Genomic DNA, 57,671 nt, shown 5'->3' with positions numbered 1-57,671 from the left:
GGCGAGACGTGGATCGCTGCCGGCACCTTGCCCGATGCGCCCGACATGCGGCCATCGGTGACCATCGCCACGCGGTAGCCGGCGTCCTGCAGGTTCGACAGCGAGGGCGTCAGCGCGTGCAGTTCCGGCATGCCGTTCGCGCGCGGGCCCTGGAAGCGGATCACGGCGACGAAATCGCGGTTCAGGTGGCCGGCTTTATAGGCGTGCATGAAGTCTTCCTGCGAGTTGAACGTCAACGCCGGCGCCTCGACGGTCTGGTGTTCGATCTTGACGGCCGAGACCTTCATCACCGCGCGGCCGAGGTTACCCTTGACCAGCACCATGCCGCCGTTGGCGTTGAACGGATTCGAGGCCGGGCGCAGCACCGACTCGTCGCCGGACTGCTGCGGCACGTCCCTGAACACGGCGCGGCCGGTCTCGTCCAGGAAGGGCTCCTTGCAATGCTTGCGCAGGCCGTGGCCGAGGATGGTGTTGACGTCTTCGTGCGCGAGACCGGCATCGAGCAGTTCGCGGATGACGAAACCCGGGCCGCCGGCGGCCTGGAAGTGGTTCACGTCGGCCTCGCCGTTCGGGTAGATGCGGGTCAGCAGCGGCACGACTTTCGACAGCTCGTCGAAGTCGTTCCAGTCGATGACGATACCGGCCGCGCGCGCAATGGCGACCAGGTGCAGCGTGTGGTTGGTCGAGCCGCCGGTCGCGTGCAGCGCGGCGATGGCGTTGACGATGCTTTTCTCGTCGACGACGTGCCCGACCGGCATGTAGTGGCCGCCCTGCTGGGAGATCGCGACCGCCTGGTGCGAGGACTCGCGCGTCAGCGCATCGCGCAGCGGGGTGCCCGGGGTGATGAACGCGGCGCCCGGCAGGTGCAGGCCCATCATCTCCATCAGCATCTGGTTGCTGTTGGCGGTGCCGTAGAAGGTGCAGGTGCCGGCGCTGTGGTAGGACTGCGATTCGCATTCGAGCAGTTCCTCGCGGGTCGCCTTGCCCTGCGCGTAGAGCTGGCGCACGCGCGCCTTTTCCTTGTTCGACAGGCCGGTGGTCATCGGGCCGCCCGGCACGAACACGGCCGGGATGTGGCCGAAGTGCAGCGCGCCGATCAGCAGGCCCGGCACGATCTTGTCGCAGATGCCCAGGTACAGCGCGGCGTCGAACATGTTGTGCGAGAGCGCCACGGCAGTGGACATGGCGATGGTGTCGCGCGAGAACAGCGACAGTTCCATGCCCGGCTGGCCCTGGGTGACGCCGTCGCACATGGCCGGCACGCCGCCCGCGAACTGGGCCACGGCGCCGATCTCGCGCACCGCGTCCTTGATCACTTTCGGGAAGTATTCGAAGGGGTGGTGGGCCGACAGCATGTCGTTGTAGGACGAGACGATCGCCACGGATGGCTTCTTCTGCTCGCGCAGCCTGAGTTTGTCGTTCTCGGGGAAGGCGGCGAAACCGTGGGCCAGGTTGGTGCAGGCCAGCGCGCCGCGTTGTACGCCCTGGATGCGCGCCGCCTCGAGGTGCGCGAGATAGGCCGCGCGCGAGACGCGGCTGCGCTCGATGATCCGGTTCGTTACCTGTTCAACTACGGGGTGCAGCGCCATAATCGTTCCTTCGAAATTGGGTTCTGAAATTTTACTACAAAACGGGAATGGGGTTTGGCGCGTGCTCGCTTTTCGATGTGCGGCGGTGCGTCACGCGTGGGCATGCCCACCCTACGTGGCACGACCTGCCGGGAAGCACATTATTTTCGTGGACCGCTGCGCACCGCAGGGTGGGCATGCCACGCGTTTCAGCGGTCGATCATCGTCGACGTAACGCGACGATCCGCGGCGCACGCCTCAACCTGTAGTGAATTTACTTCCCATTCCTGTATCATTCGATAATCTGTTTAAAACAACATCGCCCGCTCACATGACCGCCATTCCACTGACCAGCACGACCAGCTTCCAGGCCCTCGCAACCCACGCCGCACTGGCGGAAGACTGGGAGATGCGGCACCTGTTCGCAGCCGACCCGCAGCGTTTCGAGCGCATGTCGATCGAGGCCGCCGGCCTGTTTCTAGACTATTCAAAAAACCGCCTTGACGGGCGCACGCTTGAACTGCTGGCGGCCCTTGCCCGCGAGCGCGGCGTGGAAGCCCGGCGCGACGCCATGTTCGCCGGCGAAAAGATCAACAACACGGAGAATCGCGCCGTCCTGCACACCGCCCTGCGCGCCCCGCGCGATGCGGCGCTCACGGTCGACGGCCAGGACGTCCCGGCCGACGTCCATGCCGTGCTGGCGCGCGTAAAAACCTTCACCGAAGCCGTGCGCAGCGGCGACTGGCTCGGCCATACCGGCAAACCGATCACCGACATCGTCAACATCGGCATCGGCGGCTCCGACCTCGGCCCGAAAATGGTGTGCCTGGCGCTGCGCCAGTACAGCCATCCGAGCCTCACCCTGCACTTCGTCTCCAACGTCGACGGCCACGACATGGACGCCGCGCTGGAAAAGGTGAACCCCGAAACCACGCTGTTCATCGTCGCGTCCAAAACCTTCACCACGGCCGAGACCATGATGAACGCGCAGACCGCGCGCCTGTGGTTCCTGGCGCATGCACCCGAGAACGCGCTGGCCAAACACTTTGTGGCGGTGTCGACCAACGTCGAGGCCATCAAAACCTTCGGCATCGACCCCGCCAACATGTTCCCGTTCTGGGACTGGGTCGGCGGGCGTTATTCGGTGTGGTCGGCGATCGGCCTGCCGGTGGCCCTGGCCGTCGGCTTCGGCTATTTCTCGGACTTCCTGGCCGGTGCCCACGCGATGGACCAGCACTTCCGCAGCGCGCCCGTCGAAGAAAACATGCCGATGCTGCTGGCCCTGGTCGGCTTCTGGAACCGCCAGTTCCTCGGCTGCACCTCGGTGTCGATCGCACCCTACCACCAGGACCTGAACCGCTTCCCGGCCTACCTGCAGCAGCTCGACATGGAGAGCAACGGCAAGCGCGTCACGCGTGACGGGCTACCCGTCGACACGCCAACCTGCCCTGCGATCTGGGGCGAGCCGGGCACCAACGGCCAGCACGCCTATTTCCAGCTGCTGCACCAGGGCACGGACGTGACGCCGATCGATTTCATCGCCGCGCTGCGTCCGGCGCACGAGCTGCAGAACCACCACACGGCCCTGCTGGCGAACTGTTTCGCGCAATCGGAAGCCTTCATGAAGGGCAAGACGATCGACGAAGTACGCACCGATTTGCAGGGGCAAGGCCTGTCGCCGAGCGAGATCGAACGCCTGGCGCCCCATAAAACCTTCCCCGGCAACCGGCCGAGCAACACGATCCTGATGGAATACCTGACGCCCGCCACGCTGGGCGCCCTGATCGCGCTGTACGAACACAAGACCTTCGTGCAGGGCGTGCTGTGGGACCTGAACAGTTTCGACCAGTGGGGCGTCGAGCTGGGCAAGGTACTGGCCAGGCAGGTCGAGGCGGAACTCAAGGGCGAGCCGCGGCCTGATGCGCACGACAGTTCGACCAATGGCCTGATCGCCAGAGCGAAGGCCGCCGTCTAATGAACAACAGCGGCGACACCATGAAAACCTTCAAGATCGACGTCGTCCACAACGACGCAATGCAAGTCGGCGAATGCCCGCTGTGGCATGACGTGGAATCGGCCCTGTACTGGGTCGACATCAACGGCTTGACCGTGAACCGCGTGCACCCGGCCAGCGGCAAATTCTCGTCCTGGAAGATGGCCTCGGAGCCCTCGGCGATTGCGGCCGACGGCGACAACAACCTGGTGGTCGCCACCCGTCTCGGCTTCGTACGCCTGAACACGACGACCGGCGAGATCGCCGACATCTGCCCTGCGCCCTACGACACGGCGATTACCCGCTTCAACGATGGCCGCGTCGACCCGGCCGGGCGCTTCTGGGTCGGCACCATGTACGAGCCGCGCGACAAGCCGGCCGCCGAAATGTACGTACTCGAGCGCGACACATTGCGCCTTGCGTGGTCGGGCAACATGACCAACTCGAATGGGCTCGCCTGGACGCCGGACGGGCGCACCATGTTCCACGCCGATACCACCAGCCACCGGATCGATTGCTACGATTTCGATCCCGCGACCGGCACCCATGCGAACGGGCGCACCTTGTACACCTTCTCGCTCGACAAGAGCGCGGCGGATTATGGCGGGCGTCCGGACGGCGCGGCGGTCGATGCCGAGGGCAATTACTGGGTCGCGATGTTCGAGGGCGGGCGCCTGTTGAAACTGTCGCCGACGGGCGAACTGCTGCGCGAGATCGCGCTGCCGGTGCGCTGCCCGACGGCGGTGGCCTTTGGCGGGTCCGACCTGCATACCTTGTACATCACCAGCGCCAGCCATGGACGCTCGGCTGCGGAGATCGAGCAGTATCCGCTGACGGGCAAGGTGCTGTGCATGCGCGTTGACGTGGCCGGGCAGGTGCAGCCGGAATATCGGCGCTGATGCAGGGTGGGCGCCCCGTGCCCACCGGAACGTCGCACGGTGTTAACCTTGTTTGAATGTTGCGGTCCGCTTTGACGCGACCTGTCTCGATGCATGCTCTTTGGCCCGAACGGAGTGAACGTGGCGCACGCTTCCCGGTGGGCACGGGGCGCCCACCCTACGTCCCGTCGGCAAGCATAAGGGGAACGCCCCGTCCGTGCCGCTTATGGCACCATCAATCCCGCCCTGATTCACAAACGTAGTAGAGTTTCTTGCCAAGCGCATATTCATGTAGTAAATTTACATGATCAGCTTTCCCCACCCTTTGCGACCGAATACCACTATGGCTCTTTCCGATTTCGACCTCGTTCTCTTTGGCGGCAGCGGCGACCTTGCGATGCGCAAGCTCCTGCCTGCGATGTATGCGCGCGACGTCTGCAGCGACCTGCCGGCCAGCGCCCGCATCATTTGCGTCGGCCGCGACCAGAGCACGCAGGACGAATTCCTGCGCTTCGTCGACACCCATTCGAAGCAGCACATCAAGGACCAGGACAGCGTCGACGAAGGCAAGTGGCGCAATTTCCTCGGGCGCATCACCTACATTGCGCTGGACGCGACCGATGTCGACACCTACGGCCCGCTGGTCGAGGTGCTGCGCAAGGACGATGCGATCACCCGCGTCTACTACCTCGCCACCCCGCCTCAGATCTTCGCGCAGATCTGCGACAACCTGGCTGCGACCGGCCTGGCGACCCCAAGTTCGCGCGTGGTGCTGGAAAAACCGCTCGGGCGCGACCTGGCCTCGGCCAAGCAGATCAACCTCGATGTCGGCAAGGTCTTCGCCGAATCGCAGATCTACCGGATCGACCACTACCTCGGCAAGGAAACCGTGCAGAACCTGCTGGCGCTGCGCTTCGGGAACGTGCTGTTCGAGCCGCTCTGGCGCCGCGAGTGGATTTCGGACGTGCAGATCACGATCGCCGAGAAGATCGGCGTCGGCAACCGCCTCGGCTACTACGACAACTCGGGCGCGCTGCGCGACATGCTGCAGAACCACCTGCTGCAGCTGCTGTGCATCGTGGCGATGGAGCCGCCGACCTCGATCGCGCCCGACGCCGTGCGCGACGCCAAGCTGCAGGTGCTGCGCTCTCTGAAGCGGTTTACGCCGACCACGCTGTCGCAAAACATCGTGCGCGGCCAGTACCGCGGCGGTTTCGTCGACGGCCAGGCCGTGCCGAGCTACCGCGACGAGCCGGAAGCACCAAAACAATCGAAGACCGAAACCTTCGTCGCCATGAAGGCCGAGATCGACACCTGGCGCTGGGCCGGCGTACCCTTCTACCTGCGTACCGGCAAACGCATGGCGGATCGTTTGGCCGAGATCGTGGTGCGCTTCAAGCAGATCCCGCATTCGATCTTCAACCAGCCGACGTCGAGCTTCCAGCCGAACAGCCTGGTGATCCGCCTGCAGCCGGACGAAGGGCTATCCCTGAACCTGATGGCGAAAACGCCAGGCGATTCCATGCGCCTGAAGCAGGCCGAACTCGAACTCGATTTCCGCGAGCAGTTCAAGGCGCCGCGCATGGAAGCCTACGAGCGCCTGCTGCTCGACGTGCTGCGCGGCCAGCTGACCCTGTTCATGCGCGGCGACGAGCTGGAAGCGGCCTGGGAATGGGTCGAGCCGATCCTCGACCATTGGGAGCAGGACGACACGGCGCCGGTGCCTTACGCATCCGGCACCTGGGGTCCCGCCTCGTCGTCCGCCCTGATCGGCCGCGACGGCCTGCAGTGGCGCGAAGAAGCATTACCGGAAGATTAAGCCCATGTTGCTCGACTCGATCCGCACCCAGCTCGATTCGCTCTCGAAGTCCGAGCGCAAGGTCGCGCTGGCCGTGCTGGAAGCGCCCGCCGCCACGGTCAGCCAGAACATCACGGCCCTGGCGAAAAACGCGCAGGTGTCCGAGCCGACCGTCGTGCGCTTTTGCCGCACGCTCGGCTACGACGGCTGGCATGAGTTCAAGCTGAAACTCGCGCAAGGCCTGGCACTGGCGCTGCCCAGCACGAACGAGCAGCCGGCCCAGGACGACCTCGCGGCGGACCTGGTGAATAAAATTTGCAGCCGCTCGATCAACACCCTGCTCGACCTGCGCAACAATTTGAATGCCGAGTCGGTGCAGAAGGCGCTCGACATCCTGTCGCGCGCGAACAAGATCGAGTTTTATGGCCAGGGCACGTCCGGCATCGTGGCCGCCGACGCCCAGCACAAATTCTTCCGCTCGGGCGTGCCGACGGTCGCCTACGCCGACCCGGCGATCCACTCGATCGCGGCCGCCCTGCTGCGCGAAGGCGATGCGGTGGTGGCGATCTCGCAGCGCGGGAACAATCCGCAGCTGGTGCGCTCCGCGAAACTGGCGCGCCGCGGCGGCGCCGACGTGATCGTGCTGGCGCCCTCGGGCACGCCGCTGGCCGACATGGCGAGCGTGCTCATTCCCATCGACCTGGTGTTCAACATCGACCCCTACACGCCGATCTCGGCGCGCCTGGCCTATCTCGTCGTGATCGACGTGCTGGCCGTCGGCCTGGCGCTGCAGCGCGGGCCGGAGTTCCGCAAGAAGATGCAGAACGCGCAGAAGGCGCTCGAGGAATTCGATATGCAGTTCGATTCGTTTATCGGCTGACGAGGGCGGGTTCCGTAGGGTGGGCCGGGCCGCGATCGGACCCTGTGCCCACGCGGAACGCGACCGTCATGTTGGCCGCATGAGAACGTTGTGATCCCTCCGATGACACCGTATCTGCATGAATAGATCGCTGCAAAAACGCAGCAAACATGACACGACAGTCCGCGTGGGCACGGGGCGCCCACCCTACGCTTGCATAGTCGAAATTACGTCCCCGTTTAACCGTATAATGCCTTTTTACCAAAAAGCCATGCCATGCGGTCGCCTCCAGGTTTCACCCTCTCCTTGCGTCGGCTGCTCATCCTGCTCAGCGGGATCGGCCTGCTGCCGCTGGCCTTATTGGGCCTGTGGTCGCTGCACACGGCCAGCCAGTACCAGCAACGCGACCAGCAGCGTGCCATGCTCGACCAGGCGCGCGCCCTGTCGAGCGCGGTCGATGCGGAACTCGACGGTTCGATCGCCACGCTGGCCAGCCTGGCCCGCGCCCCGGCGATGGGTGCCGGCAATCTGCACGCCTTTTACGACATCGCACGCAGCGAGGTGGCGTCCCAGCCGGAATGGCTGGCGATCATCCTCACCGATGCCAAGGGCAACGTCCTGTTTCGCACCAACGATGCCTTCGGCACGCCAGCTGGACCCATCAACGATCCGGACAGCCTGCAGCAGTTGCTGGCCGTGCAAAGGCCGCTGGTCGGGCGTGTCACGCGCGGGCCGCGCGGGCATGCGGCCTTCCCGGTGCGGGTGGCGATCCGCGACGAAGCGGGCCGCCTGTATGCGCTGACCGCCGTCATCAAGCCCGACCGCATCCTGCGCGTGCTCAAACGCCAGCGCGTGCCGGCCGACTCGGTCATCTCCATCATCGACGCCTTCGGGTCGATCGTGGCCCGTTCGCGCGACCAGGAACAGTCCGTCGCCAGGTCGCCCACGCCTTCGGCCTTGCGGCTGATGCAGGGCACGCCGCCCGAAGGTGTGGGCGCAACGACCACGCTGGAAGGCGACAAGGTCGCCACGGCGTTCACCCGCGTGTCGCGCTACGGCTGGACCGTCGCCGTCGGCGTGCCGCAGCCGCCCATCGGCGCGGCTTCCCTGAAAGGCATCGCCTTGTATGCCTGGGGCCTGGCCGCTTCGCTGCTGGCCTGCATTGGCCTGGCCTCGCTGCTGTCAAACCGGATCGCGCGCAGCTTCACCAGTTTGCAGCGCGGCGCCGCGGCCCTCGGCGCCGGCCAGGAAGTCGCCATTCCGCCGTCGCGCATCCGCGAACTGGCGCTGATGGGTCAAGGGCTGGAAATGGCGGCGCGCCAGCACGCGGCCCATGAGCAGGAACGTTCGCGCCTGCTCGCCTCGCTCGAGGAAGCGCTGGCCGCGAGCCGCGACGCCAGCCGCGTGAAGGACGAGTTCCTCGCCGTGCTCGGCCACGAGCTGCGCAATCCGTTGAGTCCGATCGTCGCTTCGCTCGACCTGATGGACCTGCGCGCCGACGGCGCCAGCCTGCGCGAACGCACCATCATGCGGCGCCAGGTGAACCACCTCAAGCGCCTGGTGGACGATTTGCTCGACGTGTCACGGATCACCTCGGGCAAGATGCAGCTCGAGCTGCGCACCCTGAACCTGGCCGAGCTGGTACGCCATGCGGTCACCAGCCGTCCCGGCGCGCCGGTCGCGGTGGCGGCGCCCGATGCGGTCTGGGTCGTGGGCGACGAGAGCCGGTTGGTGCAGGTGCTGAGCAACCTGCTGTCGAACGCCGAGCGTTTCGGCGATGGCAATACCAGCGTCGCGCTCACGGCCGACGCCCACCACGCCCGGCTGGAGGTGAGCGACAAGGGCATCGGCATGGATCCGGAACTGCTGGCGCGCGTGTTCGAGCCGTTTTACCAGGCGCCGCAGCAGGTCGCGCGCATCACCGGCGGCCTGGGACTGGGCCTGGCGATCGTGCGCAAGATCGTCGAACTACACGGCGGGCGGGTGTACGCCCACAGCGACGGGCCGGGCACCGGCAGCCGCTTCATCGTCGAGCTGCCGCTGGCCGCCGCACAGGCACCGGCGCCCGAGGCGCAACCGGACCTGCGGGCTGTTGCCAGGCAGGTGCTGGTGGTGGACGACAACGTCGACGCGGCCGCGACGACGGCACTGGTGCTGCAGCAGTTCGGCCACGCCGTGCACGTCGCCCACAGCGCCGCCGCCGCGCTCGACGCCGTCGCGCGCTACCGGCCGGCGGTGGCGATCCTCGACATCGGCTTGCCCGACATGGACGGCTATGCGCTGGCGGCGGCGATCCGGCGCACGGGCGCGGCGCCGCGGCTGGTGGCGCTCACCGGTTACGGCCAGAAGGCCGATGTCGAGCGCGCCGCCCTCGCCGGCTTCGACCTGCATCTCACCAAGCCGGCCTCGCTCGACGACCTGGCGCACGCCGTCTCCAGCAGCGCGCAGGTGACGGCATGACGCAGCGAAAAAAACTCACCTTCTGGGGTGCGGACGAGAACGACGACAGTCTCGTGCGCGACGTGATCGCGGGCCGCAAGACGGTCACTGCCGACACGGTCGAGGACTATCACAAGGGTTACGGCGAACTGGGAGACGGCGGCTATGTCGCGGGCGATCTCATCGACGTGTTCGACCTGAAGGGACGGCTGCGCTGCACGATTCGGGCGGCGAAGGTCGAGGTGATCCGCTTCGGCGAGATTCCGGAAGCCGTGTGGCGCGGCGAGACGTTTGCGAGCGCGGAGGAATTCCGTGAAGTGCACGTGCGCTGCCTGCCGCATCTCGACCTGCACGATGGGTTCGAATTCGTGGCGCTGCATTTTGAGCTGCTCTGCGTGGCAACCAGACTTGCCGAAAACAGCCAATGATGCGCGCCCTCTTCCTGTGTACCCACAACCGCCTGCGCAGCCCGACGGCGGAGCACGTCTTTTCGACCTGGCCCGGCGTCGAGACCGATTCCGCGGGCCTGGGCGCCGACGCCGACATCCCGGTCTCGCCCGAGCAGCTGCAGTGGGCCGACATTATCTTCGTCATGGAAAAGACGCACCGAAGCAAGTTGTCGGCCAAATTCCGGCGCCACCTGAACGGCAAGCGCATCGTCTGCCTCGACATTCCCGACAACTATGCGTATCTGCAGCCGGAACTGATCCAGTTACTCGAGGCGAAGGCCGGACGCTTTCTGGGGCGGCCATGAATCCACACGAAGCAGTTGTCCGGTGAAGCGCAGCACTGCGCAGGATCGGCCGTGCTGGCTGTAAAATAGCGGTTTTCGTCCAGCCTCATCCCAGCGCCATGCACATCAATCCAGAACGCAGCACCCGTCCCGATTACGACCTGCTGGTGCGCCAGGTGGCCAGCGTCCTCGAAGGGGAACGCGACCTCACCGCCAACGCATCGCAGTTTTCCGCGCTCGTGTACGACACCCTCGCCGACCTGAACTGGGCCGGCTTTTACCTGGCCGTGCCGTCGAAAAAGGGAGAAGGCCAGGATTTGCTGGTCGGTCCCTTCCAGGGCAAGCCGGCCTGCGCGCGGATTCCGTTTGGGCGCGGCGTGTGCGGTACCACCGCGGTCGAGCGCAAGACGATCGTGGTGCCGGATGTGCATGCGTTTCCGGGGCATATTGCTTGCGATTCGGCGTCGGCGTCGGAGATCGTGCTGCCGGTGATGAAGGATGGCACGCTGGTTGGCGTGTTCGATATCGACAGTCCTGTACTGGACCGGTTCTCGGAAGAGGATCGGGTCGGGCTCGAGGCGATGGTGGCGGCGTTTATCGAAGCGACCGATTGCTGATCGCCTGCGTTTCGACGCGAATCCCGGCAAACAGTGATCATCGTTCCGCGTGGGCACGGAGTGCCCACCCTACGAAAATCGACGGACGACGCTGGCGTACATAGAATATTTTGCAATATTACAATTTAGGCAAATTATATGAATCAACTTGAACAACTGAAGCAATATACGACGGTCGTTGCCGATACCGGCGATTTTCAATCCATCAAAGCCTATGCGCCGCAGGATGCAACGACCAATCCGTCGCTGATCCTGAAAGCGGTGCAGAAGCCGGAATACCTGCCGCTGCTGCAGAAGGCCGTGGCGGAATCGAACGGCGGCTCGACCGAGGAAATCGTCGATCGCCTTCTGATCGCGTTCGGCGTCGAGATCCTGAAATTCGTGCCGGGCCGCGTGTCGACCGAGATCGATGCCGCCCTCTCCTTCGATACCGAAGCGACCGTCGCCAAGGGCCGCGAACTGATCGCGCTGTATGAGGCGGCCGGCGTGTCGCGCGAGCGCGTGCTGATCAAGATCGCGTCGACCTGGGAAGGCATTCGCGCCGCGGAGATCCTGGAACAAGAAGGCATCCACTGCAACCTGACCCTGCTGTTCTCGCTGTGCCAGGCAGTCGCCTGCGCCGAAGCGGGCGTGCAACTGATTTCGCCCTTCGTCGGCCGTATTTACGACTGGTACAAGAAGTCGAGCGGCCTTGAATACACGGGTGCGGACGATCCGGGCGTGCAGTCGGTCAAGCGCATCTATCAGTACTACCGCAGCTTCGGCTACAAGACCGAAGTCATGGGCGCGAGCTTCCGGAACACCTCGCAGATCCTGGAACTGGCGGGCTGCGATTTGCTGACCATCTCGCCGGACCTGCTGCAGAAGCTGGCCGACAGCGATGCGCCGGTCGAGCGCAAGCTGACTGACGATGCGGATGCGTCGATCGAAAAGATCGCGGTCGATGAGAAGAGCTTCCGCTTCATGCTCAATGAAGATGCGATGGGGACCGAGAAGCTGGCGGAGGGGATTCGCGCCTTCGTGGCCGACTCGAAGAAGCTCAAGAAGATGATTGAAGAGATGCGTTGATGTCGCGTTGTTGGTGACATCATGATCGGAACGCCGGCGGGATGCCGGCGTTTTTTTTCGTCCGCCAAATCAGTGTTTGCGGGCGGAGCGGGGCCGGGGCGCGCGCGTGCCATGTGCGAAGGCCGTACCGCGTGGGCATGCCCACCCTACGTTACGCTAGTGCCAACGTTCCAGAAACGTAGGGTGGACCGGGCGGCGAACCGCTCCCGAGTCCACGCGGTACACCCGTGCCGCCGACGCGCATCATGCCGAAGTCAGCGCGGACGAATTCCCTCGAGCATGGTCCCGATCACCTGGTCCCCAACCTTGACCAGGCCGAAGGAGCCGGGTTCGAACATCCAGTTGCGGATCAGGCCATCCATCGTGGCCCAGAGGCCGACCGCCAGCACCTGCGGCTGCACGTCCTGGCGGACCTGGCCCGTGGCCTGGCCGAGCTTGATGCGCTCGATGACTTGGGCCATCCACTCCTGCTGGCTCTGGCGGCGGCGCACGCGCACGGCGTCCATCTCGCTGACGAATTCGACCTTCAGCGAGGCGATCTCGAACACGCGGCGCGCCTGCGGGTTGGTCTCCGTGACCCGGAAAATCTCGACGATGAAGCTGCGCAGCTCGTCCAGCACATTGGCTGCCTCGGCCTTGCCCAGCACGTTCAGGGCGCACTCGAATGGCAGCGTCGCCCGCTCCATCATGGCGTTGAACAGCGCGCCCTTGTCATCGAAATGCCAATAAATCGCACCGCGCGTCACACCGGCGGCCGTTGCGATATGCTGCAAGGTCGTTCGCGAGACTCCTTGCTCAACAAATAATTTCTCCGCAGCATCCAAGATGCTGTCGCGCGTGGCCGCTGCTTCTTCTTTTGTCCTGCGGGCCATCTTCTCTCCGTTTTTGGTTGGTCCTGCACGTTAAACATACACTCGTGATAGTATATATAAAATTCATTAAAAGCCAGTGATGCAACCGTGCACGGGACCTACGAGGTACCGAGGGCGGTTGCGTCTTTTCCAAAAAACCAGAAGGAAGCACGTAATGCGCTCTGCCCACTCCTCTCCCCTCTCGGCGTCCTTGTCCCTCAGCCGGATTGCCGCCTGCACGTTGATGGCCGTGACCCTGCTGTCGGCCTGCGGCAAGAAAGACGCCGCCCAGGCCGGCCCTGGCGCCGGCGGCAAGATGCCGCCGCCTGAAGTCGGCGTCATCACCACCACGACCCAGCCGGTCGCCCTGCAAACCGAACTGCCGGCCCGCGCCGAGCCGGTGCGCGTGGCGCAAGTGCGCGCCCGCGTCAACGGCGTCGTGTTGAAGCGCCTGTTTACCGAGGGCAGCGTGGTCAAGGAAGGCCAGTCGCTCTACCAGATCGATCCGGAGCCCTACCAGGCGCAGGTCGCCAGCGCCCAGGCCGCCCTCGGCCGCGCACAGGCGAATGCGACCCAGGCCAAGGCGACGGCCGAGCGCTACAAGCCGCTGGTCGAAGCGAACGCCATCAGCAAACAGGAGTACACGAACGCCGTCGCCGCCCAGAAGCAGGGTGAAGCCGACGTGGCCGCCGCCCGTGCCCAGTTGAAGATCAACCAGATCAGCGCCGGCTACGCCAACGTGACGGCCCCGATTTCGGGCCGCATCGGCCGTGCCCTGGTCACCGAAGGCGCGCTGGTGTCGGCCGCCGAGGCGACCCAGCTGGCCCTCATCCAGCAGACCGACAAGATGTTCCTGAACATTACCCAGTCCGCCACCGACCTGCAACGCCTGCGCAAGCAGTCGGGCGGCCAGGCCGGCAGCGTGCCGGTCACCGTCATGCTCGACGACGGCACCGAACTGCCGACCAAGGGACGCCTGCTGTTCTCGGACGTGACCGTCGACCCGACCTCGGGCCAGGTCACCCTGCGCGCCGAAGTGGCGAACAAGGACAACGCCCTGCTGCCGGGCCAGTACGTGCGCGTGCGCCTGTCGCAGGCCTCGCTGCCGAACGGCATCCTGGTACCGCAGCAAGCCGTCACCCGCGGCGGCGCCCAGGGCGATACGCTCACCGTCATCGGCCCCGACAACAAGCCGGCCCCGCGCCCGGTGAAGATCGGCTCGCAGCAAGGCTCGAACTGGGTCGTGCTGGAAGGCCTGAAGGCTGGCGAGCGCGTCATGGTCGACGGCTTCCAGAAGATCCAGATGATGCCGCCGGGTACCCCGGTGAAGGCCGTGCCATGGACCGCGCCGCACGCCGAGGGCGCAGCCCCGGCCGCTGCAGCTCCGGCCGGCGCCACCACTGCCGCCCGCTAAGCCGCAACGCATAGAAACAGGACTTTCCAATGGCACGCTTTTTTATTGACCGCCCTATTTTCGCCTGGGTGATCGCACTGTTCATCATGGTGATGGGCGGGGTTGCGATCACCCAGCTGCCGATCGCGCAGTATCCGAACGTGGCTCCGCCGTCGATCGTGATCAACGCCGCCTACCCGGGCGCATCGGCACAGACGCTGGAAGACTCGGTCATTTCCGTCATCGAACGCGAAATGAACGGCTCTCCCGGCCTGATCTACATGGAGTCGACCAGCCAGGCCAACGGCACCGGCTCGATCACGCTGACCTTCGAGACCGGCACCAATCCGGAACTCGCCCAGGTCGACGTCCAGAACCGCCTGTCGAGGGCAAGCCCGCGCCTGCCGGCAGCGGTGAACCAGCAGGGTGTGCGCGTGGACAAGGTCCGCGCCAACTTCCTGCTGTTCACCATCTTGTCGTCGGACGACCCGAAATGGGACCCGATCGCGCTGGGCGACTACGCCTCGCGCACGGTGCTGCCTGAAATCCAGCGTATCAAAGGCGTCGGTACCGCCCAGCTGTTCGGTACCGAGCGTGCGATGCGCGTCTGGATCGACCCGGCCAAGCTGGTGGGCTTCAACCTGTCGCCGGCCGACGTCAACAGCGCGATCGCCACCCAGAATGCGCAAGTCGCGTCGGGCACCATCGGCGACCTGCCGGTGGCCGCCGGCCAGGAAATCACCGCGACCGTCGTCGTCACCGGCCAGCTCAGCACCGTCGAACAGTTCGGCAACATCGTCCTGCGCGCCAATCCTGACGGCTCGACCGTGCGCCTGCGCGACGTCGCCCGCATCGAACTCGGCGCCCAGGCATACTCGCCATCGGCACGCCTGAACGGCAAGCCTGCGACCGGTATCGGTGTCCAGCTGTCGCCAACCGGTAACGCGCTGGAAACGGCCAGGCTGGTGCGCGCACGCATGCAGCAACTGTCGAAATTCTTCCCGGCCGGCGTGAAATACACCGTCCCGTTCGACAGCTCGAAATTCATCGACATCTCGATCGAGCAGGTGGTGCACACCCTGATCGAAGCGATCCTGCTGGTGTTCGTCGTGATGTACATCTTCCTGCAGAACTTCCGCTACACGATCATCCCGACGATCGTGGTGCCGGTGGCCCTGCTCGGTTCGCTCGCGACGCTGCTCGCCCTGGGCTTCTCGATCAACGTGCTGACCATGTTCGGCATGGTGCTCGTCATCGGTATCGTCGTCGACGATGCGATCGTGGTCGTCGAGAACGTCGAACGCATCATGAGCGAGGAAGGCCTGTCGCCGCTGCTCGCCACCCGCAAGGCCATGGGCCAGATCTCGGGCGCCATCATCGGCGTGACCGTGGTCCTGATGTCGGTGTTCGTGCCGCTGGCCTTCTTCGCCGGCGCAGTCGGCAACATCTACCGCCAGTTCTCGGCCGTGATGGTGTCCTCGATCGCCTTCTCGGCCTTCATGGCGCTGTCGCTCACCCCTGCCCTGTGCGCGCACTTGCTGAAACCGGTCGAAGCGGGTCACCACCACGAGAAGAAAGGCTTCTTCGGCTGGTTCAACCGCCGCTTCGCCCGCACCGCCAAGAGCTACGAAGGCTTCGTGGGCGGCCTGCTGCGCCGCAGCGGCCGCGCGCTGGTCGTCTTCGTGCTGCTGATCGGCGTGGTCGCCCTGCTGTTCACGCGCATGCCGAACTCCTTCCTGCCGAACGAAGACCAGGGTTATATCGTCGCCAACATCCAGCTGCCGCCGGGCGCGACGCTGGAACGTACCAACCAGGTCATGCGCAACGCCGAAAACTTCATCATGAAGCAGCCGGAAGTGGCGAACATGGTCAGCGTGCTGGGCTTCTCGTTCTCGGGCCAGGGCCAGAACATGGCGCTTGCCTTCATCCCGCTGAAAGACTGGGATGAGCGCAAGGGCGAGAACTCGGCCGCGGGCTCGCTCGCGGGCCGCATTACCGGCGCCATGATGGGTTCGCAGCGCGACGCCTTCATCTTCGCCCTCTCCCCGCCACCGATCCCGGAACTGGGCCGCGGCACCGGCTTCTCGTTCCGCCTGCAGGACCGTGGCGGCAATGGCCACGCCGCCCTGCTGGCCGCGCGTAACCAGCTGCTCGGCATGGCATCGCAGAGCAAGATCCTGGCCGGCGTGCGTCCGGAAGGCCTGGAAGACGCGCCGCAAGTGATGCTCGACATCGACCGCGACAAGGCGCAAGCCCTGGGCGTGAGCTTTGGCGCGATCAACACCGCGATCTCGACCTCGCTGGGTTCGGCCTATGTGAACGACTTCCCGAACGCCGGCCGCCTGCAGCGCGTGGTGGTGCAGGCCGATGCGAAGGACCGCATGCAGCCGGACGACCTGCTGCGCCTGAACGCCATGAATGCGCAGGGCAAACCTGTACCGCTGTCGGCCTTTGCCACCACCAAGTGGGTGACGGGTCCGATGCAGACGATCCGCTACAACGGCTATCCGAGCATGAGCATTTCGGGCGACGCAGCGCCGGGTCAATCGACCGGCGCCGCGCTCGACGAAATGGAAGCGCTGGCGGCCAAACTGCCGGCGGGCTTCGCCTTCGAATGGACCGGCCAGTCGCGCGAAGAGCGCCTGTCGGGTTCGACGATCGGCATCCTGATCGGCTTCTCGCTGCTGGCGGTGTTCCTGGCCCTGGCCGCGCTGTATGAAAGCTGGTCGATCCCGGTGTCGGTGCTGATGGTCGTGCCGCTCGGCGTCCTTGGCGCACTGGCCGCGGCGATGCTGCGCGGTTACCCGAACGACGTGTACTTCAAGATCGGCCTGATTACCATCATCGGCCTGGGCGCGAAGAATGCGGTGCTGATCATCGAGTTCGCGAAAGACCTGCAGGCGCAAGGCCGCACGGCGGTCGAAGCGGCGATCGAGGCGGCCCACCTGCGCTTCCGTCCGATCATCATGACTTCGCTGGCCTTCATCCTCGGCGTGCTGCCGCTGGTGATCGCGGGCGGCGCCGGTTCGGCATCGCAGCGCGCCATCGGTACCGGCGTGATGGGCGGCATGATTACCGCCACCACCCTGGGCGTGGTCTTCGTGCCGGTGTTCTTCGTCGTCGTGCGCAAGCTGTTCAAGGGCAGCGAGCGCCAGCGCAAGAAGTACGCCCACGAGGAAGACACCAGCCCGGCTATTGAGGAAAAAATCTAAATGAAGACACTGGAAAAAGCGCTCAAATTACTCGTTACCCCGCTTGCCCTGTCGATGGCGCTGGCCGGTTGCATGTCGCTGGCGCCGAAGTACGAGCGCCCGGCGGCGCCCGTGGCCCCGGCCTTCCCTGAACTGCCGAAGGCCGGCGGCACGACGCTGCCGACGGCGACGTCCGAAGCACCGGCCAGCCTGGAATGGCAGCGCTTCTTCGCCGACGCGCGCCTGCGCCAGCTGATCGCGCTCTCGCTGGAAAACAACCGCGACCTGCGCGTGGCGGTCCTGAACATCGAGCAGGCCCGTGCCCAGTACCGCATCAGCCGCGCCGACCGCGTGCCGACCGTGTCGGCTGTCGTCAGCGGCAGCCGCCAGACGACCGGCAATGACGAGCCGATCTCGAGCATCTACCAGGCCGGTTTCGGCGTCTCGGCCTTCGAGCTCGATTTGTTCGGCCGCGTGCGCAACCTGTCGCAGGTCGCGCTGTCGCAATTCCTCGCCACCGAGGAAGCGCGCAAGACGACGCAGATCAGCCTGATCGCCTCGGTCGCCAACACCTACTTGACGATGCTGGCCGACGACGAACTGCTGGCCATCACCCAGCAGACGGTGAAAACGCGTGAAGAGTCGGACCGCCTGACGCGCCTGCGTTTCGAAAACGGCGTGGTGTCGAAGCTGGAACTCCAGCAGTCAAGCTCGCTCGTCGAAACCGCGCGCGCCACGCTGGCCCAGCTGCAGCGCCAGCGCGCGCAGGATGCGAATTTGCTGACCCTGCTGGTGGGCGAGCCGATTCCGGAAAACCTGCCCGCCGGCGCCACGCTCGCCACGACCGAACTGCCCGACCTGCCGGCCGGCATGCCGTCCGATTTGCTGGTCGCCCGCCCGGACATCCGCGCGGCCGAGCAGCAGCTGATCGCGGCGAACGCCAACATCGGCGCGGCGCGCGCAAATTACTTCCCGCGCATCTCGCTGACCGGTTCGGTGGGCAGCGCCAGCACGGAGTTGTCCGGCCTGTTCAAGAGCGGTTCCTTCGGCTGGACCTTCGCGCCGCAAGCCGTGCTGCCGATCTTCGACCTGGGCCGGATCGGCGCCGGCGTCGACGCGGCCAGGGCTGGCCGCGACATCGCGGTCGCCCAGTACGAACGCTCGATCCAGACCGCGTTCCGCGAAGTGGCGGATGCGCTGGCCGGCCAGGCGACCTTCAGCGAGCAGCTGCGCGCCCAGCGCGCGGTGGCGCTCGCCGAGCAGGACCGCTACAACCTGTCCGACCTGCGCTACAAGAGCGGTGCGGCCAGCTACCTCGATTTGCTCGACGCCCAGCGTTCGCTGTTCCAGGCCCAGCAGGCCGCGGTGCAGGCCAACCTGGCGCGGCTGCAGAACCAGGTGACGCTGTACCGTGTGCTGGGTGGTGGGTGGAGTCAGCCGGCATCGCCGGCACAGGCTGCGCGCTGATTTTTCGCGCTGTGCTGTACAAAAAACCGGGGCCATGTGTCCCGGTTTTTTTATGGGCGGGCGAGCCAGGTGGGCGAAGACGATCGGTAGGCGTCGGGACGTGGGGCTGTTGCCTGTTCTGTTAATGGTGTGTTGAATCCGCGTGGGCATGCCCACCCTACGGAATCCGCAAACGGCGAGATCACACGAAATCCGGATACGCAGCGTGTCCCGTAGGGTGGGCATGCCCACGCGGATCATGCGCGCCACGGACGTCACACGCAACAGCGCCACAAACCGGGCCAGCCGCCCCGGTTTTTTTACGCCCGATCCGCCTGGCTGCAGCTCCGGTTCAACTCATCCCGGGACCGGCCACCCTTCCCTTTCCTGTCGCTTTCTTTCGTTATTCCTAAGTTTCGAAAGTTTTCGAAAGCTCCTTGCCATTTCGAAACCGTTCTATTAATATTTCGAAACAATTACATCTACAGGAGATAAGCCATGCGCACCAGATTCGAAAAGGGATTCCGCCTCAGCCTTCTCGCGGCGGCGGTCGAGATGGCGCTGTGCGGTTCGGCGCTGGCGCAAGTGCAGCCGCCGGCCCCAGCCGACGCCGCCCCCGCCGGGACCGCGTCCCCGCCCGCGGAGCCGGCGGTCGTCGTCGTCAGCGGCGCACGCGCGGCGCTCGCCAAATCCCTCGATCTGAAGCGCAACGGCAGTGTCATCCAGGATTCGATCTCGGCGACCGAGCTCGGCCGCTTCCCGGACGACAACGTGGCCGATTCGCTGACCCATATCTCCGGCGTCTCGGTAGCGCGCACCAAGGGCGGCGAAGGCCAGTACATCAATGTGCGTGGCCTCGGCTCGGGCTATAACATCGTCACCCTGAACAAACGCATCCTGGCGACCGACGGCGACGGCCGCGATTTCGCCTTCGACGTCCTGCCGTCCGAGGTCATCAGCGGCGCCGACGTCATGAAGTCGCCTGAAGCCGCGCAGATGGAAGGCAGTATCGGCGGCTCGGTCAACCTGCGTTCGGCGCGTCCTTTCGATGCGCCGGGCTATCACGCCTCGGTGCGCGTGGAAGGCGACCATAACGACCTCTCGCGCAAGAACGGCGCCAAGCTGTCGGGCGTGGTCAGCAATACCTTCAACAACAACACCATGGGCGTCCTCCTCGGCGCGGTGCTGTCGAACCGCAACGTGCGGACCGACTCGCTCGGCTACCACACCTTCAACCCGGATGCGCCAGGCAGCTTCGACATCGACGGCAACGGCGCGATCTCGCCGGCCGAGAGCAAGCTGCTCGGTTCCTGCTGCATTTCCTTTGGATCGGTATTCGAAAAGAAGAAGCGCGCGGCCCTGTCCGGCGCCTTCGAATGGAAGGTCACCCCGCAGTTCCGCATGACGATCGACGCGCTGGCGACCCGGCTCGATTCGCCGCAGGTCGGCTACCAGCAGTCGTATTACGTCGAGCATGCGCCGGACCGCTGGTCCGACGTGGTCGCAAAGAATGGCCTGATCACGAGCATGACCGTGCACGACCTGGTTCCGGAAATGTCGAACGTCACCGTCGACCGCGTAGTCGACACCACGCAGGTCGGCTGGAAAGGCGAATGGAAACCGATCGCCGGCCTGAAGCTGATCGGCGACGTCTACCGCTCGACCTCCAAGCGCAAGTCGGGCGGCAAGGACAACTTCGTCGTGGCTGGTATCGCCGGCAATAACACGGGCTATTTCCGCGCGAACGAGAACGCGTTCCCGGATATCAGCGTGACGCTCGAAGACGGCCGCGACCTCGCCACCGAACTGGCGGCCGGACGCCTCGGGAACAAGGACTATGGCGTGCACTTCACCGGGCTGACCGGCACCGATATCAAGGACACGGTCGACGGCGCCTCGCTCGAAGGCCGCCTGAACCTGGATGGCCGCTGGAACCTGAGCGCCTTTTCGTTCGGCCTGAACGGAACCTCGCGCTCCAAGACCCGCAACGCGATCGGCAACGAGAAGAGCGGCGGCGCCTGCCAGTATTGCGACATGTACAGCACCACCTTCGCCAGCCTGGGCGCGGACGTGGTGCGGCCGATGAACCTGCCGAACTACATGCGCGGCGCGGGCGGCGCCTTCCCGACCAGCTTCATCGCCTTCGACGTGCCGGCCTACTTCGATGCGCTCAAGAAGCTCGACGGCAAGCCGGTCCTCGACGGCGAGGGCAACCCGACCGGCGCCGTGTACGATTCGCGCCTGTCGCAGCCGGTGTTCGTGCCGACCGACTCCTACGACGTGTCCGAGAAGACCGCGTCCCTGTATGGACAGCTCGAGTTCTCGGGCGATAACTGGAACGCCAACGTCGGCGCGCGCCTGGTGCACACCCGCACCACCTCGAAGAGCGCCATCGACCGCATCGTGGCCATCGACGACCCGACCCCGAACATCCCGACCAGCAGCCCGAACATCACCTACAGCCCGGCCACGCCGGTGTCGGAAGAAGGCTCGTATACCAAGCTGCTGCCATCCGCCAACCTCGCGTACTGGCTGCAGAGCGACCTGGTGGTGCGCGCGGCGCTGGCCAAGGTGATGGCCCGTCCGTCGCTCGACAAGCTGGCGCCGACCCGCACCGACAATACGCTCGACCGCACCTACCTGCTCAATATCGTGGGCGATCCGAAGCTCAAGCCGACCGAGGCGGTGCAGCAGGACCTGTCGGTGGAATGGTATTACCGGCCGAAATCGGCGGTCAGCGCGGCGCTGTTCGCCAAGCAGATCAAGCATTTCGTCACCTACCAGACCGACGAACACGTAGACATCGGCGTGCCGGGCTACCTGTACACCGTGACCCACCCGGTCAACGGCGATACCGCGAACGTGCGCGGCGTCGAACTGGCGGCGCAGCACCTGTTCGACAACGGCTTCGGCATCAACGCCAAGATCGCCAGGACCTGGACCCGCGCGTTCTCGAACGGCCAGTACGTGGGCCAGCTCGAAGGCGTGGCGCCGACCGCGTCCTCGCTCGGCCTGCTGTACGAGAAGAACGGCCTCAACGCCTCGATCTCGTTCGACTACACGGGCAAGTACACCCAGAGCACCAACGCCGTCGCCGGCCTGCCGAACAAGGTCGATGCGATCACCTGGGTCACGGCATCGGCCTCGTACGACATCAACAAGAACGTCACCCTCTTCGTCGAAGCGAAGAACCTGACCGACGAAGTGATGCGCTCGAACCTCGGCCGCAGCGATGCCATCTACGGCTTCGAAGCCTGGGGCCGCACCTATGCCGCCGGCATGAGCGTCAAGTTCTGAGGACCGCACGATGAAGACGACGAACTGGCTGGGCTACACCCTGGCCACCACCCTGCTGTGGGGCGTGTGGGGCGCCTTTGCGGGCCTGCCGGCCCAGCATGGCTTCCCCGAGACCCTGGTCTACGTGGTATGGGCGCTGACCATGATTCCCCCCGCCCTGGTGGTGCTGGCGCGTAGCGGGTGGCGTATCCGCCGCGACCGCCGCTCGGTGGTCTACGGCCTGGCGATCGGCCTGCTCGGCGCCGGCGGCCAGATGATCCTGTTCCACGCCGTCAAGGTGGGACCGACCTTCCTGATCTTCCCGCTGATCTCGCTATCGCCGGTGATCACGATCGTCCTGTCCTACCTGTTCCTGCGCGAGCGCACCGGGGCCATGGGCGTGGCCGGAATCGTGCTGGCCCTGTGCGCCTTGCCCCTGTTCGATTACGCGCCGGGGCAGGCTGTCCAGGACTACGGCTTGTGGTTCGTGCTGGCGCTGGGCGTGCTGGTGGCCTGGGGCCTGCAGGCCTATTTCATCAAGCTGGCCAACGCCAGCATGGACGCCGAAAGCATCTTCTTCTACATGACCTTCAGCGCCCTCGCCTTTATCCCGGTCGCGCTGTACATGACCGACTTCTCGCAGCCGATCAACTATGGCGCGAACGGGCCGCTGCTGGCCGCGGCGACCCAGGTATTGAACGCCATCGGCGCGCTGACCCTGGTCTATGCCTTCCGTTACGGCAAGGCGCTGGTGGTGTCGCCGCTCGTGAACGCCGGCGCCCCGCTGCTGACCACCATCATCTCGGTGACGATGGCGGCGACGCTGCCGAACGGCTTCAAGCTCGCCGGCATCGGCCTGTCGCTCGCCGCCGCCCTGTTCCTCGCGCTCCAGCCCGAGGACGGGTCCACCACCAACACCGACCAACTGGGAGCCTGAACAATGCGTGTCCTTCTCGACCTCGTCCAGGGCCACAAGGCTGGCCAGCCGCTGGGCATTTACTCGGTGTGTTCGGCGCACCCGCTGGTGATCGAAGCGGCGCTCGAAGTAGCCGCCGCGGCCGGCATGCCGGTACTGATCGAGGCGACCTCGAACCAGGTCAACCAGGACGGCGGCTACACCGGGATGACGCCCGCCGCCTTCCGCGACTTCGTGCACGGTATCGCCGCGCGGGTGGGTTTCCCGGTGCAGCAGGTCCTGCTCGGGGGCGACCACCTCGGCCCGAATGCCTGGCAGGGCGAGCCCGCCGCACAGGCGATGGCCAAGGCCGAGGTGCTGATCGACCAGTATGTCGCGGCCGGATTTCGCAAGATCCACCTGGACTGCTCGATGTCCTGCAGTGACGATCCGGTGCCGCTGGCCGACGAGGCGGTGGCCGCGCGCGCCGCGCGCCTGTGCGCCGTGGCCGAGCAGGCCTGGCGCCGCGCCGGCGGCGAGGCGCCCGTGTACGTGGTCGGTACCGAAGTACCGGTGCCGGGCGGTGCGCATGAAGACCTGGCCGAGCTGAGCGTCACGACGCCGGACGCCGCCGCCGCCACCATCGCCGCCCACCGCGCCGCCTTCGCGGCGGCGGGCCTCGACGCGGCCTGGCCGCGCGTGATCGGCCTGGTGGTGCAGCCCGGTGTCGAATTCGACCACCACAAGGTGATCGATTACCGTCCCGGGCAAGCGCGCGCCCTGAGCCGCTTCATCGAGTCCGAGCCGACCCTGGTCTACGAAGCCCATTCGACCGACTACCAGACCCCGGCCAACCTGGAGGCGCTGGTGCGCGACCACTTCGCGATCCTGAAGGTGGGGCCGGGACTGACCTTTGCGCTGCGCGAGACGCTGTGGGCGCTGGCCGATATCGAGAACGGCATGCCGGGCCTGGACCAGGTCTCCAATTTCAAGGAAGTGGTGCTCGAGGTGATGCGCGCCGAGCCGGAATACTGGCGCAAGTACTACCACGACGCCGCGCGCACGCGTTTCGACCAGCAGTTCAGCCTGAGCGACCGGATCCGCTACTACTGGCCGCATCCGGCGATCCAGGCCGCGCAGGCCCGGCTGCTGGCCAACCTCGAAGGCCACACCCCGCCCCTGACCTTGCTGAGCCAGTACCTGCCGCACCAGTACGAGGCGATCCGCGACGGCCGGCTGCGCGCAACACCATCGGAATTATTGAAAGAAGGCGTGGCCCGTGTGCTGCGCCAGTACATGCGCGCCTGCACGGCAGGCGCCGCCACAAGGGAGCTCGAAACATGCTAGTAGAACGCAACCTGGTGCTCGGGCACGACCTGGAGCGCCTGGAACAACTCGGGGGCGCCCTCACCGCGCGCGAGATCGCGCAACAGCCATCCGTATGGCCGCGCATCGAGGCCCTCGTCGCCGAACAGCGCGCCGCCATCGACGCCTTCCTGGTGCCGCTGCTGGCGCGGCCGGACCTGCGCATCGTGCTGACCGGCGCCGGCACCTCCGCCTTCATCGGCGAATGCCTGGCGCCTGCCCTGCTCGCACAAGGACGGCGCGCCGAGGCGGTGCCGACCACCGACCTGGTGTCGGGACCGGGCCGCTTCCTGCAACCGGATACGCCGACCCTGGTGGTGTCGTTCGGCCGTTCCGGCAGCAGCCCGGAAAGCATTGCCGCCGTCGCACTGGCGGACCAGCTGGTGAAGCAGGTCTACCACCTGGTCATCACCTGCAACGCCGAAGGCCAGCTGTACCGCATGAGCGGCGAGCGGGCCAATGCGCTGGCCATCCTGCTGCCGGATGCGACCCACGACCGCGGCTTCGCCATGACCACCAGCTTCACCTCGATGCTGCTGGCGGCGGCGCTGGCGTTCGGCGCGGCCGCGCCCGGGCGTGCCGCCGCGCTGGCCGCGGCCGCGGAGCAGGCCGGCGCGCGCGCGCTGCCGCTGCTGTCGGCGCTCGTCAACCAGCGCTTCAGGCGCGTCGTCTACCTGGGCAGCAATGAACTGCGCGGGCTGGCCCGCGAAGCGGCGCTCAAGCTGCTCGAACTGACCGATGGGCAGGTGGTCGCCATGTTCGATTCGCCGCTGGGCTTTCGCCATGGCCCGAAAACGATCGTGGACCAGGCCACGCTGGTGGTGGTGCTGCTCTCGAACGACCCGCAGGCGCGCCGCTACGACCTCGACCTGGTGCGCGAACTGCGCACCGATGCCAGCGCCGGCCGCGTGCTGGTGCTCGATGCGCAAGCGGGCGGCGCGGCGGGCGAGGACGCGTTTGCCTTCGACGGCGCCGACGCCCTCACCGATCTCGAACTCGCCCTGCCCTACATCGTGTTCTGCCAGGGCTTCGCCTTCCTGCAATCGCTGGCCCTGGGCCTGCGTCCCGATACCCCGAGCCGCTCCGGCACTGTCAACCGCGTGGTGCGCGGCGTGACCATTTATCCGTTCGACAGCGAGGCGCACCATGTTCCTCGGGGTTGACGGCGGCGGCACCAAGACCGCGTTCGCGCTCGTCGACGCCCGCGGCGAGGTGCTGGCCCGGCACGAAGAGCCTGGGGTCTACCATATCGAAGTCGGCATCGACGGCGCCGGCGCGACGCTGGCACGCGGCTGCCGCATACTCCTCGAGCGCGCCGGCGTGGATGCGCAGGCCGTCGATTTCGCCTTCTTCGGGCTGCCGGCCTACGGCGAAGACCGGCAGGCGCAGGCGGCGCTCGATGCGCTGCCGCAGGCGATCCTGCAACACCGGCGCTACCTGTGCGGCAACGACATGGTGTGCAGCTGGGCCGGTTCGCTGGCCGGCGCGGACGGCATCAGCGTCATCGCCGGTACCGGCTCGATGGCCTACGGCGAATATGCGGGCCGCCAGGCGCGCGCCGGCGGCTGGGGAGAACTGTTCAGCGACGAAGGCTCGGCCTACTGGATCGCGCGCGAAGGGCTGGCGCTGTTCTCGCGCATGAGCGACGGCCGCACGCCGCGCGGCGCCTTGCACGCCCTGGTGCGCGAACGCCTGGCGCTGGAAGACGACCTCGATCTCTGCGCCGTCGTCTACGGCACCCTGAATGGCGAGCGCAGCCGGGTGGCGCAACTGGCGCGCCTGGTGCACGATGCCGCCGTGGCCGGCGACCAGCAAGCGCGGGCGATCTTCGAGCGCGCCGCCGCCGAACTGGCGGACATGGTGGACGCGGTACGCGCCGGGCTCGGGGTGACGCTGGACACGCCGCTACCGGTGTCGTTCACCGGCGGCCTGTTCGCCGAAGGCGGCCTGCTGCGCGGTCCCTTCGACGCCGCGCTGGCCGCGCGGCCGGCGGCTTACCTGCTTGCCGCGCCGCTACTGGCGCCCGTGCTGGGCGCGGCCTTGTACGCGGCACGCAGCGCCGGCACACCGCTCGGCGCGCCCGCCGTCGCGCGCTTGACCCATCAACAGCCTGCATGAAAGGAACCGGCATGCGCTCACGCCTCATCTCCACCACCCGCACCATGCTCGTCCTGCTGCTCGGCGCCGCGCTGCCCGCCTTCGCCGCCGACAGCTACACCATGGCCGACTTCGAGAAGGTCGGGAAGATCGACGCCCACCTGCACCTGCACGGCGCCGACCAGCGCGCCTTCCTGGGGCTGGCGCACAAGGACAATGTCCGGGCGCTGACGATCAACGTCGACTACCCGGACTTCCCGGCGCTGGACCAGCAGCAGCGCATTGCGACGGCGCTGCACCGCGCCCATCCGCGCACGGTGGCGTTCGCAGCCAGTTTCACGACAGACGGCTTCGGCCAGGCCGGCTGGAGCGAGCGCACCCTGCGCCGCCTGGACGCGGCGATCGCCGACGGTGCGGTCGGCGTCAAGGTGTGGAAGAACATCGGCATGGACCTGCGCGACGCGCAAGGCAAGCTCGTGATGATCGACGACGCCCGCTTCGACACCTTGTTCGACGGGCTCGATCGGCGCGGCGTGCTGGTGATCGGGCACCAGGGCGAGCCGCACAACTGCTGGCTGCCGCTCGACCAGATGACGGTCAAGAACGACCGCGAGTACTTCCAGCAGCATCCGCAGTACCACATGTACAAACACCCCGAGATGCCGAGCTACGCCGACCAGATGGCGGCGCGCGACCGGATGCTGGCGAAACATCCGCGCATGCGCTTCGTCGGCGTGCACCTGGCCTCGCTCGAATGGAGCGTGGACGAGCTGGCGCGCTTCCTCGACCGTCATCCCACTGCCCGGGTGGATGTGGCGGCGCGCATCGGCCAGCTGCAATACCAGTCGCAGCGCGACCGCGAGCAGGTGCGCCGCTTCCTGATCAAGTACCAGGATCGCCTGATGTACGGTTCGGACCTGGCGCAGTCGGCCGGGCAGTCCGACGCCGACTTCGTCAGCGACCTCGATACGGTCTGGCGGCGCGACTGGCGCTACTTCAACACCGACGACAGTTTCGCGGTGCCGGAACTCGATGACCAGGTGCGCGGGCTGGCGCTGCCGAAGAAAGTCGCGGACAAACTATTCCGCGTGAACGCGGAAAAAACCTTCCCTGGAGCCTGGCGCGCCCCTGCCGCATAACGCAAGCGCCCGCATGCCGACAAACGCAGTGATCTTTCGTTTCGCGTAAATTGCCATCCTGTATCATCAGGTACCAGACGCAAGCGGCCGTGGGGTCGCTGGGGCAATCTCGCTCCCGAAAGATCAAGAATGAGCAAAACAAAGAAACCGGAAACGAAAGTTTCGATAAGCAACCAAGATCGGGGGCCCGACCAGGACCTGCTGGTGGCGGAACGCCGCCGCCGGATCCGGGAAATGGTGAGCGAGCGCGAGCGTGTCACGGTGGCCGAACTGGCGGCGATGTTCCGCATTTCGCTGGTCACGGTGCGCAACGACCTGAACGCGCTGGCCGAAATCGGGGCCGTGGTGCGTACGCGCGGCGGCGCGATCCCGCAGCGCGCCAACGAGGACCTGCCGATCGGCGTGAAGCAGACCCTGCACCGCGCCGAGAAGATCCGGATCGCGGAAGCGGCGGTCAAATTGATCGGCGAAGGCCAGACCATCGTGCTCGATTCGGGCTCGACGACGGGCGAGATCGCGAAGCAGATTCGCGGATTGAAGCTGCAGTCGATCAACGTGATCACGAATGCGCTGAACATCGCCGTGCTGCTGGCCGGTGCGCCGCACGTGACCCTGATCATGCTGGGCGGGGTGCTGCGTCCAAGTTCGTATTCGCTGGGCGGACCGCAGGCGGAACTGGCCTTGCAGGGACTGCACGCGGACATCCTGTTCCTCGGCTTCGACGGCCTGGACCCGGACATCGGCGTCATGACGCCGCACCTGCTGGAAGCGCGCTTGAATTCGCGCATGCTGGAAATCGCGCGCCGCGTGGTGGCGGTAGGCGACTCGTCGAAGATCGGACGGCGCAGCCTGTCGATGATCGCGACGATCGAACAGATCGACCAGATCATCACCGATACCGGGGTGCCGGACGAGGTGGTCGACGTATTGCGCCAACGCGGCGCGCAAGTGGTGCTGGTGTAGGGAGGCGGCATGCAGCCGGCCCCTGCGCCGGCTGTGTGGGATCCCAAGACGAGGAGCGAAGATGAAGGAAGTGCGAAACGAACGGCGCCGCAGTTTGCTGCAATGGCTGGCCGGATCGGCCGTGGCAACGAGTTTGGGCGCGCCGGCCGCGCTGGCTGCGACGACCGCGGCGGCGGCGCCGGGAGGCCGCGACGTGGCGCGCATCGGCGACGCCGCGCTGGGCCTGGAGTTCGACGGCCAGATGCGCACCCGCCTGCTGTCGCGGCGCGGCGCGGCGCACGGCGTCACCGGCTTTTGCGCCAGCGAAGCGCTGCGCGTGGCCGGCGGCAAATGGATCGAGCGTTTCGCCTTGAGCAGCCAGGCCGTGGACCGCGTCGACGGTCCGCACGGCGCGGGCGCCCGCCACCGCATCAGCGGCGTCGCACCCGAGGGCATCGAGAAAACCGTCACGGTGACTTTCTACGACCGCCATCCCGGCTTCGCGGTGCTGCGGGTCGCGTATCGCAACACCGGCAAGCAGAGCCTGGCGGTGGAAGCCTGGCGCAACAGCGGCTATACGCTGCTGCCGGCGCGCAGCGGCAAGCCGGCTTTCTGGAGCTTCTCCGGCGCCTCGCACGCCGACCGGCGCGATTGGGTCCAGCCGCTGAAGGCGGGCTTCGACCAGCGCAACTTCATGGGAATGAACGCTTCGGATTACGGCAGCGGCACGCCGGTGGCCGACGTCTGGCAGCGCGAATGCGGCCTGGCGGTCGGCCATCTCGACACGGTGCCGCGCCTGGTGGCGCTGCCGGTGCGCGCAGTGGCCGGCGGCGCTGCGCTGGCGCTGGAATTCGACCAGGCCGCGATCCTGCAACCCGGCGAGGAACTCGCTACCTTCGACACCTTCCTCACGCTGCACACGGGCGACTACTTCGCCGCCCTCGACCGCTATCGCCTGCTGATGGGCGAGCGCGGCATGCGCGCCCCGGATGCGCCGGCCGAGTCGTACGAGCCCATCTGGTGCGCCTGGGGTTACGAGCGCGACTTCACCGTGCCGCTGATGACCGGCACCCTGGCCAAGGCGAAGGAACTGGGCCTGGAGTGGGCGGTGCTGGACGACGGCTGGCAGACCAGCGAAGGCGACTGGAAAATAGACCGCAAGAAATTCGCGCGCGGCGACGACGACATGCGCGCCCTGGTCGGCAGCATCAAGGACGCCGGCATGAAGGCGCGCCTGTGGATCGCGCCCCTGGCGGCCGATCCGGGAACCGACCTGGTGCACGACCACACCGACATGCTCCTGCTCGACAAGGACGGCGCGCCGCAGCTGATCAGCTGGTGGAACAGCCTCTACCTGTGCCCGGCCTACGGCCCGACCATCGAGATGACGCGCGCTTTCGTGCGCAAGATCTTGGGCGAATGGGGCTACCAGGGGCTGAAGATCGACGGCCAGCATTTGAACGGGGTGGCGCCCTGCTACAACCCGGCCCACAAGCATGCCCGTCCCGAAGAGTCCTACGAAAAGCTGCAGGACTTCTGGAAGATGGTCTACGACACGGCGCGCGAAATCAATCCCAGGGCCGTGATCGAGTTCTGCCCTTGCGGCACGTCGTATGCCTTCCACAATTTCCCTTATGTGAACCAGGCGCCGGCATCCGATCCGCTCTCGTCCTGGCAGGTACGGCACAAGGGCAAGACCCTCAAGGCCTTGATGGGGCCGTCGGCGCCCTACGCGGGCGACCACGTCGAGCTGAGCGACGGCGGCGACGATTTCGCCTCCACCGTCGGCATCGGCGCCGTCCTGTCGACCAAGTTCACCTGGCCGCTCGATCCCAAGCCGAAGGACAGCTTCCTCCTGACCCCGGAAAAGGAAGTGGTCTGGCGCAAGTGGATCGGCGTGTACAAAGAGAAGATGCTGCCCAAAGGCGTTTACCGCGGCGAACTCTACGATATCGGCTTCGACCGCCCCGAGACCCACGTCGTGGAGAAAGAGGGACGCCTGTATTTTGCCTTCTACGCACCGCGCTGGTCCGGGCCGGTAGAAATTCGCGGACTGGGCGCCGGGCAGTACCGGCTGCGCGACTACGTCGGCGAGCGCGACCTCGGTACGGTGAGCGCCGCGCACAACCGCATCAGCGTCAGCTTCGAGCGGGCGCTGCTGGTGGAAGCGATCCCGGTCTAGGCGAGCGGGTCGGCCTCAACGGTGATGCCGGCCACTCAAGCGGACCGTTACCTGGTCGGCATTCTTCGCTAGCCGGGGAGTACCCGACATGCACATCGAAACGCGGCGCACAGATCCGTAGGGTGGACTCTTGAGTCCACGCGGTACCCGACATGCACATCGAAACGCAGAGCACAGATCCGTAGGGTGGACTCTCGAGTCCACGCGGTACCCGACATGCACATCGAAACGCGGCGCACAGCCCAGGAAGCATATGTAAAGCGTCGTTAGCAAGCGCTTGGGTATTCCGCGGTACTGACGCGCCTGCGTTTCCAAAACGGCGTGGTGTCGAAGCTGGAACTCCAGCAGTCGGCTTCGCTCGTCGAAACCGCGCGCGCCACGCTGGCCCAGCTGCAGCGCCAGCGTGCACAGGATGCGAATTTGCTGACCCTGCTGGTGGGCGAGCCGATTCCGGAAAACCTGCCCGCCGGCGCCACGCTCGCCACGACCGAACTGCCCGACCTGCCGGCCGGCATGCCGTCCGATCTGCTGGCCGCCCGTCCGGACATCCGCGCGGCCGAGCAGCAGCTGATCGCGGCGAACGCCAACATCGGCGCGGCGCGCGCGAACTACTTCCCGCGCATCTCGCTGACCGGCTCCGTGGGCAGCGCGAGTACCGAGCTGTCGGGCCTGTTCAAGAGCCGCTCCTTCGGCTGGACCTTCGCGCCGCAGGCCGTGCTGCCGATCTTCGACCTGGGCCGCATTGGCGCCGGCGTCGACGCGGCCAGGGCTGGCCGCGACATCGCGGTGGCCCAGTACGAGCGCTCGATCCAGACCGCGTTCCGCGAAGTGGCGGACGCGCTGGCCGGCCAGGCGACCTTCAGCGAGCAGCTGCGCGCCCAGCGCGCGGTGGCGCTCGCCGAACAGGACCGCTACAACCTGTCCGACCTGCGCTACAAGAGCGGCGCGGCCAGCTACCTCGATTTGCTGGATGCCCAGCGTTCGCTGTTCCAGGCCCAGCAGGTCGCGGTGCAGGCCAACCTGGCGCGGCTGCAGAACCAGATGACGCTGTATCGCGTGCTTGGGGGTGTATGGAGCGAGCCGGCATCGAAGGCACAGGCGGCGCGCTGATTTTCTGGCAGTGCTGTAAAACAAAAAAACCGGGACCATATGTCCCGGTTTTTTATGCCTGCAGCCGGAGAATGCTTCGCCTCAGCGCTGGGTCATGCATGTCACCTTGCGCGAAATAGTGCAAAATTTTCCAGTATTTATCCATTCCTGTCGCTGCCGCTATGCACTACGATCATTTAACGAAAACACGGTAGAGACATCCACATAGGGATTTCTACATGACAGATTTTTATGGAGGAGACAGCAACATGCCACATTCAGAAGAAGGTCAACGTTTTGCGAATCGGCGAAAATTCCTCGCGCTGGGTACCGGACTAGCCTCAGCCATGGCAGCCGCGCCCCTGCTTGGTTTCGCACAAGAAGCAGGCCGACCGCCAGCATCCGCAGGCGCATCCGGCGGCAACCGCCTGGTGTTACTCGGCACTAAGGGTGGACCGCGCGTTGGCGGTGCAGGCAGTAACCTGAAGGACCTGGTCCGAATGAACCCTGCCAACCTGCTGATGATCGGCGGTGTGCCTTATGTGATCGATTGCGGTTACGGCGTCTCGATGCAGCTCGTCAAGGCCGGTGTTCCGCTTCCACAGGTGCGCTACGTGTTCATCACTCACCATCACTCCGACCATGAACTGGAGTACGGCAATCTTCTGTATGCCGCGTGGGCGGCGGGCCTGAACCATACCGTCGATACCTACGGCCCCCCGGGACTCGAGAAGATGACGCGCGATTTCATGGCCTTGAACCAGATCGATATCGAAACCCGTATCCATGATGAAGGAAAGCCCGACCTGCGCCGCCTCATCCGGGCACACGACATCCGCAACATCGATCGCGTGTTCAGTAACGATCAGGTCAAGGTCAGTGCGATGCGTTCGCTGCATCCGCCGTTCGATGACAGCTATGGCTACAAGTTCGAATTCGGCGGCAAGACGATCGTTTTCTCGGGCGATACTGCTTATAACCCAAAGCTCGCCGAGTTCGCCAAAGGCGCGGACTACCTGGTGCACGAAGTCCAATATGGGCCGGGCGTGGAAGCCCTGGCGAAACGGGTTCCCAATGCGAAGCGCGCACTTGAGCATTTTCTCGCGTCCCATACCATGACGGACGATGTCGGCCGCATCGCAGCGGCGGCGGGAGTAAAAAATCTGGTGCTCAGCCATTTCGTGCCCGGAGACGATCCCTCGATTACGGAGGACATGTGGGCCGAGGGAGTACGCAAACACTATCAGGGGAACATCCTGGTCGGACGCGACTTGATGTCGATCGACCTGTAATGGGCGGGGCCTGGCGCCACGCGGCCGACGTTTCGACGGAAGCCGGCTGCGCAGCAATGCGTAAGCACGATGCGTCGGCAAGGCCGGCAAGACGGTCGACACGTGCGTCTCCTGTGCGTGAACTTGGCTAGACTGAACCGGTCTACCAGTTGATGGCTCAACCGACGCCGAGAGGCTGCCATGCGGAATTTTTTTCACTCACACTGGAAAGCAATTGTTGCGCTCGTCCTGCTCATCCTGGTTGCGGTGCTGACCGTGGGTCCGAATCCAGCTGCCGCCGCACCGGAGCTGGCCGAGCGCCTGCGCGCGCACGTGAGTGCGATCGCTTCCGACGAGCACAATACGGGCACGCCGCTCGCGCTCGAGCGCGCCGCCACCTACATCGAGACGACGCTGGCAAAGGCCGGCTATACACCGACGCGCCAGGAATACATGGCCGGTGGGCAGCGCGTGCGCAATATCGAGGCGGCGGTCGGCAATGTCGCGAAGGGCAAGCGGCCGGACCGGATCTTTATCGTCGGCGCCCATTACGATTCCGCGCAGGGCGCGCCGGGCGCGAACGACAACGGCAGCGGTACGGCGGCCGTGCTCGAGCTGGCGCGCCTGCTGCGGACGATGCAGCCGGGCGCCGGCACCGAGGTGCGCTTCGTGTTGTTCGTGAACGAGGAACCGCCCTGGCTCATCGGCGAACACATGGGCGAACACATGGGCAGCATGGTGCACGCCGCCGAAATGAAGCGCCAGGGCCAGAACGTCGCAGCCGCGCTGGTGCTGGAGACGATGGGTTATTACACGGACGCGCCGGACAGCCAGAAGCTGCCGCCGGGGCTCGAGGGCCGCTATCCGTCCACCGGGAATTTCATCGCCTTTGTCGGGACGCTGGAGTCGTCGAACCTGGTGCGCGAGGCGCTGGCCGCGTTTCGCGACGCATCGGAATTTCCAGCCGAAGGACTGGCGGCGCCGGCGCACACGACCGGGGTGACGCTGTCGGATCACTCGTCGTATAACCGGCACGGCTATCCGGCGCTGATGATTACCGATACCGCGTTCATGCGCTATCCCTATTACCACACGCAGGAGGACACGTTGGAGAAGATCACGTACGACAGCATGGCGCGGGTGGTGACGGGGCTGGCGAAGACGATTGCGGCGCTGGCGGGCGGGACGCAGGGTTAATGCTGGTGCGCGACGGAACGGGGGCTGTTGCCTGATCTGGTCGTGGTGCGCGCGATCCGCGTGGGCATGCCCACCCTACGGGTAACGCTAACGGCGAGATCACTCCAAATCCGGATACGTACGGTGTACCGTAGGGTGGGCATGCCCACGCGGATCGTGAGGGCCACGCGGGGCACAGGCAACAGCGCCACTGCGCCTGCAGGAGCATCCCAACGCCAACGATGGCGCCCCGTTCGACATCGGCGTGGCGCATGCCTGGTACCGCGTGGGCGGAGCCCACCCTACGGGACGAACGGCGAGATCATACGAAACCCGGATACGTAGCGTATCCCGTAGAGCGTGTGAAAAAATTGTCAGGGCAAGGGATGCGGCCGCCCGACGCAGCGTCGAAGACAGTACGTGGGTACGGCGAGACGATGCAACGCAGCCATGGCGATTTTTTCACACGCTCGTAGGGTGGGCATTCATGCCCACGCGGATCATGCAGGCCACGCACGGCCCGCGCAACAGCGCCGCGCCCGCCTGAAACTCTGGTGCCCTCTACTTTGATTCGCCCAGGAACATCTCTTGCAGATCGTTGAGGAAGCGCTGCCCGAGTTCCGTCGGACGAATCAGCTTGAAGTCGCGCGTCAACAAACCTTTCGCTTCCGCCGCATCGAGCGCCTTGCTGATCGCGGTGATGCTCATGCCGGTACGCTCGCCGAACAAATTCGGATCGAAGCCGCCGGTCAGGCGGAGCGTGTTGAGCATGAACTCGAAACCCATGTCGGCGCGTGCGATTTCGTGTTCTTCCTGGACCGGATTGCCGCGCTTCGCCGCTTCCATGAAGGAGGCCGGCTGCTTGAAGCGCGCCTGGCGCAGGATCCGGTGCGGGAAGGAGATCTTCGAGTGCGCGCCCGCGCCGATGCCGAGGTAGTCGCCGAAATTCCAGTAGTTCAGGTTGTGGCGCGCCTGCCTGCCCGGCCGCGCATAGGCCGAGACTTCGTAGTGGTCGAAACCGGCGGCACGCATCGTGTCAAGAATCATGTCCTGCATGTCGGCGCTGGCGTCGTCGTCGGGCAGCGCCGGCGGATACTTGGCGAAGACCGTGTTCGGTTCCATCGTCAGGTGGTACAGCGACAGGTGCGGCGGCGCGAACGACAGCGCGGTGTTGAGGTCGTGCTCGGCCTGCTCCAATGTCTGGGACGGCAGCGCGTACATCAGGTCGAGGTTGAAGTTATCGAAGGTCGAGTGCGCGATCTCGACCGCGCGCAGCGCTTCGCGCTCGTCGTGGATGCGGCCCAGCGACTTCAGGTGTTCGGCATTGAAGCTCTGGATGCCGATCGACAGGCGGTTCACGCCGCTGTCGCGGTAGTGGCGGAATTTCTCGATCTCGAAGGTGCCCGGGTTCGCTTCCATCGTGATCTCGGCGTCGATCTCGAGCGGCAGCAAGGTGCGTACGTCCGACAGCAGGCGATCGAGCCCGGCGGCCGACATCAGGCTCGGCGTGCCGCCGCCGATAAACACCGTATGGATCTTGCGGCCCCAGATCAGGGGCAGGGATTGTTCGAGGTCGAGGCGTACCGCGTCGAGGTATTCCTGTTCCGGCAGTTCGCCCTTGGCCTCGTGCGAATTGAAATCGCAATACGGGCACTTGCGCACGCACCAGGGGAAGTGGATATAGAGCGAGAGCGGCGGCAAGGCCGTCAGGTTCAGGGCACCCGGCTGCAGGTATTGCAGCGCGGCCTGCGCCGGCGACCGGGGTGCGCCGACCTGGGCGCCGGCTGGTTTGATCGGGATCATCGCAGCTTCTCGACCAGTGCGCGCAGGGCCTGTCCACGGTGCGACTGCGCATTCTTCTCGGCAGGCGTGAGCTCGGCCGTGGTCTTGCCCAGCGAAGGAATCAGGAAGTAGGGGTCGTAGCCGAAACCGTTCTCGCCGCGCGGCGTGTCGACGATGACGCCATCCCAGCGGCCGTCGGCGATGACCGGCTGCGGGTCGTCGGCGTGGCGCACGTAGACCAGCACGCAATAGTAATAGGCCGACTTGTCTTCTTTGTCCGCCAGGTCCGCGACCAGTTTTGCATTGTTGCGTGCGTCCGATTTCGGCTCGCCCGCGAAGCGCGCCGAGTACACGCCGGGCGCGCCACCGAGTGCGTTCACGCACACGCCGGAGTCGTCGGCCAGTGCCGGCAATCCCGTCAGGCGGGCGGCGTGGCGGGCCTTTTCGAGTGCGTTTTCGACGAAGGTCGCGTGCGGCTCCTCGGCTTCCGGGACATCGAATTCGCCTTGCGGGTGCAGCGTGAAACCGATCGGACCGAGGATTTGCTGGAATTCCTTCAGTTTGCCGGCGTTGTTGGAGGCGAGGATGAGGCGTTGGGTCATGGTGGGAATGGACGAGACGAGCGAAGGGAAGTATTTTACCCGCTCTCGTTTGCCTCCGCCGATCGCCGATAACCGTGGTGCACCGTAGGGTGGACTCTTGAGTCCACGCGTTCGTGCCGATGCATTCCACCATATCGATTCACGGCCGCGCCAACATGAACCACACGATGTACCGCGTGGACTCGGGAGTCCACCCTACGTTACGCGACAGCCGCGGGTGTCAGACACCCAGCGCCTGTTTTTGCAGGCGCACCAGCTCGGCAATTCCGCCCTGCGCCAGGTCGAGCAAGCGATTCATGCCCGCGCGGTCGAACGCAACGCCTTCCGCCGTCCCCTGCACTTCGATGAAATGCCCCGCCTCCGTCATTACGACGTTCATGTCGGTGTCGCAGCCGGAATCCTCGACGTAATCGAGGTCGAGCACCGGCATGCCCTGGTAGACGCCGACCGAGATCGCGGCCACGAAATGCTTTACCGGCACCGCGGTCAGGGCGCCGCGCGCGACCAGTGCATTGAAGGCGTCGTAGGCGGCGACCATGGCGCCGGTGATCGAGGCGGTGCGGGTACCGCCGTCGGCCTGGATCACGTCGCAGTCGAGGTGCAGGGTGCGCTCGCCGAAGGCGTCGAGATCGAAAGCGGCGCGCAACGAGCGGCCGATCAGGCGCTGGATCTCCTGCGTGCGGCCGGACTGCTTGCCGCGCGCGGCCTCGCGGTCCATGCGCGTGTGCGTCGAGCGCGGCAGCATGCCGTATTCCGCCGTCAGCCAGCCCTGCCCTTTTCCCTTCAAAAAGCCCGGCACCTTCTCTTCGATGCTGGCCGTGCAGATCACCTTGGTGTCGCCGCACTCGATCAATACGGAACCCTCGGCGTGCTTGGTGTACTGGCGGGTGATGCGGATGCTGCGCAGCTGGTCGACGGCGCGGCCGCTCGGGCGGGATTGGAAGGTCATGGAAACGCTTTCATTATTTGAGTAATTGGGATGATTTCTCGATCGCCTGGTTGATCTCGGCGATCGCCTTGTCGATTTCGTCTTCGTCGAACGGGTCGGCATCGAGCGCAACGCCGGCCTCGGCGGCGACGTTGCCGATCGTGCTGCTGACCTGGTCCTCCGGCAGCAGCCCGGTCGAGATCACGTTCGGATCGCCGGCGCCTGGCGCATGATCGGCGCCCTGCCAGCTGATCGCCAGCGCGGTCGTGTTGTCAGCGCGCGGGCCGCCGATGGACACCGCCATCGACACCAGCTCCGGCACCGCCTGCACCACGCCGCGGCTGGCGAGCATCTGCACGATTTCGGCGTCCGGCACCATTGACCACAGACCGTCGGAACAGAGCAGCAGCACGTCGCCGGCTTCCAGGCTGGCCTGGCGCGACAGTTCGATGCGCGGGCTGCTCGCGGCGCCGATGCAGTTGTACAGCTTGTTGCGGTCGGGATGGGTCGCGCGCTCGGCAGGACTCGCCAGGCCCTTGGCGATCAGGTATTCGAGGTGCGAGTGGTCGCGCGTCTGCGCCAGCACCCGGTTGCCGCGCACCCAGTACAGGCGCGAGTCGCCGCAGTGCGCCCATACCGCGCAGTTGTGTTGCACCAGGCAGGCGACGACCGTGGTGCGCGGGCTTTCCGGCAGCTGGTGGCGCGCGGTGTAGGCGAGGATGTCGCGCTGCGCCTGCAGCAGCGCTTCTTCCAGGAAGCGCTCCGGTTTCTTGATGGTGGGACGGGCCTGCATCTGGAACATCATCGACAGGGTCTGCATCGCGATGGTGGAGGCGATCTCGCCATGCTGGTGGCCGCCCATGCCGTCGGCCAGCACCAGCAGCAGCGCGTCGCGGGTAAAGCAGTAGCCCATGCGGTCCTGGTTGACCTTGCGTCCGCCGATGTGGCTGTGCTGGTAGACGGAAAACTGCATCGTGGCTCCTGGTTGCTTCGTGAGATTGGACTACTTGCCCTGGCCGCCGGCGCGCCTGAGGCCGATGCGCCCCAGCAGCCCGCGCAATCCCGTGCCTGGCGCGGCTGCCGGTGCCTCTTCGGCCTCGGCCGCGAGCGGCCTGGCCGGCGCCGCCTGCAGCACCTTCTGGACGGCGAACACGCTTTGCGGGCGCGCCATCGGATCGAGCGCGAGGCAGGCACGCACCATCGCCACCAGCTCGGGCGAGTAGGCCGTGCCCAGCTTGTCGAACTGCGCGTCCAGCTTGTCCTCGAGCTTGCGCGCGTCGGCCGCCTGCGGGGGCGAACCCGTCATGCAGGCGTACAGCGCCGCGCCCAGGCTGTAGATATCGGACCAGGGGCCAAGCGGCAAGCCCCTTGCGTACAGGTCGGGCGGCGCGAAGCCCGGCGTGTACATGGGCGCGAGCGTCGGCGCGTCCGTACCGGCAGCCTGGCGCGCCGCGCCGAAGTCGAGCAGGATGGGCGAACCGTCGCTGCGCAGGTAGATATTCGCCGGTTTCAGGTCCAGGTGCAGCAGTTTGTTCGCATGGGTTTCGCGCAGGCCGCGGCAGACGCCGTCGAAGGTCTTGCGGATGAACGCCTCGCCGAGGCGGCCGCGTTTGTCTCCACTTTTGCCCACAGTGCGCGCGATCTGTTCCTGCAGCGACTGGCCCGATTCGTAGGCCATCACCATGTAGACCGTGTCGTTGGCGCGGAAGAAGTTCAGGATGCGCACGACGTTCGGATGATTGATGCGCGCCAGCGCCCGCCCTTCTTCGAAAAAGCACTTCAGGCCGATGCGAAATAGCGGTTGATTCGGCCTGGCGATGACGGGCGCAAGCTCGCCCGGCTGGCGCAGCGCCAGCGCGCTGGGCAGGTACTCCTTGATGGCGACGGCGCTGCCCTCGGCGTCATAGGCAAGATAGACAATACTGAACCCGCCAGACGCGATTTTCTTTACAATGCGATATCCGGCAATCTCCAGCCCTTCCGGCAAGGGTGCGTTATTTTGTGCGGCCATACTGAAGAGTTCCTTGCATAACACGGCGATTGTGTGGATAAATGTCGTTCTTGTAAAGAATAATGAGCGTCTGACAAAAGCCGCAGGGCAATCCCCAAGGGGGAGACGCGTCGTCGAAGACAGTACGCTTGTACGGCGAGACGATGCAACGCCGCCATGTGGTTTTTGCCAGGCGCTCTAAAAAAACCGGGGACTTTAGTGAGCATTTCTAGCATGACAGGCTATGCGGTGGCCACCAGCGAAGGCGCGGCGGGCACCCTTACAATCGAAATCAAGAGCGTCAATTCGCGCTTCCTCGATCTTCAATTCCGCATCAACGACGAATTGCGCGCGCTGGAACCGGACCTGCGCGCTGCCATCATGGCTGCCATTACCCGCGGCAAGGTCGAAGCGCGCCTCTCCTTCGGCCGCAAGGTTGCCGGCGGCGCGCAAGCGCTGAACCAGGACCTGCTGGCCGACCTGGCGCGCCTGCAGAGCGAAGTCAGCCGCCACTTCGCGCAGGCGCAGCCGATGTCGGTGGCCGAGCTGCTGCGCTGGCCGGGCGTGGTCGAGGAATCGCACATCGGCCAGGAGTCGCTCCAGGCCGACGTCGCCGCCCTCACCGCCAAGACCATCGCCGCCTTCGTCGACAGCCGCCGCCGCGAAGGCGCGGCGCTCGAGGCCATGCTGCAATCGCGCATCGATTCGATGGAAGCGATCGTCAAGCGTATCACTCCGCTGATCCCGCAGGTCATCTCTCAGTTCCAGCAGAAGGCGGTCGAGCGCATGCAGGACGCGCTGGGCCTGGCCGGCCACGGCAACCCGTCGACGCTGACGCGCCAGGAAGTGTTCGAGCGGATTCGCCAGGAAGTCACACTGTATGGCATCCGCATCGACGTGTCGGAAGAGCTGTCGCGGCTGTCGGCGCACCTGAACGAGACGCGCCACATCCTGAAAAAAGGCGGCCAGGTCGGCAAGCGCCTTGACTTCATGATGCAGGAACTCAATCGCGAAGCGAATACGCTGGGGGCCAAGGCGTCCGTCAAGGAACTGGCGGATGCGTCGATGGAACTCAAACTGCTGATCGAGCAGATGCGGGAGCAGGTGCAGAACCTGGAGTAAAGACAACTTGAATGCAGCGCGAGTATTCTTGCGCTGCTTGAACGCGTGGGCGGGGGACCCGCCCACCCTACGGTATATCGGACACGATTCTGGCATACACGTAGGGTGGGCGGGTTTCCCGCCCACGCGTTCAGCTATATGATGACCAATCGCGGTATAAAAACCGCACCAAGAACACAGAAATAAGGACCACCCCATGATCACCACCGCTTTCTCCGGCAGCCTGTTCGTCGTCGCCGCCCCCTCCGGCGCCGGCAAATCGACCCTGGTCAACGCGCTGCTGGCGCAGGAGCCGGGCATCCAGCTGTCGATCTCGACCACCACGCGCCCACCGCGTCCCGGCGAGCAGGATGGCCGCGAGTACCACTTCACGACCGCCGAAGATTTCGTTGCGCGCGTCGAGAGCGGCGAGTTCCTCGAATGGGCCGAGGTGCACGGCAATTACTACGGCACCAGCCGCCTGAGCGTCGAAGAAAAAATGAAGACCGGCACCGACATCCTGCTGGAAATCGACTGGCAGGGCGCGCGCCAGGTGAAGAAGCAATTCCCCGATGCGGCCGGCATTTTCATTTTGCCGCCGTCGATCGAGGCGCTGGAAGAACGCCTGCACAAGCGCGGCACCGACGAACCGCACATCATCACGCGTCGTTTGCTGGCCGCAGGGGGCGAGATCGCTCACGCTCCCGAGTTCGAATATGCTATCATCAACGAAGAGTTCAATGTCGCCCTGGCCCAGCTGCGGGCGATTGTCCAAGCGACACGTTGCCGCTTCGCCCAACAGGCTGCCCGCAACGCCTCGCTGTTTGCCCAACTGGGTATCCACGCGCAACAAGCCACGTAATACGCCGGCGTCTCCGACGCCGTCGCACATATTGTCTATTCAGGAGCTACCATGGCCCGCATCACGATCGAAGATTGCCTCAAGAATATCCCGAACCGCTTCCAGCTGACCCTGGCCGCGACCTATCGCGCACGCCAGCTGCTGCAGGGCCACACGCCGAAAGTCGAAGCCAAGGACAAGCCGACCGTCGTCGCCCTGCGCGAGATCGCCGCCGGTAAAGTCGGCGTCGAAATGCTGAAAAAAGTGCCGATGTAAGAGCGCGTTTCAAGGCCGAGTTCCGCCTGACTCTGTCGATTCCCAATTCTGTTATTCTGTCACCACACTGCGGCTGATCGACATAACGTATGAACCTCGTATGAACCTGTTCCCCCCGGACTCGACCCAATCAGGCAACACCCCCACCCGGGCCAAGCGCCCGGGCAAGCCGCAAGAAGTCCCTGAACCTCCCGCCATCGGCGTCGCGTCGGTCACCCAGCTGGTCGACAAGCTCTCGGATTACCTCACGCCCGTCGAACTCAAGAAAGTCCGCGAAGCCTACCGCTTTTCCGACGAGATGCATCTCGGCCAGGTCCGCAAGTCGGGCGAGCCCTATATTTCCCATCCGATCGCCGTCGCCGAAATCTGCGCCGAGTGGAAGCTCGATGCGCAAGCCATCATGGCCGCGCTGCTGCACGACGTCATCGAAGACCAGGACGTCAAGAAGGAAGAGCTGATCGAACGCTTCGGCGCGCCGGTCGCCAACCTCGTCGACGGCCTGTCGAAGCTGGAAAAGATCGAGTTCCAGAGCCTGGTCGAAGCGCAGGCGGAAAACTTCCGCAAGATGCTGCTCGCGATGGCGTCCGACGTGCGCGTCATCCTGATCAAGCTGGCCGACCGCCTGCACAACATGCGCACGCTGGGCGTGATGGCGCCGGCGAAAAAGCGCCGCATCGCCGGCGAGACGATGGAAGTGTATGTGCCGATCGCGCACCGCCTCGGCCTGAACAACATCTACCGCGAACTGCAGGACCTCGCCTTCTCGCACCTGTACCCGCTGCGCTACCGCACGCTCTCGAAAGCGGTGAAGGCGGCGCGCGGCAACCGGCGCGAAGTGGTCAAGAAGATCCTCGAGGCAGTCAAGAACACGCTGGCCCTGGCCGGCATCCACGCCGAAGTCTACGGCCGCGAAAAGACGCTGTTCGGCATCTATAAAAAGATGCGCAACAAGCACCTGTCGTTCTCGCAGGTGCTCGACGTGTATGGCTTTCGCATCGTGGTCGACACGGTGCCGAACTGTTACGTGACGCTTGGCACCCTGCACGGCCTGTACAAGCCGATGCCGGGCAAGTTCAAGGATTACATCGCGATCCGCAAACTGAACGGCTACCAGTCGCTGCACACGACCCTGATCGGTCCTTATGGCACCCCGGTCGAATTCCAGATCCGCACCCAGGAGATGCACCGCACCGCGGAGAGCGGCGTGGCTGCGCACTGGCTGTACAAGACAGGCGACCAGAACATGTCGGACCTGCAGCAGCGTACCCACGCCTGGCTGCAATCCCTGCTCGACATCCAGCAGCAGACCGGCGACTCGGCCGAATTCCTCGAGCATGTGAAGGTCGACCTGTTCCCGGACTCGGTCTACGTCTTCACGCCGAAGTCGAAGATCATCGCCCTGCCGCGTGGCGCCACCGCGCTCGACTTCGCCTACTCGATCCACACCGGCATCGGCGACCATACGGTCTCCGTAAAAATCAACAACGAGACCCAGCCGCTGCGCACCGAGCTGCACAATGGCGACATCGTCGAGATCGTCACCGACGCCGATTCGCGTCCGAGCCCGACCTGGCTCAGCTATGTGCGCACCGGCAAGGCGCGCTCGGCGATCCGCCACCACCTGCGCACCATCAACGTCAACGAATCGGTGGAACTGGGCCAGGAATTGCTGGCACAGGCCCTCGCCGCCCGCAATCTCGAGCCGGAGCTTGCGCCCGCGACGATCGACAAGCTGCTGGCCGAATCGTCGGCCAAGTCGATGGACGAGCTGTACGCGGACATCGGCATCGGCAAGCGCATGCCGGCGCTGGTCGCCCGCCATATCTTCGGCCTGATCGAAGGCGAACTCGATACCGTGCCGTCGAACATGCCGCTGGCGGCCGACATCGACCCGGTCACGATCTACGGCAGCGAAGGCGTCTCGGTGCAACTGGCGCCCTGCTGCCTGCCGATCCCGGGCGACCAGATCACGGGGCAATTGCGGCGCGACCAGGGCCTGGTCGTGCACACCTGCGACTGCCTGCCGGCGAAACGCCTGCGTGTCAAAGAGCCGGACCGCTGGATCGCCGTGCAATGGGGCGAAGAACTGAACCGCCGCTTCGACTGCCGCATCCGCCTGTTGATCAACAACGAAAAAGGTATTTTGGCGCGCGTGGCGGCCGAGATCGGCGAGTCCGACGGCAACATCACCTATGTCGGCATGGACGAGGACGACGAGAACATGATGACGCAGCTGCGCTTCACGATCCAGGTGAAGGACCGGGTGCACCTGGCGCACTTGATCCGCAACCTGCGGCGCGTGGCGGGGGTGAACCGGGTGGAGCGCGAGCGGGCCTGAGGCTCTGTTTGCGCGCTCACAACGGCGTCCACAAGCGCTCCACGTCCTTTGGTATTTATGGCATAGTAGCCGCATGAAAGCACTCAAAAGCAAATTGGCGACGCAACTTCTCGCTGACCCAGCCGCAAGCAATCAACTGCGCGATTTCCTGGTCAACAGGAAAGCGAGCGACGCCCAGCCACAGCAGGCTGGAACGCGTCCATTTCTTATCCGGAGCAAAGACGGCGCGCTGACAGTGCAGGCAAGCGTCGTCCCAAAGGCCGCCAAGGCAGCCTGATCTCCATACAATGAATGTCGCGCTGCCGACGCTCATCCTGTTTGTCCTCCTTCTGCCAGGTTTTATATTCCGAAGCGGCCTGAAACGCGCAGAACGTACTTCCGTCGATTTTTCACCGTTCGGCCGCGTCGTAGCTGAGGCTGTGCTATGGGCAATCCTGCTTCACCTGGCTTGGCTGGCAGGTTCCCACCTGCTTTTCTCGCGCGAGTTCCAGCCGATCGTGTTGATGAACTTGCTGTCCTCGGTGCCTGCCAGCCAGGCAAGCGCAGCACAGCAGGTGGGCATCGAATTCGGCCCAATTTCCGCGTATTGCATTTCACTTTTGATCGCTTCGTATCTGATTCCGATGTCGGTGCGCAGTGCCATCTCGACATTCAGGCTCGATCGCGACGGTGCGCCACTGAGCACGGTATTCCGCTTTCACGACGCGCCCTGGTATTACCTCCTCACGGGAGCGGACTTCACCGAGGATGAGCAACCGGACCTGGTTTTCATTTCAGCGATTGTCGAAGTAGCGAAAGAAGCCGTGCTGTATGTCGGTATCCTGGACGATTTCTACTTCGACTCGGAAGGGCAACTTGATCGCCTCATCCTTCAGCAGGTACTGCGCCGCCCCCTGTCCAAGGACAAATCGATCGAGCAAGATGGGACGAGCCTGGAACGTTTTTACCCGATCGACGGCGATAATTTTGTGCTTCGCTACAGTGAAGCGATTACCCTGAACGTTCAATACGTCAAGTTGACAGCAGCAACGCCGCCGGAGGCCGAAGCACCTGGCGGCGCGGCGTCATAGCAAGGCCGGCATGGCGTAGAGCGTGTGAAAAAATTGTCAGGGCAAGGCGCATCGTCGAAGACAGTACGTGGGTACGGCGAGACGATGCAACGCAGCCATGGCGATTTTTTCACACGCTCGTAGGGTGGGCGGCTCCACCCGATAGCGTACGGCCACGCGGCGTATGCGCCGCCTACGCGTTCAACGCACGCCGGAACAGCCCCGCGCGCTATCGAAAGCCGGTTGAACGCGTGGGCGGCGTCAGCATCGCGTATGACCAGCCACCCGGGCGGAGCCGACCACCCTACGCCTTGCCGAAAGCCAGCGCGAGGATCCGGTCGAACGCATCGCAGGCGCCGGCGCAGGCGTCGGCGACCTGCGCTTCGCCCTGCACCTGTTCGCGCAGCGCCAGCATGAAGGCGCGCCAGCGCGGACCCGGCCCGGCCGCGCCGGCACCGGCGAGGTAGCGCAGCGGGTGCGGCGCCAGCTGCGCCGCGAGGCGCTTGTGCAGCACCGCGCCGCCGAGCTGCGAACCTTCGACGACATAGGCCACGCCCCAGCGGTAGGCGGGGCTGGCATCGGCCGGCCAGGGGAGCGCCGCCGCGCGCAGGACGCGGTCACAAGCAGCCAGCGATGGCTCGGCGAGATCGGCGTCGATCAGCGCCAGGTGCGGTGCGGCAGCAATCCCGTCCGCGCCCTGCGGACCATCGCTAAAACCATGCTGCCAGTCTTCGAGCGGCGCCAGCCAGGCGCGCAGCAGTTGCAGGTGGTGAAAGTAATCCGCCAGGGTGGCGTCGGGAGAAGACAGCGGCAAGCCGCTGTCGAGCCGCTCGTGGCGCGAGGCCGTGGCCCGCCGCAGCGCGGTCAGGACATCGGACTCGCGTGCGGTATCAAGGGGATGATTCATGTGAAGGCCAGTGCAGCAAACGCGTATCTTAGCAGCCGGAGCCCGATCAACTCCGCTCAGTCCGCGATCGGTTCCGGATACTCGACCGAGATAATCTCCAGCTCTTCGCTCCCTTGCGGCGTCTCGAGCGTGATGACGTCGCCCTCGCGCGCCTTGGTCAGCGCGCGCGCCACCGGCGACACCCAGCTGATGCGTCCGCGCAGCGGGTCGAGCTCGTCGATGCCGACAATCGTCACCGTGTGTTCTCCGCCGGCCTTGTTGACGTAGGCAACCGTTGCCCCGAAATAGACCTGGTCGTTCCCGTAATGCACGCTGGGGTCGACGATGAAGGCCGAATCCATGCGCTTGGTGAGGAAGCGGATGCGGCGGTCGATTTCGCGCAGGCGGCGCTTGCCGTAGATGTAGTCGCCGTTTTCCGAGCGGTCGCCGTTGGAGGCGGCCCAGTGCACGATGCGCACCACTTCCGGCCGGTCGACGTCGATCAGCTGCAGCAGCTCGTCCTTGATGGCTTTATAGCCGGCAGGGGTGATGTAGTTCTTGGCGCCGGCGGGGATCGCCTGCGCCAGCGCGACGGCTTCCTCATCGTCGTCGTTGTCGGACTCTTTTACAAATGCCTTGTTCATTCGTCCATTGTAGCCCCAGATCGGACTCCCTGAGAAACCATAGCGGGCGGCGCACGCGGGCATGACAGTTTGCTCAGGCTCGCCTAAGATTTGACGCCGCGTTTGCCGTATCATGGGCAGGATGACTTCCCCCAGACTCACAAGTCCGCCTTCTCCGCGCAGCCGGCTGCTGGCGCCGCTGCTCTACGTCGTTGCGCTGCTGCTGCTGGCCGAGCAATGGCTGTGGGAAGTCGGCAACCGCGTGGCGGCGCAGCTGGCCACCTGGCCGCCGCTGCGGGCGCTGGAAAACGGCTTGCGGCGCCTGCCGCCCTGGGCCGCCCTGCTGGCCTTCGCCCTGCCCGGCCTGATGCTCTTGCCGATCAAATTCCTTGCCCTGCTGGCGATCGCCCATGGCCATCCCCTGATGGGCGTGGCGGTCTTCGTCGTGGCCAAAGTGGGCGGCGCGATGGTGGTGGCGCGCATCTATGTGTTGACCCTGCCGTCCTTGCTGGCGCTCACATGGTTTGCTCGGTGGCACAATCGCTTCATCATGTTCAAGGACCAGCTCATTGCCCGCCTGCGCACCAGCCCGGCGTACCTGCAGGCGCGCCGCACGATGTCGACGCTGCGCCGCACCCTGCGCCGGCTGCGCACCCAGTTGCGCCCGTCGGTGCCCTTCGGCAGCCGCCATGCCACGCGCAGCGCGCGCGCCCTGCGCCGCTTCGTCTCGCTCTGGCGGCGCCGGCGCAAACCCGGGAGCGAACGGCCATGACCACCATCGAACCGCTGCTGGCCGCGCCCATGCACGCCGCGCCGGCCGAGATCCTGCTGATCGACGCCGCCACGCTGGCCCTGGTCGACCTCAGCGCCAGCGCGCGCGCCAATCTCGGCTATGACGACGCCGCCCTGGCGAACCTGCACGCCACCGATATCGCGCCCGGCCTGGGCGACGGCGACATCAAAGCGCTGCTGGCGAGCCTGGGCGAAGACCTTGGCGACCAGCGCTGCCTGCGCACCGAGCTGCGCCGCGTCGACGGCAGCACCTATCCGGCCAAGCTGACTTTTCTCCGCACCCAGCGCGACGGCCGCTCCCTGCTGCTGGCGGTCGGCGACGATTTGTCGCCCGAACAGGCCGCCTCGAACGCCCTGGCCCACGCACTTGCCATGTCCGAGGCGCGCTTCAATGCGATCGCCAACCACACGCCGGGCCTGGTCTACCAGTTCACCCTGGACGCGGACGGGCGCCATGCCTTTCCCTACCTCAGCGACGGCTGCGCGCCGCTGCTCGGGATACAAGCCTCCCAGTTGCAGCTCGACCCCGACCTGTTCCTGCGCCTGATCCTGCCGGAGGACCGCAAGGGCTACTTGGAAGCGATGGCGGTTTCCAAGATCTCGCTGTCCGCCTGGAACTGGGAAGGACGGATCTGGATCGATGCCTGGAAAGACGTCAAATGGATCAACCTGCGCGCCACGCCGCATGCGGCAGGCGCGGGTGCCGTCCAGTGGGACGGCATCATGACCAACATCACCGACAGCAAGACCGAGCAGCAGGACGTGCTGCGTTCGCGCGCGCGGCTGGCCGAGCTGACGGATCACATCGAGCAGGTGAAGGAACAGGAACGGGCCCGCATTGCGCGCGAAATCCACGATGACCTCGGCGGCAACCTCACCGCCATCAAGATGGCGCTGTCGATGCTGAGCGTCCGCTTGCCACAGGAGCAACCCGCCCTGCTGGAAAAGGCGGCTTATCTCGACGACCTGGTCGACCGCACGATCGAGGCCGTGCATCGCATCTCCCTCGACCTGCGGCCCTCGACGCTGGACCTGGGCATCGTCGCCGCGCTCGAATGGCAGGCGCGCGAATTCGAGAAGGGGTCCGGCATTGCCTGCATCTTCCGCAGTGCCGAGCGCGAGATCGAACTCGATCCCGACCATGCGGCGGCCTTGTTCCGCATCTTCCAGGAAGCGCTGACGAATGTCGCGAAACACGCCTGCGCCACCCGCGTGACGGTGACCCTGCGCCGCCAGCGCCAGCACCTCACGCTGGCCGTTTGCGACAATGGCCGCGGCATCGCCCCGGCCGACCGCCTGAAGCCCCACTCGTTTGGTTTGCGCGGCATGAGCGAACGGGCGCGGGCGCTGGGCGGCACGTTGACCTTGTCGGCGGCGCCCGGAGGTGGCACGATGGCGAGCATCAAGATCAGGCTGGCCCCACTGCCGCCGGCGCGCAGCGAATTGAAGGAACAATGACCGACAAAGCCACCATCCGCGTATTCATCGCCGACGACCACGCCATCGTGCGCGAGGGACTGAAACAAATCCTGGCCGAGCAGCGCGACATCGTCGTCGCCGGCGAGGCCGAGAACGGGCTCGATGCAATCAAGCTATTTCGTAAATCGCGCTGCCACGTCATGCTGCTCGACATCTCCATGCCCGACCGCAATGGCATCGAGGTGCTGAAACAGATCAAGCAGGAGCGGCCGGAACTTGCCGTGCTGATGCTCTCGATGCACCGCGAAGACCAGTACGCGATCCGCGCGCTGAAGGCCGGCGCCGCCGGCTACCTGACCAAGCAGAGCGCGCCGAAGGAACTGGTGACCGCCATCCGCCAGGTTGCCGGCGGCCAGAAATACGTCAGCGCCACGCTGGCCCAGGCGCTGGCGAGCCAGGTCGGGGCGGACCACGACGCGCCGGCGCACGAGAGCCTGTCCGACCGCGAGTTCCAGACCCTGACCATGATCGCCTCGGGCAAGACGGTGAGCGAGATCGCCCGCGAGCTGTCGCTGTCGGTCAAGACGGTGAGCGAATACCGGGCGCGCCTGCTGACGAAGATGAATCTCAAAACCAGCGCCGAGCTGACGCACTACGCAATCAAGAATCAACTCGTGGAATAGCCAAGCTCATGCATTGCCCTTAAGTAAGATACTTTCCGGCCTCTTTTCGGGCGATGACGAAAAGAAAAGGTGCTTATCATTGCGGCACAGTAAATATGTAAGCTTGCATCATGCCTAACCCGCCCGTCCCGCCCGCCCAAAACCCCGTCGACATCGCTCGCGAGGCCTTCCGCCGCCTGGCCACGCGCCGCATCGCGCCGACGCCCGACGCCTACCGCGACATCTACGACGAGATCGCCGGCATTCCGAAGCCCGTGGCGGCAGCGGTGGCGCCGAGCAATGGCGTGGCCGAAGTGGTACTCGGCGACTTCGCCATCCAGCTGACCGATACCCCGGGCGAGCTGGCCGAATACGGCCGCCGCCTGAACCGCGCCGTCAAGGTACGCGACTGGGATGCCTATGCGCGCGCGCTGTCGCAACTGGTCGAAAAGCACCTGCGGCGCGGCATTCCGCCGGGCGTGACCTACGGCATGGAAAGCAGCGACACGAAGCTGCTGCGCGAACTGCTGAGCCGCACGCTGGCTTTCGCCCTGGCTTCGCTGTTGCCGGCCAGCCCGACGCTGGCGAAGGAAGCCGAATCGCTCGGCGCGGCCGTGAAAATCGCCCACGGCGAAGCGGCGCTGCAGGAAATCGCGACGCGCCTGAAGGAACTGTGCTTCCAGATCGAACTGCACAGCGGCGATGCCGGCGAACAGCAGGAACTGCTGCTGCGCCTGTTCAAATTATTATTGGAGAACGTCAGCGAACTGCTCGACGACGACAGCTGGATGCGCGGCCAGATCGACGCCGTGCAGGAACTCATCGCCGGCCCGATCGACCAGCGCGCGCTGGAAGACGCCACGCGCAGCCTGAAGGACGTGATCTACAAGCAGGGCCAGCTGAAGCACAACCTGTCGGACGTGAAGGCCACCGTCAAGAACATGATGATGACCTTCATCGACCGCCTGGGTATTGTGGCGGCCTCGACCGGCGACTTCCACGACAAGCTGGGCGGCTTCTCGGAGCGCATCCGCCATGCCGGCGACATCACGGAACTGAACGAGGTGCTCGACCAGGTCTTGAGCGAAACCCGGCAGGCGCAAGCCGAGGCGCTCGCCTCGCGCGACCGCATGCTGGCCGCGCACAAGGAAGTGCAGGAAGCGGAAAGCCGGATCCGCGAACTCGAGGCCAGGTTGCAGCACATGAGTGAACTGGTGCGCGAAGACCAGCTGACCGGCACCCTGAACCGGCGCGGCCTGGACGACGTGTTCGAGCGCGAAAGCGCGCGCGCGGACCGCCGCAACACGCCCCTGTGCGTGGCCCTGCTCGACCTCGACAACTTCAAGAAACTGAACGATACCTACGGCCACCTGGCCGGCGACAATGCCCTGCGCCAGCTGGCCAAGGTCGTCAAAGCGACGCTGCGCTCGATCGACGTGATCGCCCGTTTCGGCGGCGAGGAATTCATGATCATGCTGCCGGAAACCCCGGTCGAGGCCGCCGTGCAGACCATGGTGCGGCTGCAGCGCGAACTGACCCGGCATTTTTTCCTGCACGATAACGAAAAGCTCCTGATCACCTTCTCGGCGGGGGTGGCCCTGCGGCTGCCGAACGAAGAGCAGGCGGCGCTGCTGGAGCGCGTCGACCGGGCGATGTACCAGGCCAAGCAGAGCGGCAAGAACCGGGTCGTGGTGGCGGAGTGAGTATCCGCCACTGCCTCAGCCCTGCGCCAGGCGCAGGTAGAGGGCGGCCCGTTCTGCATCGCCGAGCCCCTCGTACAGCACGGCCAGGTTATGCGCCGCCAGGTGCGAGCCGCGCCCGCTGACCGAACCGTCCAGTTGCGGCTGGTCGCCAATCTCCAGGCAGCGCAGGAAGCTCGCTTCTACCATCGGCAGCAATTCCTCCATCGCAGCGGGATTGAGGGAGGTCCAGTCCAGCAGCAAGTCGCCGAGCGCAAAATAATAGTCGGGCGAGTCATGCCAATTGGCCATCTCCTCGTCTGCCAGCGCGATCGCCTCTTCGTGCAATTGCGCCCTCTTTAGAGAAAAGATGCTGCGCACGATCAGGTCGTGGCGAAATGGCGAATCCTGCCCGGCCAGCGCCCGCGCCGCGCCATAGTGCGGCACGGCGCGGGCGAAGTCGCCATAGACTTCATAGGTCTTGCCGAGCTGATACAGTAAATAGGCATCCTGAGGCGCTTCCTTGAGCGCGTGCAGCAACAACGCTTCATTGCGGCCGCGCTTGCGGGCCAGCTGCGCCTGCCGGTAGCCATCGTGCCGCACCGCCAGTGCGAGACGCTGGCGCGGCAGGGCCGACACCGGCTGCTCGTGAATGCGCCCCGCATAGCGCACATCGCGCGGCAGCAGGCGGGCGAGCCAGGAGCTACTGTGCTCGACCCGGCCCTGCAGCTCGAACTCGCTGGCCACGGACAACAGCCCGACCACCGGCGGGCCGGCCAGCACGGCGTCGAGCCCGCTCCGATCGGTCGCGTCGATCCACTCGTCGGCGTCGAGCACCAGGTTCCAGGCACAGGAAGACAGCGCCAGCGCCGCGTTGCGGGCCGCGGCGAAGTCGTCGCACCAGGCGAAGTGGTGCACTTGCGCGCCACACTGGCGCGCGATGGCGGCCGTTGCGTCGCTCGAACCGGTGTCCAGCACGATCATCTCGTCGACGAGCGGGCGGGCCGATTCCAGGCAGCGTGCGATGCTGCCTGCTTCGTCGCGTGCAATCACTACCAAGGCCAGTTGCTTCATTTCCTATTCCCCTTGTGTGCCCGCAAGGCCGGGCGAATGGGAAAGCATTATACGCACCGCTCCATGCACCATGGCATGCCGACATGTTGTGCAAATTACCACCGTCTGGCCGCAACGGGCCGGGACGAAAAAAAACGGAAAATTTTTCGTTCTCAAGCTCAACTTTTTTGACGAGCCGCCGTTACCAGTTTCAACAGCGGGTTAAACAGCTCGGAACAGCGAGGCAAAACCTGCGTGAACCGCGGCATGTCGCCCACCCTTAATAAGCAAGACTGGAGAATCAAATGTCCAACGTCATCAATACCAATATCTCCTCGCTGAACGCACAGCGCAACCTGTCGACCTCGCAGTCGTCGCTGGCGACCTCGCTGCAGCGCCTGTCGACCGGCCTGCGCATCAACAGCGCCAAGGACGATGCTGCCGGCCAGGCGATCTCGACCCGCATGACCGCACAGATCAGCGGCATGCAGCAAGCCAGCCGCAACGCCAACGACGGTATTTCGATGTCGCAAACGGCCGAAGGCGCGATGGGTTCGGTCAACGACATCCTGCTGCGCATGCGCGACCTGTCGGTGCAGGCGTCGAACGGCACCAACGGCACCTCCGAGCGCGCCACCATTCAGGGTGAAGTCGACCAGCTGTACCAGGAAATCGACCGTATCTCGGGCAGCACTGACTTCAACGGTATCAAGCTGCTGGACGGCTCGGCCAAAAGCAACAGCTTCCAGGTGGGCGCGAATGCGGGTCAGACGATTTCGTTTGGGATCAAGGAAGTGTCGACCAAGGCGATGGCGCTGAATAGCAGCTCTGCCGCTTCAGGCGATCTGAACGGTGGGCGCATTAAGCCTAGCTCGATCAGCTCGACCTCCAAGCTCAGCATTAACGATACGGCGATCACATTCGCAGCCACCGATAATTCGGCAATGGAAGCGGTCACTGCGATCAATCAGAAAACTGGCGCAACCGGCGTGACGGCAACTGCGAACAACGTCGTCAAGGGCACGACCGGTGCAACTGGCGTTCTCGATGGCGTTGCCGACAAACTCACGATTACTGTCCAGAACTCCGATGGTACGACTGGTACAGGAATTGATATTAAGGCATCCAAGAACATGGATGAACTTGTTGCCAATATCAATAGCCAAGTCGGTGGCATTACCGCCTCACTCGACGAAAAAGGTGCGCTCACATTGTCAAACGACACTGGTGCGACAATTACCGTCGCGTCGACTGGCAACGCAGCGTCGTTGACTGGATTGACCGACGGCGCGCAGGAAGGCTACATCAGCCTGACTGGCCCCAACGACGCTGCAATCAAAGTGACAGGCGCTGATATGGGTACGTTCGGCTTCAACGCCAGCGTAGGGGCCGGCCAGGTGGCCGGTACGCAGACCGTCGGTGCTGCAGCCGCCGTGGCAACCGATCCGCTGGTCGCCTTGAACAATACTGCAGGTACGACAGGTGCGCTCGTTGCTGCAGACAAGGTCAAGATCAATGGCATCGAACTGAAGGGCGACGCGTTCGCGACTGCATTTAGCGCTGCCGAGAAAGCAAAGGCGATTAATGCACTCACAGCAGACACCGGCGTTACCGCAACCGCGAAGACTGACGTGTTTGTTGGAATGGCGGCTGCGAGTGCTCAAACGTTTAAGATCAATGGCACCGACTACACTTCGGCTGCCACTGCTTCCGTTCAGAGTATGGCTGACGAGATCAATTTGAAGTTTGCGGCTGGCACTAGTGACGGCGTCAGTGCATCAGTCGATGCGGCGTCTGGCAAACTGCATTTGTCCTCATCAACCGGTCAAGACATTAAATTTGAGAATACAGCAGGGGCAACTGTCGATATTTCGTCAGCGGCCGATTCGGCGACGACCTCTGTCGCGGTTGCCTCAGGACTAGCTGTGCGTGGCCAGATTAGCTTGTCCAGCGAAAACGGCGATCCGATCAAACTGGAAGACGGCGCTGCGACTCCAGGCAATGGCCTTAAAAAACTCGGCTTGGTCGAACAGGGCGGCAGCGCCGACCCAGCCTTGGGCGGCAAGCTCGACGTCTCCACCGCCAAGGGCGCCCAGGACGCCATCGGCCGCATCGACAAGGCGATCTCCTACGTTGCCGAGCAGCGCTCGAACATGGGCGCCGTGCAGAACCGCCTGAGCACCACGATCTCGAACCTGGCCACTGCCACCGAGAACGCGACCTCGGCCCGCAGCCGCATCCAGGATGCCGACTTCGCGACGGAAACGGCCAACATGACCCGCGGCCAGATCCTGCAGCAGGCAGGCACCGCGATGCTGGCCCAGGCCAACTCGCTGCCGAACGGCGTGCTGTCGCTGCTGCGTGGCTAATCCGCCGCCGGCAAACTGAAGTCCCACGCCCGGCCGGCAGCATCGGCCGGGCTTTTTTCATTGCAGGGAGCGACATGGATATCCGACCAGTTGTGAAGAGTCTTGCACCAGGCGCAAGCGGCATTGAGCGCGAAGTCCCGGCCACCGCGGCCAGACCGGCCACCTCCTCTCCTTCCGCCGTCGTTGCCGACATGCGCGGCGCGGCGGATGCGGCCAAGGCCGTCGATACCGATGTCGGGCGCGCGGTGGAACGCAGCAACGCCGCCTTGCCGCCTTCGAGCCAGGGCATCGAATTCTCGATCGACGAGGACAGCGAGCGCGTGATCGTCAAGGTGGTGGACCGCGAGACGCGCGAAGTGCTGCGCCAGATGCCGAGCCAGGAAGCGCTCGACCTCGCCCGGGCGCTCGACCGCAACCAGGGCATGCTGATCAAACTCGAGGCCTGAATCCGGCGCGCTGTGCTGGCCTGCGAATTGGCCGGTAAAACTGCCTCTGAAGCACAATTTGATCAGCCCTGCCGCACGGTATATTGCTCACTCATTGAAGGGAAATCATGACCACCATCAGTTCAACAGGCATTGGCTCGGGTCTGGATGTCGACGCCCTGGTCACCCAGTTGATGGCCGTCGAGCGCCAGCCGCTGACCCAGATCGACAAGAAAGAAGCGAGTTACCAGGCCAAACTGTCGGCATTCGGCACGCTCAAGTCGGCGCTGGCCGAATTCCAGACGGCCGCCAAGGCGCTCAGCACCCCGGCCCAGATGGCGCCCCTGAAGGCCAGCGTGGCCGATGCCGCCATCCTGGGCGCCAGCGGCGGCGCGGGCGCGTCCGCCGGCAGTTATGACATCGAAGTCGTGAGCCTGGCCCAGTCGCAGAAACTGATCACGACGACCGGATTTGCTTCGACCAGCGACAAGATCGGCACCGGCAAGCTGACGATCGCGCTCGGCAGCTATGCCGGCGACGGGACATTCACGGCCGATACCGCCAAAACGGCCCAGACCATCACCATCGACAGCAGCAACAACACGCTGGCCGGCCTGCGCGACGCCATCAATGCGTCGAATGGCGGCGTCACCGCCAGCATCATCAACGACGGCAAGAGCAATTACCTGTCGTTGACCTCGAAAACCACGGGCGAGACCAGCGCCATGCAGTTAAGCGCGGATCCTGCTACGGATGCAGATCCAGCCGTGCCGTCGCTCTCGGCCCTGGCCTACAATGGCGTCCCCGCCGGCACCGGCACCGGCATGAAGCAGACCGTGGCCGCGAGCAATGCCGTGATCGTGGTCGATTCGGTCACCATCACGAAGCCGACCAATACGATCACCGACGCCATCCAGGGTGTCACCCTGAACCTCAGCAAGACGAGCGCCGCAGGCATCAGCACCAAGCTGTCGTTCGCCGCCGATACCGATACGGTGCGCAAAGGCATCGAAACCTTTGTCTCGGCGTATAACAGCCTGAGCAAGGCCATGACCGATGCCACCGCCTACAATGCGGCGACCGGTACCGCCGCCGCCCTGAACGGCGACAGCACTGTTCGCTCGATCCAGACCCAGTTGCGCGGCATCATGGGCGGCGTCGTGGCGGGTGCCGCGGCCGGCTCCTCGACCCTGCCGGACATCGGCATCACCTCGCAGCGCGACGGCAGCCTGGCGATCGATACGGCCAAGCTGAATGCGGCGCTGAATGACCCCAACAAGAACCTGAGCGCGCTGTTCGCGTCCAGCGGTACGAACAAGGGTTTCGGCGCCCAGATCGACGTGGCCATCGGCCGCATCCTGAGCCCGGTGGGCACGCTGCCGATCCACACCAACAGCTTCAACTCCTCGATCAAGGATCTGGAGAAGCAGCGTACCGCCGTCAACCTGCGCCTGGCCGCGACCGAGCAGCGCTATCGCGCCCAATTCGCGGCACTCGACAAGTTGATGGCGAGCATGACCAGTACCAGCAACTACCTGACGCAACAACTGACGGCGCTCGCCAACATGAGCTAGCGCAAGAAAAGGAAACCTTTACATGTTCGGAACAATGCGCAGTGGCGCCAACGCTTACGCCAACGTCGGTATCGAAACCGGCGTCATGGCCGCCAGCCCCCACAAACTGATCGCCATGCTGTTCGATGGCGCCCTCGCCGCCCTCTCCGCGGCGCGCGTGCAGATGACGGCGAAAAACATCGCCGCCAAGGGCAAGTCGATTTCGAAAGCCATCAACATCATCGACAATGGCCTGCGCGCCAGCCTCGACAAGAAGGTCGGCGGCGACATCGCACTCAGCCTCGATGCCCTGTACGGCTACATGAGCGAGCGCTTGCTGCAGGCTAATCTGCACAACCAGCCGGAACTGATCGATGAAGTGCAGCGCCTGTTGACGGAACTGAAATCGGCATGGGAGTCGATCGACCCCGACGCCCGCCCGGCGCAACAGCAGCTTGCGGCCGCCTTCTGACCAGAAACCGAGCTTCATGATGATGACAAGCGAACAAGTCATGCACACCTACGAATCGATGGCGTCGTTGAGCGCGCAGATGCTGGCCGCAGCCAGTGCAGGCGACTGGGATCATCTCGCCCGGCTCGAAGAGCGTTGCGCCGCCCAGGTGCGCGTACTCCAGGGTCAGGACGCCGCACTTGCCGCCAGCGGCTTGAGTCGAGTCAGAAAGATCGCACTGATTCGCGCGATCCTCGCCAATGACCGCCAGATCCGCGAGCTGACCACACCCTGGATGGCGCAATTGTCGGCCTTGATGGGCAACACCCGAACCCAGAATCGCTTGGCCAGCGCCTACGGAGCGGCATGAGGCGTCCCCCCAGCCCGGCTCAATGGTAGCCCGTCAGCCCCCCTGGAACCGGGTTAAAGGCGTGAACGGCGCCAACGTCGGCGAACAGCTGGCCGCGGCCGCGCTGCGTCCGGATCTGCTGGAACTCGAACTGGCCGAACGCGTGTCGATGGCCGCCCTTCGGGCGCAGTATGGTCGTCATGCATAAACTTGAGTCGCCCGGCGTAACGCTGAGCA

At 65.1% G+C, this 57,671-nt stretch carries 48 protein-coding genes and 1 pseudogene (1 of these 49 running past the window's edge); 39 read left to right on the top strand and 10 right to left on the bottom strand.

Annotated elements, in window-relative coordinates; translation table 11 throughout:
* Positions 1 to 1,589 carry the 5' portion of a phosphogluconate dehydratase gene (gene edd, locus AC1MEM_RS09800; protein ID WP_499476924.1) on the bottom strand. Its footprint begins 331 nt before the window's first position, so the window shows 1,589 of its 1,920 coding nt (coding positions 1-1,589); it begins with the start codon at positions 1,587 to 1,589; the stop codon falls past the left edge of the window.
* A 310-nt stretch (positions 1,590 to 1,899) separates the two neighbouring features.
* Between edd and pgi the strand changes: the two genes are divergently transcribed.
* The 9 genes from pgi to tal all read left to right on the top strand — a co-directional run bounded on the left by pgi (position 1,900) and on the right by tal (position 11,953).
* The gene (gene pgi, locus AC1MEM_RS09795; protein WP_499476923.1) at positions 1,900 to 3,543 is read left to right on the top strand and encodes a glucose-6-phosphate isomerase; all 1,644 of its coding nucleotides are present in this window, start codon (positions 1,900 to 1,902) and stop codon (positions 3,541 to 3,543) included.
* 20 nt (positions 3,544 to 3,563) lie between these two features.
* On the top strand, positions 3,564 to 4,460 hold the full coding sequence (locus AC1MEM_RS09790) for an SMP-30/gluconolactonase/LRE family protein (protein WP_499476921.1): 897 nt from the start codon (positions 3,564 to 3,566) through the stop codon (positions 4,458 to 4,460).
* A 322-nt stretch (positions 4,461 to 4,782) separates the two neighbouring features.
* A complete protein-coding gene (gene zwf, locus AC1MEM_RS09785; protein ID WP_499476920.1) occupies positions 4,783 to 6,258 on the top strand; it encodes a glucose-6-phosphate dehydrogenase in 1,476 nt (491 codons plus the stop codon).
* A 4-nt stretch (positions 6,259 to 6,262) separates the two neighbouring features.
* Positions 6,263 to 7,117, top strand: coding sequence for an SIS domain-containing protein (locus AC1MEM_RS09780; protein WP_499476919.1), 855 nt, complete (start codon positions 6,263 to 6,265; stop codon positions 7,115 to 7,117).
* Between the two features lie 255 nt (positions 7,118 to 7,372).
* The gene (locus AC1MEM_RS09775) at positions 7,373 to 9,556 is read left to right on the top strand and encodes a hybrid sensor histidine kinase/response regulator (RefSeq protein WP_499476917.1); all 2,184 of its coding nucleotides are present in this window, start codon (positions 7,373 to 7,375) and stop codon (positions 9,554 to 9,556) included.
* Positions 9,553 to 9,963: an ASCH domain-containing protein gene (locus tag AC1MEM_RS09770; protein ID WP_499476916.1), complete on the top strand. Its 411-nt coding sequence runs from the start codon at positions 9,553 to 9,555 to the stop codon at positions 9,961 to 9,963. Before AC1MEM_RS09775 ends, AC1MEM_RS09770 begins: the two co-directional genes overlap by 4 nt.
* A complete protein-coding gene (locus tag AC1MEM_RS09765; protein ID WP_499476914.1) occupies positions 9,960 to 10,289 on the top strand; it encodes a low molecular weight protein tyrosine phosphatase family protein in 330 nt (109 codons plus the stop codon). Before AC1MEM_RS09770 ends, AC1MEM_RS09765 begins: the two co-directional genes overlap by 4 nt.
* Positions 10,290 to 10,387: 98 nt before the next feature.
* Positions 10,388 to 10,885, top strand: a complete 498-nt coding sequence (locus AC1MEM_RS09760) for a GAF domain-containing protein (RefSeq protein ID WP_499476912.1) — start codon at positions 10,388 to 10,390, stop codon at positions 10,883 to 10,885.
* A gap of 138 nt (positions 10,886 to 11,023) precedes the next feature.
* On the top strand, positions 11,024 to 11,953 hold the full coding sequence (tal, locus tag AC1MEM_RS09755; protein WP_499476910.1) for a transaldolase: 930 nt from the start codon (positions 11,024 to 11,026) through the stop codon (positions 11,951 to 11,953).
* A 254-nt stretch (positions 11,954 to 12,207) separates the two neighbouring features.
* Here the strand turns inward: tal and AC1MEM_RS09750 are convergent, their stop codons facing one another.
* Positions 12,208 to 12,726: a TetR family transcriptional regulator gene (locus AC1MEM_RS09750; protein ID WP_499476908.1), complete on the bottom strand. Its 519-nt coding sequence runs from the start codon at positions 12,724 to 12,726 to the stop codon at positions 12,208 to 12,210.
* Positions 12,727 to 12,979: 253 nt separating this feature from the next.
* On the opposite strand from AC1MEM_RS09750, the gene AC1MEM_RS09745 reads away from it, so the two are divergent.
* From AC1MEM_RS09745 to AC1MEM_RS09680, 14 genes and pseudogenes are all read left to right on the top strand, one after another.
* Entirely contained in the window at positions 12,980 to 14,218 is a 1,239-nt protein-coding gene (locus AC1MEM_RS09745) for an efflux RND transporter periplasmic adaptor subunit (protein WP_499476906.1), read from the top strand.
* 29 nt (positions 14,219 to 14,247) lie between these two features.
* Complete coding sequence (locus AC1MEM_RS09740; RefSeq protein WP_499476904.1) at positions 14,248 to 17,409, top strand: efflux RND transporter permease subunit; 3,162 nt, start codon at positions 14,248 to 14,250, stop codon at positions 17,407 to 17,409.
* Positions 17,410 to 18,855 (top strand): efflux transporter outer membrane subunit, encoded by a 1,446-nt coding sequence (locus AC1MEM_RS09735; RefSeq protein ID WP_499476902.1) that lies wholly within the window; start codon positions 17,410 to 17,412, stop codon positions 18,853 to 18,855. It begins immediately after the preceding gene.
* A gap of 477 nt (positions 18,856 to 19,332) precedes the next feature.
* Positions 19,333 to 22,131 (top strand): TonB-dependent receptor, encoded by a 2,799-nt coding sequence (locus AC1MEM_RS09730; RefSeq protein WP_499476900.1) that lies wholly within the window; start codon positions 19,333 to 19,335, stop codon positions 22,129 to 22,131.
* A 10-nt stretch (positions 22,132 to 22,141) separates the two neighbouring features.
* Positions 22,142 to 23,047 carry an EamA family transporter gene (locus tag AC1MEM_RS09725; protein ID WP_499476898.1) on the top strand — a complete coding sequence of 302 codons (906 nt, stop codon included), beginning with the start codon at positions 22,142 to 22,144 and terminating at the stop codon, positions 23,045 to 23,047.
* Between the two features lie 3 nt (positions 23,048 to 23,050).
* Positions 23,051 to 24,352, top strand: coding sequence for a D-tagatose-bisphosphate aldolase, class II, non-catalytic subunit (locus tag AC1MEM_RS09720; RefSeq protein ID WP_499476896.1), 1,302 nt, complete (start codon positions 23,051 to 23,053; stop codon positions 24,350 to 24,352).
* Entirely contained in the window at positions 24,346 to 25,533 is a 1,188-nt protein-coding gene (locus tag AC1MEM_RS09715; protein WP_499476894.1) for an SIS domain-containing protein, read from the top strand. The genes AC1MEM_RS09720 and AC1MEM_RS09715 overlap by 7 nt, the downstream gene beginning before the upstream one ends.
* A complete protein-coding gene (locus tag AC1MEM_RS09710; protein WP_499476892.1) occupies positions 25,517 to 26,488 on the top strand; it encodes an N-acetylglucosamine kinase in 972 nt (323 codons plus the stop codon). Before AC1MEM_RS09715 ends, AC1MEM_RS09710 begins: the two co-directional genes overlap by 17 nt.
* 11 nt (positions 26,489 to 26,499) lie before the next feature.
* Positions 26,500 to 27,606: an amidohydrolase family protein gene (locus AC1MEM_RS09705; protein ID WP_499476890.1), complete on the top strand. Its 1,107-nt coding sequence runs from the start codon at positions 26,500 to 26,502 to the stop codon at positions 27,604 to 27,606.
* 129 nt (positions 27,607 to 27,735) lie between these two features.
* Complete coding sequence (locus AC1MEM_RS09700) at positions 27,736 to 28,569, top strand: DeoR/GlpR family DNA-binding transcription regulator (protein ID WP_499476888.1); 834 nt, start codon at positions 27,736 to 27,738, stop codon at positions 28,567 to 28,569.
* Positions 28,570 to 28,630: 61 nt separating this feature from the next.
* Entirely contained in the window at positions 28,631 to 30,730 is a 2,100-nt protein-coding gene (locus AC1MEM_RS09695; protein WP_499476886.1) for a glycoside hydrolase family 36 protein, read from the top strand.
* Between the two features lie 285 nt (positions 30,731 to 31,015).
* Positions 31,016 to 31,840 (top strand): annotated as a pseudogene (locus AC1MEM_RS09690) (efflux transporter outer membrane subunit); the annotation flags it as partial.
* A gap of 218 nt (positions 31,841 to 32,058) precedes the next feature.
* Complete coding sequence (locus AC1MEM_RS09685; RefSeq protein ID WP_499476884.1) at positions 32,059 to 33,111, top strand: MBL fold metallo-hydrolase; 1,053 nt, start codon at positions 32,059 to 32,061, stop codon at positions 33,109 to 33,111.
* A gap of 180 nt (positions 33,112 to 33,291) precedes the next feature.
* Positions 33,292 to 34,287, top strand: a complete 996-nt coding sequence (locus tag AC1MEM_RS09680; RefSeq protein WP_499476882.1) for a M28 family peptidase — start codon at positions 33,292 to 33,294, stop codon at positions 34,285 to 34,287.
* A gap of 540 nt (positions 34,288 to 34,827) precedes the next feature.
* Here the strand turns inward: AC1MEM_RS09680 and hemW are convergent.
* The 5 genes from hemW to AC1MEM_RS09655 all read right to left on the bottom strand — a co-directional run bounded on the left by hemW (position 34,828) and on the right by AC1MEM_RS09655 (position 39,589).
* A complete protein-coding gene (hemW, locus tag AC1MEM_RS09675; RefSeq protein WP_499476880.1) occupies positions 34,828 to 36,069 on the bottom strand; it encodes a radical SAM family heme chaperone HemW in 1,242 nt (413 codons plus the stop codon).
* A complete protein-coding gene (gene rdgB, locus AC1MEM_RS09670) occupies positions 36,066 to 36,650 on the bottom strand; it encodes an RdgB/HAM1 family non-canonical purine NTP pyrophosphatase (RefSeq protein WP_499476878.1) in 585 nt (194 codons plus the stop codon). Before rdgB ends, hemW begins: the two co-directional genes overlap by 4 nt.
* A 220-nt stretch (positions 36,651 to 36,870) precedes the next feature.
* Positions 36,871 to 37,599 carry a ribonuclease PH gene (gene rph / locus AC1MEM_RS09665; RefSeq protein WP_499476876.1) on the bottom strand — a complete coding sequence of 243 codons (729 nt, stop codon included), beginning with the start codon at positions 37,597 to 37,599 and terminating at the stop codon, positions 36,871 to 36,873.
* Positions 37,600 to 37,612: 13 nt separating this feature from the next.
* Positions 37,613 to 38,551 (bottom strand): PP2C family protein-serine/threonine phosphatase, encoded by a 939-nt coding sequence (locus AC1MEM_RS09660; RefSeq protein WP_499476874.1) that lies wholly within the window; start codon positions 38,549 to 38,551, stop codon positions 37,613 to 37,615.
* 30 nt (positions 38,552 to 38,581) lie between these two features.
* A complete protein-coding gene (locus tag AC1MEM_RS09655; RefSeq protein ID WP_499476872.1) occupies positions 38,582 to 39,589 on the bottom strand; it encodes a serine/threonine protein kinase in 1,008 nt (335 codons plus the stop codon).
* A 213-nt stretch (positions 39,590 to 39,802) separates the two neighbouring features.
* Here AC1MEM_RS09655 and AC1MEM_RS09650 point away from each other — a divergent pair, with 213 nt between their 5' ends.
* The 6 genes from AC1MEM_RS09650 (at position 39,803) to AC1MEM_RS09625 (ending at position 45,194) form a co-directional block, all read left to right on the top strand.
* Positions 39,803 to 40,690, top strand: coding sequence for a YicC/YloC family endoribonuclease (locus AC1MEM_RS09650; RefSeq protein ID WP_499477619.1), 888 nt, complete (start codon positions 39,803 to 39,805; stop codon positions 40,688 to 40,690).
* Positions 40,691 to 40,886: 196 nt separating this feature from the next.
* The gene (gmk, locus tag AC1MEM_RS09645) at positions 40,887 to 41,531 is read left to right on the top strand and encodes a guanylate kinase (RefSeq protein ID WP_499476870.1); all 645 of its coding nucleotides are present in this window, start codon (positions 40,887 to 40,889) and stop codon (positions 41,529 to 41,531) included.
* A 51-nt stretch (positions 41,532 to 41,582) separates the two neighbouring features.
* Positions 41,583 to 41,786 (top strand): DNA-directed RNA polymerase subunit omega, encoded by a 204-nt coding sequence (gene rpoZ / locus AC1MEM_RS09640; protein ID WP_193688750.1) that lies wholly within the window; start codon positions 41,583 to 41,585, stop codon positions 41,784 to 41,786.
* A 100-nt stretch (positions 41,787 to 41,886) separates the two neighbouring features.
* A complete protein-coding gene (locus AC1MEM_RS09635; protein WP_499476868.1) occupies positions 41,887 to 44,124 on the top strand; it encodes a RelA/SpoT family protein in 2,238 nt (745 codons plus the stop codon).
* A gap of 73 nt (positions 44,125 to 44,197) precedes the next feature.
* Entirely contained in the window at positions 44,198 to 44,401 is a 204-nt protein-coding gene (locus AC1MEM_RS09630) for a hypothetical protein (protein WP_499476866.1), read from the top strand.
* Positions 44,402 to 44,411: 10 nt separating this feature from the next.
* Positions 44,412 to 45,194: a hypothetical protein gene (locus tag AC1MEM_RS09625; protein WP_499476864.1), complete on the top strand. Its 783-nt coding sequence runs from the start codon at positions 44,412 to 44,414 to the stop codon at positions 45,192 to 45,194.
* A gap of 283 nt (positions 45,195 to 45,477) precedes the next feature.
* On the opposite strand, the gene AC1MEM_RS09620 is transcribed toward AC1MEM_RS09625, so the two are convergent.
* On the bottom strand, positions 45,478 to 46,080 hold the full coding sequence (locus AC1MEM_RS09620) for a biliverdin-producing heme oxygenase (RefSeq protein WP_499476863.1): 603 nt from the start codon (positions 46,078 to 46,080) through the stop codon (positions 45,478 to 45,480).
* A gap of 56 nt (positions 46,081 to 46,136) precedes the next feature.
* Positions 46,137 to 46,703, bottom strand: coding sequence for a transcription elongation factor GreB (greB, locus tag AC1MEM_RS09615; RefSeq protein ID WP_499476861.1), 567 nt, complete (start codon positions 46,701 to 46,703; stop codon positions 46,137 to 46,139).
* A gap of 121 nt (positions 46,704 to 46,824) precedes the next feature.
* On the opposite strand from greB, the gene AC1MEM_RS09610 reads away from it, so the two are divergent.
* The 4 genes from AC1MEM_RS09610 (at position 46,825) to AC1MEM_RS09595 (ending at position 51,258) form a co-directional block, all read left to right on the top strand.
* Complete coding sequence (locus AC1MEM_RS09610; RefSeq protein ID WP_499476859.1) at positions 46,825 to 47,454, top strand: hypothetical protein; 630 nt, start codon at positions 46,825 to 46,827, stop codon at positions 47,452 to 47,454.
* Positions 47,451 to 48,932, top strand: coding sequence for a sensor histidine kinase (locus AC1MEM_RS09605; RefSeq protein ID WP_499476858.1), 1,482 nt, complete (start codon positions 47,451 to 47,453; stop codon positions 48,930 to 48,932). The genes AC1MEM_RS09610 and AC1MEM_RS09605 overlap by 4 nt, the downstream gene beginning before the upstream one ends.
* The gene (locus tag AC1MEM_RS09600) at positions 48,929 to 49,576 is read left to right on the top strand and encodes a response regulator (protein WP_499476857.1); all 648 of its coding nucleotides are present in this window, start codon (positions 48,929 to 48,931) and stop codon (positions 49,574 to 49,576) included. The genes AC1MEM_RS09605 and AC1MEM_RS09600 overlap by 4 nt, the downstream gene beginning before the upstream one ends.
* Positions 49,577 to 49,686: 110 nt before the next feature.
* Positions 49,687 to 51,258, top strand: coding sequence for a GGDEF domain-containing protein (locus AC1MEM_RS09595; RefSeq protein ID WP_499476856.1), 1,572 nt, complete (start codon positions 49,687 to 49,689; stop codon positions 51,256 to 51,258).
* A gap of 15 nt (positions 51,259 to 51,273) precedes the next feature.
* Here AC1MEM_RS09595 and AC1MEM_RS09590 read toward each other — a convergent pair whose 3' ends face one another.
* Positions 51,274 to 52,308 (bottom strand): glycosyltransferase, encoded by a 1,035-nt coding sequence (locus AC1MEM_RS09590; protein WP_499476855.1) that lies wholly within the window; start codon positions 52,306 to 52,308, stop codon positions 51,274 to 51,276.
* Between the two features lie 284 nt (positions 52,309 to 52,592).
* Between AC1MEM_RS09590 and AC1MEM_RS09585 the strand changes: the two genes are divergently transcribed.
* The 6 genes from AC1MEM_RS09585 to AC1MEM_RS09560 all read left to right on the top strand — a co-directional run bounded on the left by AC1MEM_RS09585 (position 52,593) and on the right by AC1MEM_RS09560 (position 57,642).
* Positions 52,593 to 54,656 (top strand): flagellin N-terminal helical domain-containing protein, encoded by a 2,064-nt coding sequence (locus tag AC1MEM_RS09585; RefSeq protein ID WP_499476854.1) that lies wholly within the window; start codon positions 52,593 to 52,595, stop codon positions 54,654 to 54,656.
* A 74-nt stretch (positions 54,657 to 54,730) separates the two neighbouring features.
* Positions 54,731 to 55,102, top strand: coding sequence for a flagellar protein FlaG (locus AC1MEM_RS09580; protein WP_499476853.1), 372 nt, complete (start codon positions 54,731 to 54,733; stop codon positions 55,100 to 55,102).
* A gap of 107 nt (positions 55,103 to 55,209) precedes the next feature.
* Positions 55,210 to 56,655, top strand: coding sequence for a flagellar filament capping protein FliD (gene fliD / locus AC1MEM_RS09575; protein ID WP_499476852.1), 1,446 nt, complete (start codon positions 55,210 to 55,212; stop codon positions 56,653 to 56,655).
* 22 nt (positions 56,656 to 56,677) lie between these two features.
* Positions 56,678 to 57,106 (top strand): flagellar export chaperone FliS, encoded by a 429-nt coding sequence (fliS, locus tag AC1MEM_RS09570; RefSeq protein WP_499476851.1) that lies wholly within the window; start codon positions 56,678 to 56,680, stop codon positions 57,104 to 57,106.
* Between the two features lie 40 nt (positions 57,107 to 57,146).
* Positions 57,147 to 57,455 (top strand): flagellar protein FliT, encoded by a 309-nt coding sequence (locus tag AC1MEM_RS09565; RefSeq protein WP_499476850.1) that lies wholly within the window; start codon positions 57,147 to 57,149, stop codon positions 57,453 to 57,455.
* A 22-nt stretch (positions 57,456 to 57,477) separates the two neighbouring features.
* Positions 57,478 to 57,642: a hypothetical protein gene (locus AC1MEM_RS09560; RefSeq protein ID WP_499476849.1), complete on the top strand. Its 165-nt coding sequence runs from the start codon at positions 57,478 to 57,480 to the stop codon at positions 57,640 to 57,642.
* Positions 57,643 to 57,671: the final 29 nt, after the last annotated feature.

The organism is Telluria sp. AIW5, from assembly GCF_056680575.1.
Note: the sequence above shows the minus strand (reverse complement) of the source record. Positions and strands in the feature narration are given on the sequence as shown.

Excerpts from the sequence above, each read along its gene's own strand:
- pgi (WP_499476923.1), top strand. The coding sequence starts at position 1,900 with ATGACCGCCATTCCACTGACCAGCACGACCAGCTTCCAGGCCCTCGCA.
- AC1MEM_RS09790 (WP_499476921.1), top strand. The coding sequence starts at position 3,564 with ATGAAAACCTTCAAGATCGACGTCGTCCACAACGACGCAATGCAAGTC.
- zwf (WP_499476920.1), top strand. The coding sequence starts at position 4,783 with ATGGCTCTTTCCGATTTCGACCTCGTTCTCTTTGGCGGCAGCGGCGAC.
- AC1MEM_RS09780 (WP_499476919.1), top strand. The coding sequence starts at position 6,263 with ATGTTGCTCGACTCGATCCGCACCCAGCTCGATTCGCTCTCGAAGTCC.
- AC1MEM_RS09775 (WP_499476917.1), top strand. The coding sequence starts at position 7,373 with ATGCGGTCGCCTCCAGGTTTCACCCTCTCCTTGCGTCGGCTGCTCATC.
- AC1MEM_RS09770 (WP_499476916.1), top strand. The coding sequence starts at position 9,553 with ATGACGCAGCGAAAAAAACTCACCTTCTGGGGTGCGGACGAGAACGAC.
- AC1MEM_RS09765 (WP_499476914.1), top strand. The coding sequence starts at position 9,960 with ATGATGCGCGCCCTCTTCCTGTGTACCCACAACCGCCTGCGCAGCCCG.
- AC1MEM_RS09760 (WP_499476912.1), top strand. The coding sequence starts at position 10,388 with ATGCACATCAATCCAGAACGCAGCACCCGTCCCGATTACGACCTGCTG.
- tal (WP_499476910.1), top strand. The coding sequence starts at position 11,024 with ATGAATCAACTTGAACAACTGAAGCAATATACGACGGTCGTTGCCGAT.
- AC1MEM_RS09745 (WP_499476906.1), top strand. The coding sequence starts at position 12,980 with ATGCGCTCTGCCCACTCCTCTCCCCTCTCGGCGTCCTTGTCCCTCAGC.
- AC1MEM_RS09740 (WP_499476904.1), top strand. The coding sequence starts at position 14,248 with ATGGCACGCTTTTTTATTGACCGCCCTATTTTCGCCTGGGTGATCGCA.
- AC1MEM_RS09735 (WP_499476902.1), top strand. The coding sequence starts at position 17,410 with ATGAAGACACTGGAAAAAGCGCTCAAATTACTCGTTACCCCGCTTGCC.
- AC1MEM_RS09730 (WP_499476900.1), top strand. The coding sequence starts at position 19,333 with ATGCGCACCAGATTCGAAAAGGGATTCCGCCTCAGCCTTCTCGCGGCG.
- AC1MEM_RS09725 (WP_499476898.1), top strand. The coding sequence starts at position 22,142 with ATGAAGACGACGAACTGGCTGGGCTACACCCTGGCCACCACCCTGCTG.
- AC1MEM_RS09720 (WP_499476896.1), top strand. The coding sequence starts at position 23,051 with ATGCGTGTCCTTCTCGACCTCGTCCAGGGCCACAAGGCTGGCCAGCCG.
- AC1MEM_RS09715 (WP_499476894.1), top strand. The coding sequence starts at position 24,346 with ATGCTAGTAGAACGCAACCTGGTGCTCGGGCACGACCTGGAGCGCCTG.
- AC1MEM_RS09710 (WP_499476892.1), top strand. The coding sequence starts at position 25,517 with ATGTTCCTCGGGGTTGACGGCGGCGGCACCAAGACCGCGTTCGCGCTC.
- AC1MEM_RS09705 (WP_499476890.1), top strand. The coding sequence starts at position 26,500 with ATGCGCTCACGCCTCATCTCCACCACCCGCACCATGCTCGTCCTGCTG.
- AC1MEM_RS09700 (WP_499476888.1), top strand. The coding sequence starts at position 27,736 with ATGAGCAAAACAAAGAAACCGGAAACGAAAGTTTCGATAAGCAACCAA.
- AC1MEM_RS09695 (WP_499476886.1), top strand. The coding sequence starts at position 28,631 with ATGAAGGAAGTGCGAAACGAACGGCGCCGCAGTTTGCTGCAATGGCTG.
- AC1MEM_RS09685 (WP_499476884.1), top strand. The coding sequence starts at position 32,059 with ATGACAGATTTTTATGGAGGAGACAGCAACATGCCACATTCAGAAGAA.
- AC1MEM_RS09680 (WP_499476882.1), top strand. The coding sequence starts at position 33,292 with ATGCGGAATTTTTTTCACTCACACTGGAAAGCAATTGTTGCGCTCGTC.
- hemW (WP_499476880.1), bottom strand. The coding sequence starts at position 36,069 with ATGATCCCGATCAAACCAGCCGGCGCCCAGGTCGGCGCACCCCGGTCG.
- rdgB (WP_499476878.1), bottom strand. The coding sequence starts at position 36,650 with ATGACCCAACGCCTCATCCTCGCCTCCAACAACGCCGGCAAACTGAAG.
- rph (WP_499476876.1), bottom strand. The coding sequence starts at position 37,599 with ATGACCTTCCAATCCCGCCCGAGCGGCCGCGCCGTCGACCAGCTGCGC.
- AC1MEM_RS09660 (WP_499476874.1), bottom strand. The coding sequence starts at position 38,551 with ATGCAGTTTTCCGTCTACCAGCACAGCCACATCGGCGGACGCAAGGTC.
- AC1MEM_RS09655 (WP_499476872.1), bottom strand. The coding sequence starts at position 39,589 with ATGGCCGCACAAAATAACGCACCCTTGCCGGAAGGGCTGGAGATTGCC.
- AC1MEM_RS09650 (WP_499477619.1), top strand. The coding sequence starts at position 39,803 with ATGACAGGCTATGCGGTGGCCACCAGCGAAGGCGCGGCGGGCACCCTT.
- gmk (WP_499476870.1), top strand. The coding sequence starts at position 40,887 with ATGATCACCACCGCTTTCTCCGGCAGCCTGTTCGTCGTCGCCGCCCCC.
- rpoZ (WP_193688750.1), top strand. The coding sequence starts at position 41,583 with ATGGCCCGCATCACGATCGAAGATTGCCTCAAGAATATCCCGAACCGC.
- AC1MEM_RS09635 (WP_499476868.1), top strand. The coding sequence starts at position 41,887 with ATGAACCTGTTCCCCCCGGACTCGACCCAATCAGGCAACACCCCCACC.
- AC1MEM_RS09630 (WP_499476866.1), top strand. The coding sequence starts at position 44,198 with ATGAAAGCACTCAAAAGCAAATTGGCGACGCAACTTCTCGCTGACCCA.
- AC1MEM_RS09625 (WP_499476864.1), top strand. The coding sequence starts at position 44,412 with ATGAATGTCGCGCTGCCGACGCTCATCCTGTTTGTCCTCCTTCTGCCA.
- AC1MEM_RS09620 (WP_499476863.1), bottom strand. The coding sequence starts at position 46,080 with ATGAATCATCCCCTTGATACCGCACGCGAGTCCGATGTCCTGACCGCG.
- greB (WP_499476861.1), bottom strand. The coding sequence starts at position 46,703 with ATGAACAAGGCATTTGTAAAAGAGTCCGACAACGACGACGATGAGGAA.
- AC1MEM_RS09610 (WP_499476859.1), top strand. The coding sequence starts at position 46,825 with ATGACTTCCCCCAGACTCACAAGTCCGCCTTCTCCGCGCAGCCGGCTG.
- AC1MEM_RS09605 (WP_499476858.1), top strand. The coding sequence starts at position 47,451 with ATGACCACCATCGAACCGCTGCTGGCCGCGCCCATGCACGCCGCGCCG.
- AC1MEM_RS09600 (WP_499476857.1), top strand. The coding sequence starts at position 48,929 with ATGACCGACAAAGCCACCATCCGCGTATTCATCGCCGACGACCACGCC.
- AC1MEM_RS09595 (WP_499476856.1), top strand. The coding sequence starts at position 49,687 with ATGCCTAACCCGCCCGTCCCGCCCGCCCAAAACCCCGTCGACATCGCT.
- AC1MEM_RS09590 (WP_499476855.1), bottom strand. The coding sequence starts at position 52,308 with ATGAAGCAACTGGCCTTGGTAGTGATTGCACGCGACGAAGCAGGCAGC.
- AC1MEM_RS09585 (WP_499476854.1), top strand. The coding sequence starts at position 52,593 with ATGTCCAACGTCATCAATACCAATATCTCCTCGCTGAACGCACAGCGC.
- AC1MEM_RS09580 (WP_499476853.1), top strand. The coding sequence starts at position 54,731 with ATGGATATCCGACCAGTTGTGAAGAGTCTTGCACCAGGCGCAAGCGGC.
- fliD (WP_499476852.1), top strand. The coding sequence starts at position 55,210 with ATGACCACCATCAGTTCAACAGGCATTGGCTCGGGTCTGGATGTCGAC.
- fliS (WP_499476851.1), top strand. The coding sequence starts at position 56,678 with ATGTTCGGAACAATGCGCAGTGGCGCCAACGCTTACGCCAACGTCGGT.
- AC1MEM_RS09565 (WP_499476850.1), top strand. The coding sequence starts at position 57,147 with ATGCACACCTACGAATCGATGGCGTCGTTGAGCGCGCAGATGCTGGCC.
- AC1MEM_RS09560 (WP_499476849.1), top strand. The coding sequence starts at position 57,478 with ATGGTAGCCCGTCAGCCCCCCTGGAACCGGGTTAAAGGCGTGAACGGC.